At 66.1% G+C, this 55,113-nt stretch carries 57 protein-coding genes (2 of these 57 running past the window's edge); 37 read left to right on the top strand and 20 right to left on the bottom strand.

All coding sequences use genetic code 11. The annotated features are described in order from the left end of the window. Together J2X70_RS14760 and J2X70_RS14755 are read right to left on the bottom strand one after the other, a co-directional pair. Positions 1-811, bottom strand: the beginning of a protein-coding gene (locus tag J2X70_RS14760; protein ID WP_309910979.1) for a Z1 domain-containing protein. 1,772 nt of this gene lie to the left of the window's left edge; 811 of the gene's 2,583 nt are visible here — the first part of the coding sequence; its start codon is at positions 809-811; its stop codon lies off the left edge, out of view. Positions 812-1,512: 701 nt separating this feature from the next. Continuing rightward, complete coding sequence (locus J2X70_RS14755; RefSeq protein ID WP_309911059.1) at positions 1,513-1,722, bottom strand: hypothetical protein; 210 nt, start codon at positions 1,720-1,722, stop codon at positions 1,513-1,515. A gap of 45 nt (positions 1,723-1,767) precedes the next feature. Between J2X70_RS14755 and J2X70_RS14750 the strand changes: the two genes are divergently transcribed. Further along, positions 1,768-2,148, top strand: a complete 381-nt coding sequence (locus tag J2X70_RS14750; RefSeq protein ID WP_309910977.1) for an integrase core domain-containing protein — start codon at positions 1,768-1,770, stop codon at positions 2,146-2,148. Positions 2,149-2,225: 77 nt separating this feature from the next. Here the strand turns inward: J2X70_RS14750 and J2X70_RS14745 are convergent, their stop codons facing one another. The 4 genes from J2X70_RS14745 to J2X70_RS14730 all read right to left on the bottom strand — a co-directional run bounded on the left by J2X70_RS14745 (position 2,226) and on the right by J2X70_RS14730 (position 5,614). Continuing rightward, the gene (locus tag J2X70_RS14745; protein WP_309910975.1) at positions 2,226-2,594 is read right to left on the bottom strand and encodes a hypothetical protein; all 369 of its coding nucleotides are present in this window, start codon (positions 2,592-2,594) and stop codon (positions 2,226-2,228) included. A 478-nt stretch (positions 2,595-3,072) separates the two neighbouring features. Beyond that, entirely contained in the window at positions 3,073-3,294 is a 222-nt protein-coding gene (locus J2X70_RS14740) for a hypothetical protein (protein ID WP_279208461.1), read from the bottom strand. Positions 3,295-3,398: 104 nt separating this feature from the next. Further along, the gene (locus tag J2X70_RS14735) at positions 3,399-4,724 is read right to left on the bottom strand and encodes an XVIPCD domain-containing protein (protein ID WP_263930247.1); all 1,326 of its coding nucleotides are present in this window, start codon (positions 4,722-4,724) and stop codon (positions 3,399-3,401) included. Between the two features lie 20 nt (positions 4,725-4,744). After that, on the bottom strand, positions 4,745-5,614 hold the full coding sequence (locus tag J2X70_RS14730) for a hypothetical protein (protein WP_263930246.1): 870 nt from the start codon (positions 5,612-5,614) through the stop codon (positions 4,745-4,747). A gap of 206 nt (positions 5,615-5,820) precedes the next feature. On the opposite strand from J2X70_RS14730, the gene J2X70_RS14725 reads away from it, so the two are divergent. The 9 genes from J2X70_RS14725 to J2X70_RS14685 all read left to right on the top strand — a co-directional run bounded on the left by J2X70_RS14725 (position 5,821) and on the right by J2X70_RS14685 (position 14,491). After that, on the top strand, positions 5,821-6,420 hold the full coding sequence (locus J2X70_RS14725) for a hypothetical protein (protein ID WP_309910972.1): 600 nt from the start codon (positions 5,821-5,823) through the stop codon (positions 6,418-6,420). A gap of 967 nt (positions 6,421-7,387) precedes the next feature. Beyond that, entirely contained in the window at positions 7,388-8,314 is a 927-nt protein-coding gene (locus J2X70_RS14720; RefSeq protein ID WP_309910970.1) for an XVIPCD domain-containing protein, read from the top strand. Continuing rightward, positions 8,311-8,946 (top strand): hypothetical protein, encoded by a 636-nt coding sequence (locus J2X70_RS14715; RefSeq protein WP_099782605.1) that lies wholly within the window; start codon positions 8,311-8,313, stop codon positions 8,944-8,946. Before J2X70_RS14720 ends, J2X70_RS14715 begins: the two co-directional genes overlap by 4 nt. 2 nt (positions 8,947-8,948) lie before the next feature. Continuing rightward, the gene (locus tag J2X70_RS14710; protein ID WP_309910968.1) at positions 8,949-9,959 is read left to right on the top strand and encodes an XVIPCD domain-containing protein; all 1,011 of its coding nucleotides are present in this window, start codon (positions 8,949-8,951) and stop codon (positions 9,957-9,959) included. Between the two features lie 179 nt (positions 9,960-10,138). Further along, positions 10,139-11,287, top strand: a complete 1,149-nt coding sequence (locus J2X70_RS14705; protein ID WP_309910966.1) for a YncE family protein — start codon at positions 10,139-10,141, stop codon at positions 11,285-11,287. A gap of 143 nt (positions 11,288-11,430) precedes the next feature. After that, a complete protein-coding gene (locus J2X70_RS14700) occupies positions 11,431-12,006 on the top strand; it encodes a hypothetical protein (RefSeq protein WP_059065808.1) in 576 nt (191 codons plus the stop codon). Between the two features lie 79 nt (positions 12,007-12,085). After that, positions 12,086-12,661, top strand: coding sequence for a hypothetical protein (locus tag J2X70_RS14695; RefSeq protein ID WP_218788547.1), 576 nt, complete (start codon positions 12,086-12,088; stop codon positions 12,659-12,661). A gap of 118 nt (positions 12,662-12,779) precedes the next feature. Beyond that, positions 12,780-13,355, top strand: coding sequence for a hypothetical protein (locus J2X70_RS14690; RefSeq protein WP_025879213.1), 576 nt, complete (start codon positions 12,780-12,782; stop codon positions 13,353-13,355). A 14-nt stretch (positions 13,356-13,369) separates the two neighbouring features. After that, positions 13,370-14,491, top strand: a complete 1,122-nt coding sequence (locus tag J2X70_RS14685; RefSeq protein ID WP_343238827.1) for a hypothetical protein — start codon at positions 13,370-13,372, stop codon at positions 14,489-14,491. Positions 14,492-14,538: 47 nt separating this feature from the next. Here J2X70_RS14685 and J2X70_RS14680 read toward each other — a convergent pair whose 3' ends face one another. Beyond that, the gene (locus J2X70_RS14680; RefSeq protein WP_223483326.1) at positions 14,539-14,937 is read right to left on the bottom strand and encodes an XVIPCD domain-containing protein; all 399 of its coding nucleotides are present in this window, start codon (positions 14,935-14,937) and stop codon (positions 14,539-14,541) included. A gap of 186 nt (positions 14,938-15,123) precedes the next feature. On the opposite strand from J2X70_RS14680, the gene J2X70_RS14675 reads away from it, so the two are divergent. Beyond that, positions 15,124-15,630 (top strand): hypothetical protein, encoded by a 507-nt coding sequence (locus J2X70_RS14675; RefSeq protein WP_144435822.1) that lies wholly within the window; start codon positions 15,124-15,126, stop codon positions 15,628-15,630. Positions 15,631-15,652: 22 nt separating this feature from the next. Here J2X70_RS14675 and J2X70_RS14670 read toward each other — a convergent pair whose 3' ends face one another. Continuing rightward, positions 15,653-16,132 (bottom strand): nuclear transport factor 2 family protein, encoded by a 480-nt coding sequence (locus J2X70_RS14670; protein WP_059065818.1) that lies wholly within the window; start codon positions 16,130-16,132, stop codon positions 15,653-15,655. A gap of 228 nt (positions 16,133-16,360) precedes the next feature. Between J2X70_RS14670 and J2X70_RS14665 the strand changes: the two genes are divergently transcribed. Further along, entirely contained in the window at positions 16,361-17,173 is an 813-nt protein-coding gene (locus tag J2X70_RS14665) for an alpha/beta hydrolase (protein ID WP_025879208.1), read from the top strand. 24 nt (positions 17,174-17,197) lie between these two features. Beyond that, positions 17,198-17,368: a hypothetical protein gene (locus J2X70_RS14660; protein WP_099782623.1), complete on the top strand. Its 171-nt coding sequence runs from the start codon at positions 17,198-17,200 to the stop codon at positions 17,366-17,368. Positions 17,369-17,372: 4 nt separating this feature from the next. On the opposite strand, the gene J2X70_RS14655 is transcribed toward J2X70_RS14660, so the two are convergent. Further along, on the bottom strand, positions 17,373-18,089 hold the full coding sequence (locus tag J2X70_RS14655; RefSeq protein ID WP_279208452.1) for a hypothetical protein: 717 nt from the start codon (positions 18,087-18,089) through the stop codon (positions 17,373-17,375). A gap of 92 nt (positions 18,090-18,181) precedes the next feature. Here J2X70_RS14655 and J2X70_RS14650 point away from each other — a divergent pair, with 92 nt between their 5' ends. From J2X70_RS14650 to J2X70_RS14640, 3 genes are all read left to right on the top strand, one after another. After that, positions 18,182-18,826, top strand: a complete 645-nt coding sequence (locus tag J2X70_RS14650; protein WP_309910958.1) for a hypothetical protein — start codon at positions 18,182-18,184, stop codon at positions 18,824-18,826. A gap of 56 nt (positions 18,827-18,882) precedes the next feature. Next, positions 18,883-19,428: an RNA 2'-phosphotransferase gene (locus J2X70_RS14645; protein WP_309910957.1), complete on the top strand. Its 546-nt coding sequence runs from the start codon at positions 18,883-18,885 to the stop codon at positions 19,426-19,428. Between the two features lie 88 nt (positions 19,429-19,516). Beyond that, the gene (locus J2X70_RS14640; RefSeq protein ID WP_309910955.1) at positions 19,517-20,485 is read left to right on the top strand and encodes a polysaccharide deacetylase family protein; all 969 of its coding nucleotides are present in this window, start codon (positions 19,517-19,519) and stop codon (positions 20,483-20,485) included. A gap of 3 nt (positions 20,486-20,488) precedes the next feature. Here the strand turns inward: J2X70_RS14640 and J2X70_RS14635 are convergent, their stop codons facing one another. The 4 genes from J2X70_RS14635 to dmeF all read right to left on the bottom strand — a co-directional run bounded on the left by J2X70_RS14635 (position 20,489) and on the right by dmeF (position 23,287). After that, positions 20,489-21,331, bottom strand: coding sequence for an MnmC family methyltransferase (locus J2X70_RS14635; RefSeq protein ID WP_025879203.1), 843 nt, complete (start codon positions 21,329-21,331; stop codon positions 20,489-20,491). A 76-nt stretch (positions 21,332-21,407) separates the two neighbouring features. Next, entirely contained in the window at positions 21,408-21,731 is a 324-nt protein-coding gene (locus tag J2X70_RS14630; protein WP_279208450.1) for a hypothetical protein, read from the bottom strand. A 75-nt stretch (positions 21,732-21,806) separates the two neighbouring features. After that, on the bottom strand, positions 21,807-22,223 hold the full coding sequence (locus J2X70_RS14625) for a hypothetical protein (protein ID WP_025879201.1): 417 nt from the start codon (positions 22,221-22,223) through the stop codon (positions 21,807-21,809). A 92-nt stretch (positions 22,224-22,315) separates the two neighbouring features. Further along, positions 22,316-23,287 (bottom strand): CDF family Co(II)/Ni(II) efflux transporter DmeF, encoded by a 972-nt coding sequence (gene dmeF, locus J2X70_RS14620; protein ID WP_309910950.1) that lies wholly within the window; start codon positions 23,285-23,287, stop codon positions 22,316-22,318. Between the two features lie 50 nt (positions 23,288-23,337). Here dmeF and J2X70_RS14615 point away from each other — a divergent pair, with 50 nt between their 5' ends. Beyond that, on the top strand, positions 23,338-23,622 hold the full coding sequence (locus J2X70_RS14615) for a metal/formaldehyde-sensitive transcriptional repressor (RefSeq protein WP_032975559.1): 285 nt from the start codon (positions 23,338-23,340) through the stop codon (positions 23,620-23,622). Between the two features lie 76 nt (positions 23,623-23,698). On the opposite strand, the gene J2X70_RS14610 is transcribed toward J2X70_RS14615, so the two are convergent. Continuing rightward, positions 23,699-24,076: a MerC domain-containing protein gene (locus J2X70_RS14610; RefSeq protein WP_025879198.1), complete on the bottom strand. Its 378-nt coding sequence runs from the start codon at positions 24,074-24,076 to the stop codon at positions 23,699-23,701. A 68-nt stretch (positions 24,077-24,144) separates the two neighbouring features. On the opposite strand from J2X70_RS14610, the gene J2X70_RS14605 reads away from it, so the two are divergent. After that, entirely contained in the window at positions 24,145-25,470 is a 1,326-nt protein-coding gene (locus tag J2X70_RS14605) for a GTP-binding protein (RefSeq protein WP_301870231.1), read from the top strand. Positions 25,471-25,595: 125 nt separating this feature from the next. Here J2X70_RS14605 and J2X70_RS14600 read toward each other — a convergent pair whose 3' ends face one another. Both J2X70_RS14600 and J2X70_RS14595 read right to left on the bottom strand, forming a co-directional pair. Further along, a complete protein-coding gene (locus J2X70_RS14600; protein WP_140228222.1) occupies positions 25,596-27,203 on the bottom strand; it encodes an ATP-binding cassette domain-containing protein in 1,608 nt (535 codons plus the stop codon). A 166-nt stretch (positions 27,204-27,369) separates the two neighbouring features. Continuing rightward, entirely contained in the window at positions 27,370-28,269 is a 900-nt protein-coding gene (locus J2X70_RS14595) for a LysR family transcriptional regulator (RefSeq protein ID WP_140228221.1), read from the bottom strand. A 228-nt stretch (positions 28,270-28,497) separates the two neighbouring features. Between J2X70_RS14595 and J2X70_RS14590 the strand changes: the two genes are divergently transcribed. Both J2X70_RS14590 and J2X70_RS14585 read left to right on the top strand, forming a co-directional pair. Further along, positions 28,498-29,676: a serine hydrolase domain-containing protein gene (locus tag J2X70_RS14590; RefSeq protein WP_140228220.1), complete on the top strand. Its 1,179-nt coding sequence runs from the start codon at positions 28,498-28,500 to the stop codon at positions 29,674-29,676. Then, on the top strand, positions 29,673-30,857 hold the full coding sequence (locus J2X70_RS14585; RefSeq protein ID WP_025879193.1) for an MFS transporter: 1,185 nt from the start codon (positions 29,673-29,675) through the stop codon (positions 30,855-30,857). The genes J2X70_RS14590 and J2X70_RS14585 overlap by 4 nt, the downstream gene beginning before the upstream one ends. A gap of 200 nt (positions 30,858-31,057) precedes the next feature. On the opposite strand, the gene J2X70_RS14580 is transcribed toward J2X70_RS14585, so the two are convergent. After that, positions 31,058-32,677: an EAL domain-containing protein gene (locus tag J2X70_RS14580; protein ID WP_025879192.1), complete on the bottom strand. Its 1,620-nt coding sequence runs from the start codon at positions 32,675-32,677 to the stop codon at positions 31,058-31,060. Between the two features lie 228 nt (positions 32,678-32,905). On the opposite strand from J2X70_RS14580, the gene cycA reads away from it, so the two are divergent. Both cycA and J2X70_RS14570 read left to right on the top strand, forming a co-directional pair. Further along, complete coding sequence (cycA, locus tag J2X70_RS14575) at positions 32,906-34,279, top strand: D-serine/D-alanine/glycine transporter (RefSeq protein ID WP_080150650.1); 1,374 nt, start codon at positions 32,906-32,908, stop codon at positions 34,277-34,279. Between the two features lie 809 nt (positions 34,280-35,088). Continuing rightward, a complete protein-coding gene (locus J2X70_RS14570) occupies positions 35,089-35,865 on the top strand; it encodes a lytic transglycosylase domain-containing protein (RefSeq protein ID WP_033830232.1) in 777 nt (258 codons plus the stop codon). Positions 35,866-35,872: 7 nt separating this feature from the next. Here the strand turns inward: J2X70_RS14570 and J2X70_RS14565 are convergent, their stop codons facing one another. Continuing rightward, entirely contained in the window at positions 35,873-37,408 is a 1,536-nt protein-coding gene (locus J2X70_RS14565; protein WP_309910940.1) for a hypothetical protein, read from the bottom strand. 150 nt (positions 37,409-37,558) lie between these two features. Here J2X70_RS14565 and J2X70_RS14560 point away from each other — a divergent pair, with 150 nt between their 5' ends. Further along, positions 37,559-39,643, top strand: a complete 2,085-nt coding sequence (locus tag J2X70_RS14560) for a gluconolaconase (RefSeq protein ID WP_309910938.1) — start codon at positions 37,559-37,561, stop codon at positions 39,641-39,643. On the opposite strand, the gene J2X70_RS14555 is transcribed toward J2X70_RS14560, so the two are convergent. Continuing rightward, a complete protein-coding gene (locus J2X70_RS14555; protein ID WP_049464203.1) occupies positions 39,621-40,028 on the bottom strand; it encodes a YciI family protein in 408 nt (135 codons plus the stop codon). The two genes, J2X70_RS14560 and J2X70_RS14555, sit on opposite strands and share 23 nt — an antisense overlap. Before the next feature lie 731 nt (positions 40,029-40,759). Between J2X70_RS14555 and J2X70_RS14550 the strand changes: the two genes are divergently transcribed. The 13 genes from J2X70_RS14550 to J2X70_RS14490 all read left to right on the top strand — a co-directional run bounded on the left by J2X70_RS14550 (position 40,760) and on the right by J2X70_RS14490 (position 53,374). After that, positions 40,760-41,176, top strand: coding sequence for a YciI family protein (locus J2X70_RS14550; protein WP_032977081.1), 417 nt, complete (start codon positions 40,760-40,762; stop codon positions 41,174-41,176). A 39-nt stretch (positions 41,177-41,215) separates the two neighbouring features. Beyond that, positions 41,216-41,638, top strand: coding sequence for a VOC family protein (locus J2X70_RS14545; protein WP_025878381.1), 423 nt, complete (start codon positions 41,216-41,218; stop codon positions 41,636-41,638). A 37-nt stretch (positions 41,639-41,675) separates the two neighbouring features. Next, positions 41,676-42,086: a VOC family protein gene (locus J2X70_RS14540; RefSeq protein WP_025878382.1), complete on the top strand. Its 411-nt coding sequence runs from the start codon at positions 41,676-41,678 to the stop codon at positions 42,084-42,086. Positions 42,087-42,110: 24 nt separating this feature from the next. Continuing rightward, positions 42,111-42,467, top strand: coding sequence for a DUF1428 domain-containing protein (locus J2X70_RS14535; protein ID WP_025878383.1), 357 nt, complete (start codon positions 42,111-42,113; stop codon positions 42,465-42,467). A 45-nt stretch (positions 42,468-42,512) separates the two neighbouring features. Beyond that, entirely contained in the window at positions 42,513-43,775 is a 1,263-nt protein-coding gene (locus J2X70_RS14530; RefSeq protein WP_309910935.1) for an RNA polymerase sigma factor, read from the top strand. A gap of 107 nt (positions 43,776-43,882) precedes the next feature. Continuing rightward, positions 43,883-45,079, top strand: a complete 1,197-nt coding sequence (locus J2X70_RS14525) for a hypothetical protein (RefSeq protein ID WP_025878385.1) — start codon at positions 43,883-43,885, stop codon at positions 45,077-45,079. Continuing rightward, positions 45,070-46,170: a hypothetical protein gene (locus tag J2X70_RS14520; protein ID WP_025878386.1), complete on the top strand. Its 1,101-nt coding sequence runs from the start codon at positions 45,070-45,072 to the stop codon at positions 46,168-46,170. Before J2X70_RS14525 ends, J2X70_RS14520 begins: the two co-directional genes overlap by 10 nt. Positions 46,171-46,304: 134 nt before the next feature. Beyond that, positions 46,305-46,979, top strand: a complete 675-nt coding sequence (locus J2X70_RS14515; protein ID WP_309910933.1) for a hypothetical protein — start codon at positions 46,305-46,307, stop codon at positions 46,977-46,979. A gap of 16 nt (positions 46,980-46,995) precedes the next feature. After that, entirely contained in the window at positions 46,996-48,642 is a 1,647-nt protein-coding gene (locus J2X70_RS14510; RefSeq protein WP_025878388.1) for a CsgG/HfaB family protein, read from the top strand. A gap of 438 nt (positions 48,643-49,080) precedes the next feature. Further along, positions 49,081-50,730, top strand: a complete 1,650-nt coding sequence (locus tag J2X70_RS14505; protein WP_309910931.1) for a M28 family metallopeptidase — start codon at positions 49,081-49,083, stop codon at positions 50,728-50,730. A 247-nt stretch (positions 50,731-50,977) separates the two neighbouring features. Next, positions 50,978-52,237 (top strand): histidine kinase, encoded by a 1,260-nt coding sequence (locus J2X70_RS14500; protein ID WP_088099864.1) that lies wholly within the window; start codon positions 50,978-50,980, stop codon positions 52,235-52,237. Next, the gene (locus tag J2X70_RS14495; protein ID WP_309910928.1) at positions 52,227-52,997 is read left to right on the top strand and encodes a LytTR family DNA-binding domain-containing protein; all 771 of its coding nucleotides are present in this window, start codon (positions 52,227-52,229) and stop codon (positions 52,995-52,997) included. Before J2X70_RS14500 ends, J2X70_RS14495 begins: the two co-directional genes overlap by 11 nt. 32 nt (positions 52,998-53,029) lie before the next feature. Continuing rightward, entirely contained in the window at positions 53,030-53,374 is a 345-nt protein-coding gene (locus J2X70_RS14490) for a hypothetical protein (protein WP_088099863.1), read from the top strand. 39 nt (positions 53,375-53,413) lie between these two features. Here J2X70_RS14490 and J2X70_RS14485 read toward each other — a convergent pair whose 3' ends face one another. Continuing rightward, entirely contained in the window at positions 53,414-54,028 is a 615-nt protein-coding gene (locus J2X70_RS14485) for a hypothetical protein (protein WP_025878393.1), read from the bottom strand. 309 nt (positions 54,029-54,337) lie between these two features. Here J2X70_RS14485 and J2X70_RS14480 point away from each other — a divergent pair, with 309 nt between their 5' ends. Then, positions 54,338-55,113: the 5' portion of an oxygenase MpaB family protein gene (locus J2X70_RS14480; RefSeq protein WP_154879243.1), read on the top strand. 154 nt of this gene lie beyond the right edge of the window; 776 of the gene's 930 nt are visible here — the first part of the coding sequence; it begins with the start codon at positions 54,338-54,340; its stop codon lies beyond the right edge, outside the window.

The following is a 55,113-nucleotide window of genomic DNA, read 5'->3' as shown; positions in this document are numbered from 1 at the left end:
TCTCATCCTCATCCGCCGCCGAGTTGACCGACGCTTGGTCGCACTCATCATCGATGATGAGGACTTTCAGCCTATGGAGAGTCTGCCTAGTTGTAGCCTTGGCCGTTGTGAGAAGACGATCCAGTCGTCTGGATTCCTTCTTGATGACGGCAAGCTGAGCTCCGCCCTCAAGTGGCATTGTGAACTGCCCATTCTTCGGCTTTACGAAGTCCCCGTCGTCCGAGTCATCTGTATAGGTGTGCCAGAGATGGCGGTGACGATTCACAACATCGTACTCAATGCGCCGCTGGGTCTGTGCTCGGAGCTTGTTGGTCACGCCGCCAAGAAGAATGATGAGGTTGTATCCGGCATCCACGGCCTTTGCGATGACCGCAGTCATGTTTGCAGTCTTGCCGGACTGCACATAGCCGACTACCAAGCCTCGGCAGCGGAACGTGTCGTCCGTCGGATTAGCCAGCAGCGAAACGACTTCCGATGATGAGTCATCCAGGGATTCCATCGAATCTTTCCATCCCTTGACTTCGGTCAGGTAGGAAGAGAGGGCTGGCCAGTGGCGGTCCTTTGGCCCCGGGCCCCTATACCAAACGCGCCTAGGATTGACGAGTGAGTTTCGCCTCAGAATCTCAACGTTCTGGAAGGACGCCTTCAGGCTGGCCAACGCGGCCGCGAAGTCCTGCTCAAGCTCCGCCGAGAACGGACCGATGAAGTTCATCATGTGCGTCCGAACGGCTTGAGCGGCCTGCTCAATGTTGTCGTGCTTGGGGAGGTTGTCCCGCAGCATGGTCACAAAGGAGTCGAACTGTTTGCTCACGTCGTATGCGTCCCTTCTCGGAGAGTGAAGCGGACGGATGTCATGGTCATTCCAACCAGCCGGACATCCATGCGCAGCTAATCGAGTCACGGCCATCTAAGAACTGTGATCTAGTCGACTGATTGTTGTTGACTATCCAAAGCCGCGCAAGAGGGTAAGGTTCGGAAATTATTGGATGCGCAACGTCAGAAAATTGACGTTGCGCATTCATATTTTCGTCCGGCGGCCAGCGTTCTGTGCAGCCGTCAGTGGTCAGGGGCGACAAGGCCTGGGCCGTGATCTATTCGAGCTACACGCGGCAACCAGCAGGCAGCGTCGACCAAACCCCCTGTATCCACATAAGCAGGCAATTTCCTGACGGAGGTGGGATCACGCTCACTCCCGGCCTCGTCGTGGATGGAGGTTGTGTCGTGGGGGACGTCAAGTACAAGTACTTTGGCGGTGACTGGGACCGTGCGAGCTTCAATCAGGTCGTGTCATTCGCATCTGGCTTTGAAGCAGAGAGAGAATTCATCATGAGCTTCAGGCACAGGGAAGATGGCTTGGTACCCTTGCCGGCCGCAATCGGCAAGATTCGGGTGAGGAAGTTTGCGTGGGTGGCGTCACCTAGGACAGATTCCTTGCTGGGCGAAAGCGCGCTCGCTGAAGAGATCCGAACTTGGATCGGCATGTAAGCCTATGAGTTGAGCCGCGCCAAGTTTCTATTTCTTGCGCCGCAGGGACCAGAATGGGTCCATCCGATTCAAGTCGTAGCCCTCGCCAAATGCCAGCGCTGCCTCCCGCGCTGGAAGGTCCGTGTAACACGCAAGCAGATATTCATCCATTCCGGCGTCCCAGTGGTCGATGGAATAGAACTCCAACATCGCCTCATCAAACGCCCGCAAGGATCGCTGGCTAAGCCTGTGCAGCACGCGGCAGCTCCTGGGCTGGAAGCTCTCGCGAACCGGAAGACCAGCATGACCTCGGCCGCCCTGGTCACTCGTTACGTGACGCTTGGGCGAGTTCGCGCCCCCTTCCTGCTGCGCTCGGACAACGGTTTGGTGCTCGCCAGCCACGACTACCCCAAGCTGGTGCGCAGCTACGTCGTGGAACAGGAGTTCATCACCCCGCACTGCCCACAGCAGAACGGGATGTCGGGACAAGTGATCAGGACGCTTAAGGGGCAGTGCGTCCACCGGCACCGCTTCGAGAGCCAAGTGCATGCCTTGCGCGTGATCGCTGACTGGATTGTTCTACAACCAGCGGCACCCGCGCCAAGCGTTAAGGATGATGACCCCGGATGCGGCCTATGCGGCTACATAAATGACGGCAGCAAATGCACGTCCCGCGGCCGATAGGCGCTCGCGCGAACAGCTGCTGATTGAACGCCCGCGTCCCGACGCAGGCCGTCATGCGGCAGACTGAAACGCCACCGCTACGCGTCGGTCTGCAACCGCTCTACCACCTGCGCCGTAAGCGCCACGCACGCCATCATCAGCCCTTCCATCACCCGGTCCCCCAGGTACTCCTCCGGCGCTCCGTTCTGCCGCGTGCGCTCTGCTGCCAGCAACACCTCCTGCACCACACGCAGGCCAGCCAGAGCGCAGTCCGCGTCCGCCAGCTCAAGACAGCGCCCAGGCAATTGATGCCTCTCCGGCCAAGGTTGACCATCCGCAGCCGCCCCGGTTCCGATACGTCGGAGCGTGGCGACAAAGGCGTTGGGATCGGCGGACAGTTCGTGCTCCGGCTCTGCGTTGGCCGGATCGTACTGCGCGTGCAGGGAACGGAATTCCGATGCGTTCATGGCAATGCTCCGTACAGGACAGACAGCAGCGCCACCGATAAAGGTGGCGGACGATGCGTGGCTCGAAAACCGGTGAATACCCAAGCCGGCGGGCCCGGAGGCCCCCACGCACCGCCCGCCATGGAACGCGAACGGATTGCCAGCCGGCGCCACGCAGAGGTGACGCCGGCTGACAAGCGCAAAGCACTAGGTATTCAGACGGGTTTTCGAGGCCCGCGCCACCGGTGCTCGGTGGCATGCCAAGGTGTACCCGCACAGATGCCAAATGCCAAGAAGTCGCAGGCTACTGAGGCTGCAAATGCTGACGCTTACGGCATTGTCGCATAGCACGGAAGCGGCACATCTCCTGCGGCGCAGGGCTTTCGAGCGATGTTAAGCCGTCACGCGTATGGGCATCACGCTGCACGGTTTCGGTGTGGTGCTGTCCCAATTGCGACAGCTCGCTATCGGGGCCGCAGTGCAAAGAGTGGCGAATGCGTCACCGCTCGCTTTGCGGCGCCAGTCCCGGCCGTGGCCACAGCGCATCGTCGCGCTCCAGGTCGTAGTCGCTGCCGAACGCCAGCGCCGCCTCGCGCGGCGGCAGGTCTGCGTAGCAGCCCAGCAGGTACTCATCCATGCAGGCATCGCCATGGTCGATGGCACACTGGTGGAGGAGCTCCTTGTCGAAGGCTTCCAGCCATTCGGCGTCGATCTTGGTCATGGTCATCCTCCAACGGTGCAGGGAGGATGGCCTAAAGGTGTCTCATGGGCTTGGAATGAAGCTGCCCCAGGCATTTTCTGCGGAGGCGCCAATCGCGACGGACTTCACCCCATACGCATGGAGTGACTCTGCTGTTCCTGGATGCGGGCGTCCAACGCCTGCTGCTCGTTCTCGCGAGCAAGCGCGCGTTGGTCGCCAACAATAGCCAATTGCTGCAGGGATTCCACCATTGGCGTTTGTGCCGCCACCGCTGTTGGCATGCCTGCGCGCAGGTGGGCAGGGTCGGCCGGGTCTCCCTGCACAACAAAGATGTTGTGCCCGGCCGGCTGGCTGGCCGTTGCATTGCTCAACAGCACGTGGTCGGCACGCTCCAAGCCCTGCTCACGCGCCTTCACGGTCAAGCTGGCGGTCAAGTTCTCACTGATCGCGTCGAATGGCCGGCCGTGCTTCTCATCCAGCGCGGCTACACCTTGGCGAATCTGCTGGTGCAACGCGTAGTCGGGATGGCCCGGCGCGATACTCGCCAGGCGGCGTCCTTCGGCGGACGGAAGTTCGGGCTCTTGGTTGGAAACCACAAGTGGGCTCTTGGCGATTTCCCTGTAGGGATCATCGGGATGGAACTGAGTCGCTTTGACCTCGCGCTCCAGGCGAACCTCACGGGTCTCGTTCAGGCGCGAAATCTCCTTCGCATCGGTTTCCTTCGTTGTTACATCGATGGGAGGAACGCCCCGGGTGTGGCTCCAACTGCCATCCTTCGCGTTGTACGTGTGGTAATCGATCTTGGTACCGATGACGTTGGGGTCGACAGCGTCGCGCTGCAGGGTCGCCAATGCCTCGAACTTGCTGAGCTCTACGAAGTAGAAGTGCCCGGCGGGCTGGGGCATGTCCAGGTGCACGCTGACCGCGGTCTTGCCAGCACGGAACGCACCGCCGGCCGTATTGTCGAGCATGTTCTGCCAGACTTTTTCTGCCGCCTGCTCGCCCTTGCTGTGCTCTGTGGCGACCAGCAGCATGCGCGGTGTCCAGCAGTTCACGTTGAGATCGTTGGCCTCGAACGAGACATCGTGGGATTTGAGTGTGCTGGTATAGGGCAGGTTGAGGGCCAGCTCTGGCCTACCCGCTCCCATCCATTTTTTGCGTTCGGCCAGATCATTGCTGATCAGTTCTTGACCGAACGTCTCCTGCCTGCGTTCAGTGAAATCTACATTTTCGTTACTACCGAACAGCTTCTCCTGCTGCTCGGCGACCGCTGTTGCAAAGCTGTTGGCGACCCGGCCAGGCAGGCTGTCGTTGCGTACAACACCCAGCGCCAACAGCCCATAGCCATCGTTGTCGGGAAGCTGTGCGAGGTAGTTCCAGTAAAGCTCTCGGTTCCCATGCTTGGCATAGAAATCCAGGACTTTAATGTCCTTATCGGTAAGTCCGCTCATGGTTCATCCTTGAAGTTCGATCACGACTTGGCGCGATAGCGGCGCAGAAGCTCGCGCACTGCAGCTTCCATGCGCTGCCAGTCGCTCAGCATCACGCGCGCGTAGGTCATTTCGATAGTGATGCTGTCGTCCAGATCGACCATGGAATGACGGCACATGGCAACTCGATCACCGTCGGCGCGTTCAAGTGCCTTGCCATGCGCAACCAAGCCATCGGGAATCCTGTCCGCAGGATCGCAGCTGATGAACGTTCTCAGCTGGCCATCTGTTGAACGCGCCACGTACCAGTCCGGTTCCATCTTCGGATTGTGCACATAAGGCACGCCCAGCTCCTGTTCCGAATCCTTCGCATAGGCGGCCAGCAACGAGGGATCGATTGCATAGGGGGTCAATCCCAATCGTTCGGGTTGTGCTACCCGCAGATCCAAGCGCTCCACGGGGTCCCTGCGTTCCAACGATCCTGCCTCGGACGTGGCGTCGTTGCTGGACCGTCGTGCGAGGTAATCGGTGATGGGTACCCGGTCCAGGTAGTGCAGCTCGATCAGAACCTGCCGTCGGCTGTCCTGGGTTGTACGTACTGGACGGTCACCCGGCGGCGCTGCGTCAAAGTCAGGCCAGAACAAGGTGAGCATGACCCCACCATCGGCGAAGGGACCGATCTGGTTGTAGTAGAGATTGGCCGGGAACATGAAACGGTGCGGCCCCAATGTGGCCTCGACCGGCTGCGTGGTATAGGTATGTCCGCCCACCGTGCGCGGGCTGGTTGCGTCTTCGGACATGGCGGTTCCGTTCTGGTCCTTTTCCGTGGATGGAGACTTCGCACAGGCGGTCGCGCTTAACACAGCCACCAAGGCGAAAGACGCGAGCCGGCGAGCCGGTGCTCTGCTCATGGGCGATTTCCTTGCGTGATCGAAAACGACTATAGAGCGGCGGGGAGGGAAGCTCCAGTGGAAGCGTTTCTTCACGAGCTACGTGAAGCCGGGTATCTCCTACGATGTGGATCCAATTCAGAACTGGCCGGCTGGCGCGGTGTATAACAGCCTGGGACTGCGTGCTGGCATGTGAGGAACGGATGCAACACCTACTGAGGCCATGGATGGTACTGCTGCCCCTGCTTATGGGCGGCTGTGGCGCCCAGGCACCCCAGATGTATGGCGATGGTTTCCCCCTCGCCAAGCCGATGGACCTTGTCCATGCAGGTGCAACGGTAGAGGCGCGTTTTGAACTGCCGCCGCCCTGGGAGAAAGACCCCAAACCTCGCACCTTCCTCATCGGCTTCCGTACCGGTGGGCCTGCCAAGCGCCCGGACATGAGACCGGGAGATGTCGACTTCCTCGAAGACGCCCGGATTCCCCTGAAAGTGCAGCTTTGGAAGCTGGATGGCAACATCGAGATGCCCATCGCGCTGCACGCCTTGAATCGCGATCTGCCCGCTGTGTGGCAGGGCAGCCGATATCAACCGGCCAAGGGCGATGTATTCGAATACAGAAATGCCGTCGGCGCGGATTCGAACAATCTGGTCAATGTAGGGAAGTACGACATGTCACTGGCCTACAGGGAGTACGAGGTGGCCCGTGCCGATTCCGGGGATCTGACGGCCGGCAAGTACCGGCTGAAGGTGACCAACCTTCAGGACAACGCGGAAGTTGCACATCTCAACATCGAGCTTCTGGTCGCCAATTACAACGTGAAATAGGTTTTTGGAAGGCTCAACAGCGGTTCGATGCTTGCTTCGATTCCTTTCACATGTCACCTCCTGAAAACCTGATCTCGTAAACACACGTTCGGAATCCGGCACTGTCATTGATGCGGTATGTCAGAAGGCTGGTGCTCATGCCTTGGTCCGCGTCGATAGGACGCCAGTAATGCCTGACTCGACCTCTCTGGAACGGCGCTTCCCCTAGGCCTTTGTAGCCAAGCCGTTCCAACGCCTGTCCCGCGCTATCCGCATCCCAATAGCAAACGTCGCCAGGAGCTTCGGTTACTGAAGGTTTCCCAAGCTGGTAGAAGACGACGGAATGCCGGGGGTAGTCACGCGGGGACTCAACAGAGAAGTATGAGGCTGCGTAATTGAAGCCTTCTGTTATCACTAGGTCTTTGGCGACGCTCCTGATGCTGACCTTCTCGTCCGGCACCAGGGATACACCGATTGCTGCGCCGAACTTCTCAGGGCTGATGTCAGATCGCGACTTGAGCGAATCGGCGTAGGCGAGGAGTCTCCTCTGAAGCTCCGACATTGAGATATCGGCGGGGCGGCTCGACGAAGCAGAGGGGCGGGTCTCGCCAGCAGGCGTGTCTGATACGGGCGCGCATGCCGAGGATAGAGTGATCAATGCCAATGGCCCGACGGCTACCCCGGCTCGGGCCAGATACGACATTAAACGCAGTCGGAGCGACCGATCCAGTGAGATAGGGGCCGGGCGCAATCGAGCCGAAGCGCCAGAGGTTGGGGTACCCATCAGCAAATCCATTGCAGCGTTCCAGCCACTATACGGCGGCATCCCAACCCACTCCACCCGCGAGCTTCCGGGGCGCTGGTACTGCACGCTGGTTCACACATTCAGCAAGCCACCGCCACTCCGGCCCAAGCTCTCCACCTGCCCGCGAACCCACCTATGCGATCATCCGGCCAGGACCGCAGTACCCAACAAGGCTGAGCAGGCATGGAGCAAGCAACACGCTACACGGTAACCCTTTTTCTGGCCGCGCCCGGCACCCCGCTGAACAGCGGTGGCAGCTCGCCGCGCGGCCACATGTATTTCCAGACCGCCGCCGGCGAGGAAGCGCACAGCTACGGCTTCGCACCGCCGCGCCTGCCGACCGATGAGGCTGCTGCCGGTGTGCAGTACGCCGAGGTCGTACACGATGATGCCGACGAGCACCGCGACCCGTACTACAGCCGCACCCTTGAGATCAGCGAGGAGCACTATGGCTGCCTGCGCGATTTCGCCGAGGAGCCGGCCGAGTTCGGCTTCGATGTCGATCGCCCGGCCACCATCAACCGCTGCAGCGATTTCGTCTGGGCCGCGCTGCACTATGCCGGCCTGCATTCGCAGCCGGCACCGCTGGACGGCGGCAGCAACCTGGGCGAGTTCGCGGTGCTGTTCAACCTGCCGGAAATCCAGTGTATTGCGGCGCCATTCCCGGCCAGCGAGCTGAATGGCGAACAGCACCACCCGATGCCCGAACGCGAGGCTGAGCTGCACCGCGAAGGCGGTCGCCCGAGCCACGAACCGCCGCCCAGCCCGATGGAAGTGGCCGGCACGCTGCTGGACCCCTCGCACCCGGACCACCGGCTGTTCGCGCAGCTGATCCAGAAGGTGGCCGAGCTGGACGCCGCACACGGACGCACCTTCGACGACACCAGCCAGCGCATCAGCGCCAGCCTGCTGGTGCTGGCCAAGCAGAACAACCTGTCGCGCGTGGACCACGTGCTGCTCAGCCGGCCTACCAAGAGCAGCCACGAGGCGGAGAGCATCTTCATCGTGCAGGGTGACCGCGATGACCCGGGGCACCGCCGCGCGAGCATCGCTACGGAAGTAGCGGCACAGGCCGATGTGGCCGATTCGCTGCGGTTGAAGGAGCAGTGATCGTGCAACTGCAGCGGGTGCTGGTGACCTTGGTTGTGCTGGGCGTGCTGGTGGCGTGCCGTGCATCATCAGCACCTGAGGTAGCGCCCACGCTTCTGACACCAGCGCAGGCTGCGGCCCGGACCGTGGTCCCGTTCACGCGCGCAGTGCAGTTGCAGAAGGCCGGGCGAATTGCTGAGGTTACTTTCGACCTGCCCGCGCCTCAAAAGCCGGCCATTCCGATCCTGAACGTCGGGCTGCGGCTGCAGGAAACCGACGCGCGCCGGCTGCTGGATGCGTCGGAGAAGATCACGCTGGGAAGGCTGCCAACGCGGCTGCGCTTGGAACGGATCGATGCCAGCACGCCTGGCCCTGTACAGCTCTGGCAGCGCACCCGCGATGGGCGTGACTCGCAGAAGATCCCGGATGATGGCGTGGTGACGGACTTGACGACCGGGAGCGTTGATATCAACAGTCTTGCCGAGGCGGGGTTGTACTCTGAAGAGGTGCTCTATCGCACGCTGCAGTTGGCGCAGGTCGGGGGAATTGCACCTGGGCGCTACGTTCTGGTGGTAGATCTTGTTGAGGATCGACCCGAGCTGGAAGGCTTGAAAGCAGAATTGATCGTTGGCTACCAATCACTAGGAAAGTAGATATGCACAAGGACGGCGCCGAGCGCTACAGCGTGACCATCCATCTGGCGGCTCCCGGTACACCCCGTTACGGACGTGACGCTGAGGGGAACAGGTTGCTGCTGGAGCCATCGTTCGCGGGGCACATGTTCTTGTCGCTGCGTCGCTCGGGCGAGCCTTTGCCGGAGAGCGTTGGTTTCACCTCGGCGGGGACGAAGGAGAACCCGAACAGGGGCAAGGTCGATGACATGGATGTATGGGTCTACGACAACCCTCGATTTGAGCGAACGATCGAGATCAGCAAGGAGCAGTACGACCGCATCCTCGAGTTCTCGGCTGATCCGAAGAAGCACGGCTTCGATATGAACTACGACTTCTTCTCCAACGCCTGTACCGATTTCGCGTGGGGTGCGCTGAACCACGCAGGCTTGCGGCCAGTGGGGCTGGCGGGGGAGATCAACAACTACGAGGGTGCCACCAAGGTTCTGGACAACATCCGCGCCGTCAACGCCATTCCTCAGCAGGTAAAGGGCAGCGAGCTGGACAAGGTGCAGTGGAACCCGATGCCGAAACAGACGTTCCGGGAGTGGATGTTCACTGAGAATGGCGAGCATCTTCGCAATAGCTCCATCGCCGCGGCCGGAACCCCCGCCGATCCATCCCACGCCGATCACACTCGCCTCAATCAGCTTCACCAGCAGGTGGCCGACCTCGGAGCCTTCGGCGCCCAGAACGGCAACGTCAGCGCCAGCCTCCTGGCACTCTCCAAGGAGCAGCAGTTCACGCGCGTAGACGATGTGCTGCTCGGCGAGCGCCGTGGCGATGCCGCCCCCAACCTCTTCATCGTGCAGGGCGATCGCAGCGACCCGGCGCATCAGCGCGCTAGTCTGCCGGCAGACGTCGCCGCGCAGACGCCGGTGGCAGCCTCGTTCGAGCGCATCGAGCAACTGGCGCAGGCACAGCCGCAGCGTGATGCCCAGCTTCAACAGGAAGAGCAGCAGCTGGCCCAGGCGCACGCCCCGCGCATGGTCTAGGCGTTCAGCGCCGAACAGCGCGTCCGCCCTGCATCCGCAGGCGGACGCCACGGCCCCTACCTGCTACCATTCCCGCGCTACCCAGCCAGCCCACCCCGCGCAGACAGATGCAGGGCCGGGCCGTCGAAGAACGGCCCCGCGAGCCAGGACACCCTCCGTGCCCATTGAAGGACGCTCGCATGATCCGCAATTCCCTTTTCCGTTCGGCCGTACTGGCCGTCGCCGTGTCGCTGAGCCTCGGTGCTCCGACCGCCTTCGCCGCTGAAGCCGCCGCCGCCGCCAGCCCCGCCACCGCCGTGCAGCGCCAGGCCATCGCCCAGGGCCTGTACGAGCTGGCTTACAGCCCCAAGCAGAACGCCGTGTTCGTTGCCTCGTCCGGTGGCTTCGGTGACGACGCCGGCCCGGCCCAGGTGCTGCGCCTGAACCCGACCACGCTCGCCGTGGAAACCCGCATCCCGCTGGAGCGCAAGGCGTTCGGCGTGGTGCTGGATGACGCCCACAACCGCCTGTACGTGGGCAACACCGTGGACCTGTCGGTAACCGTGGTCGACACCGCACAGAACAAGGCCATCGGCACCGTGCAGCTGATGGAGAAGAAGACCGGCAAGGACGGCAAGGCCGCCTACACCCACGACCTGCGCGAGCTGGTGGTCGACAGCGCCGCCAACCGCCTGTACGTGACCGGCCACAGCAGCCAGCCGGATGTGAGCAGCGTGCTGTTCGTGATCGATACCAACACCCTGAAGGTGATCAACACCATTCCGGGCCTGGGCAACGCCAAGGCGCCGGGCCTGGCGCTTGATGCCGCCAACAAGCGCGTGTACACCAGCAATCTGCTGGCCGATCTGGTGGTGGTCGGCACCGACTCCAACAAGGTGGAAGCCCAGCACAAGATCGCCGCCGAGCAGCCGATGAACATCGCGCTGGACCCGGCCGGCAAGCGCCTGTTCGTGACGGACCAGGGCTCGGAAATGCTGCGTGGCTACCAAGCCAAGAGCAGCGGGCTGGTCAGCAAGCACCCGGGCCAGCGCGTGCTGGTGCTCGACCGCAGCAATGGCAAGGAACTGGCCAGCATCCCGACCGACGCCGGTCCGCTGGGCATCCTGCTGGATGCACCGCGCAAGCGCCTGTACGTGACCAACCGCGAAGCCGGTACGGTGACCGCGTACAACAGCGACAGCTACCAGAAGGTGGCCACCTACGCTGTGCCGACGCACCCGAACAGCCTGGCGCTGGATGCGAAGAACAACGTGCTGTACGTGAGCATCAAGAACGGCGAGAAGGATGCCAAGGGCTCGGACGAGAGCGTGGCGCGGATCCAGCTGTAAGGGATGGTGCCGGGTCATGCCCGGCAGCTGGCTGCTGGAAAAGGGCAGGGCTTTTTGCCCTGCCTTTTTCTTTGCCCGGTTGCGGCCCCCACCGCCAACCCGCTAGGGTTGAAACCCATGGCAGGGAGCCAAAGGATCTGAACATGCTGGGTATCCACCGCTGGCTGCACGTCGGCCTGTTGATCATCTTGAGCACCGCGCTGGGTGCCTGTTCCAGCCGCATCCCGGAGCCACCCGAACCACTGGAACTGACGCAGCCGATTACGGTGGATCAGCCCGGCCAGGAGGTGCGGTTCGAGTTCGAGACGAATGCGCGCAATTTCGACTCGGGGCGCACCTATGCGCTGGAGTTGGAAGTGCAGCGGCAGGGACCGGCCAGGGACGATGAGCCTGACGTGGGCACATTGAGGGTCCCGTTCGAGGTGAACCTGCAGCAATGGGCCGCTGATGCTTGGAAAGACGTTCCCACCTACGACAGCTACCAAGCCGGGGTGCTCAATGCAGGCGAGCCGCTTCCAGAATGGCATGCATCCAGCGAGTGGCGCTATACGTCGCCGCACATGGGGAGTGATGGCCACTACTTACTGACCGTGGTTGCCCTGCCACTGGCACGTGATGTTCGCTATCGAATGCAGGTTCGCACCGTACAGGTAACGCCGGAACTGCATCATTACTCGGCGCAGTTGCGGGCGCATGCAGCCCGGCCGGCGGGCAAATAGCCGTCATGGATGCCTGCTTGCCCTCCAGCGCGCAGCTGCTAGGGTTGAAACCCATGGCAGGGAGCCAAAGGGTCTGAACATGCTGGGTATCCACCGCTGGCTGCGCGTCGGCCTGTTGATCATCTTGAGCACCGCGCTGGGTGCCTGTTCCAGACGCATCCCGGAGCCACCCGAACCACTGGAACTGACGCAGCCGATTACGGTGGATCAGCCCGGCCAGGAGGTGCGGTTCGAGTTCGAGACGAATGCGCGCAATTTCGACTCGGGGCGCACCTATGCGCTGGAGCTTGAGGTGCAAGGGCAAGGAAGGCGCGAGAACGGCGAACCGGACATGCGCAAGTTGAATCTTCCCTTTGAGGTGTCACTGCAGCGATGGGGCGCAGGTGCCTGGCAGGACGTTCCCACCCATGACAGCTACCAGGCACTCGCGCTCAACGCGGGGAAGCCGCTTCCTGCGTGGCACACATCCGCTGCCTGGCGCTATGCAGCGTTGAGCGCGGGCAGCGGTGGCCAGTATCGATGGAGCATCGTTGCCCTGCCGTTGGAGCCTGATGCTCGCTATCGCGCGCGGGTTCGCACCGTACAGACCACGCCGGAACTACAGCACTACTCGGCTCAGGTGCAGATACATGCTGCGTGGCCTGTGGGGAAATAGCTGTCCTCATGCTGTAGAGCTGCCCCGTCGTCCGACTCCTGATGGGTTGCCTGCTTGCCCGCCCCATGGCACAGCGGCTAGGGTTGAAGCCCATGGCAGGGAGCCAAAGGATCTGAACATGCTGGGTATCCACCGCTGGCTGCACGTCGGCCTGTTGGTCATCTTGAGCACCGTGCTGGGTGCCTGTTCCAGCCGTGATCCTGTCGCCACCGAGCCGCTGGATCTGACCAAGCCAATTGCGGTGGATCAGGCTGGCCAGGAAGTGTGGTTCGAGTTCGAAATAAGCGAGCGAAATTTCATTCCGGACCGCACCTATTCATTGGGGCTGGAGCTGCAGCGCCAAGACGCCGATGCCGGGAATTCGCCCGACATGCATGGTTTGAATATTCCCTTCGACGTGTCACTTCAGCGCTGGATGGATGGCGACTGGGTGGATGTTCCCACCCATGACAGCTTCCAGGCCATGGCTCTCAACGCCGGTAAGCCACTACCCGCGTGGCACACATCGAACGCGTGGAGGTACGGCCGTCTGCGTTCGGGCAGTGACGGCGACTACCATCTGAGCATCGTTGCGCTGCCTGTGGAGATCGATGCGCGCTACCGCCTACAGGTTCGTACCGTGCAGGCAAGGCCGGAGTTGCAGCAGTACACATCGCGTTTGCGCGTGCATGTTGCTCGTCTGCCTGGCAAGTAACCAATACTCATCCCTTGGAAGGAACGGAGACTCATCTTATGGACAAGCCGCGTTACACCCTGGACATTGTCATTGCCGCGCCCGGAACGCCATTGATTGATGTGGAGACCGGCAAGCAGCAGGTCTTGGATGGTGTTCCCCAGACCTCAGCACCAGGCCACATGTTCTACGTCCTGCATGCCCCGGATCAGCCCCCGAAGAGCTACGGATTTGCGCCCAAGGTACATGGCAGCATGAACGGCGCAGGCGCGATCATGGAAGACGACGTCGATGTATACAAGGACCCACGCTACACCCGCACCCTCGAGATAAGCGAAGAGCAATACAAGAAGCTTGAGGCCTTCGGCTCGGACCCGGAGAAATTCGGCTTCAGCAAGCACTACGAGGACGTGCGCCACAACTGCGTGGACTTCACCTGGGAAGCGCTGAACCACGCTGGCATCGAGCGAAAGAGAAGCATCGACGTGAATGCTTTTGGAGGTCCCGCAGGGCAGCTCTTTCCGGATGTCCGCATTCCACTGGACAGCAAGGGCGCGGGCAAGGACGGTTTTCGCCCGCTGCGCAACATCCACGGCGTGGACAGCATCGAGCCGCCGTTCCCGAACAGCGATCTCAATCGTACGAAGACCAATCCGATGCCCGAGCGCACGTGGAAGCATCGCTTGCTGAGCGAGAACGACGACATCGGTGAGCGCAGCGGTGAGCGGTTGGCCAACGACGCACGTGTGCCGGGTGACACATTGCATCCGCTGGACCAGCGGGTGCGTGCGGCGCTGGGGGAAGCGGCCGATCGCCAAGGGTTGCCGCCGGGACAGCAGCCCGAGCTGTTGGCGGGCCACCTGACGCGATTGGCGGTGCAGGGTGGCTACACCGAACGCGATACCTTGCAGGTGGCCTTCAGCAGTGGCGGTGCGGTGGATTCGCCGGGCTATGTCTTCCTGCAGCGCACGGGCGACACCGCCTCACCGGACCCTGCAGCGAACCGCCAGCGTCTTTCGCTGGCCGATGCCCAGCAGGGCACGGTGGAAGAGGTGTACCAGCAAGCCAGCGTGCAGCATCAGGGCCGCGAGTCCAGCCGCGTTGCGCAGGAAGATCAGCTGCAGCAGACGCAGCACGCTCAGCCCCGAATGGGCTGATACCGGCCCATGCGAAAGGCGTCGATGGCATCGACGCCTGACGGCATTCACCCCATGCGATGCGCAGGGTTCTGCTGCTGATCCTGCGCCTGTGCATCCAGCGTCTGCTGCTCGGCCTGCACCGGCTGCTGTCCACCCAACCCGAGTTTCTGCAGTGACTGCTCGGCCGGCGTCTGCGCGGCCACGGCGGTCGGCAGCATCGCCCGCAGGTGCGCCGGGTTGGCCGGGTCGCCCTGTACCACGAAGATGTTGTGCCCGGCCGGGAGGTTGGCCGTGGCGTTGCTCACCACCACGTGGTCGGCGCGCTCCAGACCCTGTTCGCGGGCTTTGACGGCCAGGCTGGCGGCCACGTTCTCGCTGGTGGCGTCGAACGCACGGCCATGCTTCTCGTCCAGTGCGGCTACGTTCTGGCGGATCTGCTGGTGCAGGGAATCATCAGGGGTCATTGGGGGCTCCATGTGGCCGCTACCGTGTGGCCGGATGTGGCCAGTGTAAAACGGTCGCGGGCTGCGCCGGTAACCGCTTTGTTGCTAGCCTGTGGCCCGGGGCGCAGGGGATGGCGCCCGGCTGCAATGGGATGGAGGGAGAAGGTGGTGCACGGGGAGACAAACCGGATACGGGGGCAGGCGGCTGTGCGGTTGCTGCTGGGCATGGGGCTGTGGGCCTGCGCAGGTGCTGCGGCGGCTGACACGCCCGTGGCGGCGGACGATCCCGCTTGCCCTTCGCAGGACTTCACCCATTTCCTGCAACGCTTCGCCGACCCGGCCGATGACCGGGTGCGCCTGCGTTACACCTCCGACCCACTGGAGTACGAGGTGCCGATGCACACCGTGCGCGATGACCACGAGGGGCTGGCGCCCACACACATCGTGCTGGAGCAGGGTGCCGCGCGGTTGAAACGTTTCAGCTACCGCTACCTGGCCGCGTTCAATCTGTTCGTGCCCTCGCCGGTCAGCCGCGATCCGGCCGCGCTGGAGCGCATGCGCGCCGGCACCTACAACGCGCCCACACGCATCGAAGCGATCGATGACAACGGGCAGCGCGTGACCTTCGGCAGCGACGCCGAGCGCGATACCTACACCTTCGCGCGCCGCTACGGCTGCTGGATGCTGACGCGCGCCAGCAACCTGCGCGACTGAGCGGGCGCTGCGGTGGTGATATTTATTTGTCCGCCGGGCGGTGGTCGTAACTGATCACCCGCTCGGCCTGCCATCGGCCATCCACGCGGCGCCAGACCTGGATGAAACGGGCCTGGCCGGTCCAGTGTTCAACGCCATCGGCGCCGCGCTCATGGAAGCGGTGATCGCCCATTTCCAGGGCGCGATCGTCCTGCAGCGGAAAGACCTGCAGTGAACTCTCCACCAGTTCGCGCCGCAGGTGCCAGCCCCCTTTGCGCGCGTTGTCGCACAGGGTGGCCACGCTGCGGCGGAAGTCCTCGCGGCTGTTGGCGGACTTGCCGTCCTTGTCATGGAAGAACTCCATGTCTTCGGTGGTCATCGCGGCGGCCCTGTCGGCATCGCAGGCATCGAAGGCCACGGCGAACAGCTGCGTGTCGGCCGCGCGGATCTGCTCGCGCAGGGTGTCGCTGGCGGGGGAGGTGCCGGCGACGGCGGCGGCGAGCAGGGGCAGGGCGAGCAGCATGGCGTGGCTCCATTGAGGACCGGCGCAGACTGGCATGGGCGATGGCGCACGGTAAGCGGGGCGTGACGAAACCGGCGCAGGACCCGACCAATGCCGTCCATGCGGGTGCGAACCGATGTGCCGGCTGGCCGGTGCTGTGTACGCGATGTCATGGCCTGAGCCGGATCCATCACGGGCGCCTCCGGTGCGATTGCCTAGGCTGGGCTCCTCTTTCCCCCGGGAGTTACCATGGCTACCTCCTCCGTCCGACTGCACATTGAAGACACCGGCGGCACCGGCCGCCCGGTCATCCTGATCCATGGCTGGCCGCTGTCTGCCGAATCCTGGAAGGCGCAGGTGCCGCTGCTGCGTGATGCCGGTTATCGCGTGATCAGTTACGACCGTCGCGGCTTTGGGCGCTCGGACAAGCCCGCCGATGGCTACGAGTACGACACCTTGGCCGCTGACCTGGCCGGCCTGATCGACGAACGCGACCTGCGCGATGTCACCCTGGTCGGCTTCTCGATGGGCGGTGGCGAAGTGGCGCGCTACATCGCCAACCATGGTGAAGACCGCCTGCACAGCGTGGTGTTCGCTGCGGCCGTGCCGCCGTACCTGTTGAAGGGCGCGGACAATCCCGAAGGGCCGCTGACCCAGGAAAAGGCGGATGAGATGCGCCAGGGGCTGGAGAAGGACCGGGAGTCGTTCTTCGACGGCTTTACCCGCGATTTCTTCAGTGCCGACGGCAAGCTGATGGTCACCGAGGACGAGCGCCAGGCCGCCATCGCGCTTGCCCATCAATCTGACCAGACCGCTGCGCTGGGGTGCATGAAGGCGTTCGCCACCACCGATTTCCGCGCGGACCTGAAGAAGGTGACCGTACCGACGCTGGTGCTGCACGGTGACAGCGATGCGACGGTGCCGTTCGAAGGTTCAGGCAAGCGCACGCATGCGGCCATCGCCGGCAGCGAGGTGGTGGTGCTGAAGAATGCACCTCATGGCTGCAATACCAGCCACGCCGATGACTTCAATCTGGCGTTGCTGGAATTCCTGAAGAAGTAACACCCACTACGGCATCATCCGCACATGCCCACTGCCCGCACGCCGCCTTGGAAGAAGCCCAACCCGAAGGGCCAGAAGACGCAGCCGCTGACGGAAGCGCAGAAGGCGGCGGCGCGGCAGCGGGCAGAGGAGAACGGGCGCCGTTACCCGAACCTGGTGGACAACATGTGGGCGGCGAAACTGCCGCGCGGTTGAAGCCTTACTGGCTGTTGCGCCCCGGCCACGGCTGCCAGCCCCATTCCCGCCATGGCGCGACGGTGCGCGGCTGTATCGTCAGCGTAACGTTGGACGATGCGCTGCACTGGTGCAGGGCATCGCGCAGCAGGGCCGCATCCACCGGCCGCGCCGTGGCCACCTGCAGCAGCGTGCCGCGGTGCCGCACCTGCACCGGCAGTGCCCCGTGCACCTCGACCGGACTGCCGGTGCGGGTTCTGCGGTAGCGCATGGTGATGGGGCGGACAGTGCGATGCAGCACGGGGGCGCAGGCATCCAGCAGCTGCAGCTGCTGCTGCATGGGCGCATGGACTTCGATGACGGTGGAGGGATATCCCAAGGTGCTCTCGACCAGCACCTGGAAGCGGGCGCCATCGGGCATCAGGTAGACGGTCAGGCCTACCGTGCCGATGAACGCCATTGCTGCGAGCAGGACCCAGCTGCGCGGCACCTTGGGTGGCAGGGTGAAGTGCTGCAGGCCCGGTCTGCGCCGACGCATGCGGCGATAGCGTCGCTGTGCGGCGGGGCTGGGCAGCAGGCTTTCATCGGGCAGCGCAATCACGCGCGGCGGAAGGCGGGCCAGCCGCGCATTGATCACGCGTGCGCCGAGCATCGCAACCAACCCGCCAAGCAGAACCGGCAGCAGGGTACGCACGAGCAGATACAGCCCTACCATCGCCAGCTCTCCTGAAGGAGTGGACATGATCGCGCATCCTCCAGGGTCGTGTCGCATCTGCCAGCCGACAGCGGCCGTTGGCTTGGCTAGCATGCGCGTCACTCGCTGGGACTACGTCGATGACCGCCTTCACTGCCCGCCTCGGACGCTTCTTTGGCGCCGGCCTGATGTTGTTGCTGCTGCAGGTGCTGGCGCTGCTGTCGGTGGGCTTGGCCGCAGGCCATTTCCACCAGCGCGTGGCCTTGCTGCTGGAGCCCCTGTCTTTGGCCTGCGGCGGCGCCGATCCTGCTGCCCGGATGCTGGTTGCCGAGCAGCTGTTGGCACGTGCCGGCGCGCTGGACGACTGGCAGCCGCTGTGCTGGCTGCCGATGGCAACGCTGGTGCTGGCCCTGCTGGGTACGCTGCTGGTCTGCGTGCACTGGCTGCGCCATGTAGATGCACCGCTGCGCCGCAGCGCTTGGGGCCTGCTTGCCCTGCATGCGGCGGCGCTGCTGCTGGCGAGCGTGATGCTTCGACTGTATGAGCATGTGTGGGCGGGCATCACCACTGCGCTGCCTGCAGCATGCATGACAGACCTGACACCAGACGGACATGCGCTCCCGTCCTCGATGCGGCGATGGCTGTTGCAGATCTTCGCCAGGGCCGACCTGACGCCGCCGCACGCACCTGATGCGCTGGCCATCATCCTGTGCGGACTGCTGATGGCAGCGATGGTGGTTGGCCTGTGGCTGTGGCGCACTACCTCTCAGCTGAGCCGGTTCTGAAGCTGGCGCGGGCCGCTGACTGGCACCAACTGGCGCTTTTGCGGCACGCTATGCCGATGAATACGGAAACTTCATCCAAGCAGACCAGCAAGTTCCTCAGCCTGGTGCTGCGCCATGAACCCGGGAAAATCGGGTTGATCCTGGACGGCCAGGGCTGGGCCAACGTCGACGAACTGCTGCAGAAGCTGGCTGCACACGGGCACGCGCTCGACCGTGGCGGACTGCAGCACATCGTGGCGAGCTGCAACAAGCAACGCTTTGCACTGAGCGATGATGGCCAGCGTATCCGCGCAAACCAGGGGCATTCGGTCGCGGTCGATCTTGGACTGGTGCCGGTGGCGCCGCCGCAGTGGCTGTACCACGGCACGGTGCCGCGCTTCGTCGGCTCGATCCGCGAGCAGGGCCTGCATGCGGGCGAGCGCCATCACGTGCATCTGTCACTGGACCGGGAGACGGCCCACCAGGTCGGTGCTCGCCGCGGTGCGCCGGTGATCCTCAGCGTGCATGCCGGGCGCATGCATGCCGATGGGCACGTGTTCCACCGCTCGGCCAATGGTGTCTGGTTGACCGACCACGTGCCGCCGCAGTACATCGCCGACTGACCCGCTCTGGCGCTGCGGCCGGGTCCACACTCGGCGGCAAGGCCCAATCGCGTTACAGTCGCTGCATCCTGGTCCCATGGATGTACCGATGCGTCTGTTCCTGCGTGCGTTGCCGTTGCTGTTGTTGTCATTGACTGTCCACGCTGCCGAAGTCGATCGGCGCATCGCGGTGACCATTGACGATCTGCCGTGGGCGCGCCTGGATGAGATCGTGCCGGCCGATCTGCAGGCACGCCATGCCGCACTGATGGCGCAGCTGCGCCAGGCCGATGTGCCGGTGGTGGGCTTCGTCAACGAAAACAAGCTGGAAGTGGATGGCCAGGTGCAGCCGGCGCGCGTGCAGATGCTGCGCGACTGGTTGGATGCCGGCTACGAACTCGGCAACCACACCTGGTCGCACATGGACCTCAACGCCAAAGGCGTGCCGGCGTTCCAGCAGGACTTCCTGCGCGGCGAGCAGGTGCTGCGGCCGCTGCTGGCCGAGCGTGGGCAGACGCCGCAATGGATGCGCCACCCTTACCTGCGTGCGGGCCGTACGCAGGAAGACCGCGTGGCGATGGACGTGTTCTTCAAGCAGCACGGCTACCGCGTGGCGCCGGTGACGGTCGACAACGGTGAGTGGGTGTGGGCCTTCGCCTATGCCAACGTGATGAACGAGCAGCCCGATTCACCGCAGCGCGAGGCGACGCTGGCGAGCCTGCGCAAGGGCTATGTGCCGTACATGCTGAACAAGGTGGATTACTACGAGCAGCAGTCACAGGCGCTGCTGGGGTATGCGGTGCCGCAGGTGTGGCTGATGCATGCCAACGAGCTCAACGCGGCGACGTTCGCCGAGCTGGTGGCGGCCACCAAGCGCCGTGGCTATCGCTTTGTGTCGCTGCAAGAAGCCGTGCGCGACCCCGCCTATGCGCGCGGCGCCGAGGGCTACAGTGGTCGCTATGGGCCGAGCTGGCTGCACCGCTGGGCGATGGCCGAGAACAAGCCCAAGGCGTTCTACGCCGGCGAGCCGGAAGTACCGAAGTGGGTGATGAAGCTGGCCAAGGTGGAAGGCGAGTGAGCCTCAGCGCTTGACGGCCAGCACGCCATCGAGCGCCAGCTCGGCCTTGAAGCCGGCCTTTTCCAGGCGCTTGGCCACTTCGCGCGGCACGTCGCGGCCGCTGGTCAGCTTGTTCGGCGCGCCGGTGTAGTGGAACAGGCGACCGCCCTTGCGGATGACGCGGGCGAGATGGTCGTAGAACACCTGCGAGTACAGTTCGCCGGCAATGCCGAAGCGCGGCGGGTCGTGCAGGATCGCATCGACGCTGTTGCTGGCGACCTGTTCGATCTGCTGCGAGACGTCGCCGTGGCTGAAGTGCAGGCGGCCGCCCGCGGCGGCTGAGTCAGGATCGGGCGACCACGGATTGAGCGTGCGCAGCCACATCACGTCGGCGTTCTTCTCGAACGAGCGGATCTGGCCGACGCCGGCCTCCAGTGCGCAGGCGGCGAAGTAGCCAAGCCCACCGCAGGTATCGAGGAGGCTTTTGCCCGCCGGGGCGACCAGCTCGACCTTGCGGCGCGCGTCCTCGAACGGCGACAGCTTGGAGGTCGGCAGCATCTTGATGCCGTCGATCTCGAAGGTCGGTGCGCCCCACTCGGTCGGCACCAGCTTGATCAGCGAGCCGCTGAAGCGGGAGATGGAGCAGAACTCCTCGCCATCCCAGTAGTACAGCGTGCGGTCCTTCAGCTTGCCCGGCCACGGATAGTGCTGGCCGCGGAAGGTGAAACCCTCGGCATCCAGCTGTACCGCCGCTTCGCTGCGGCCCAGATCGAGCGAGCCCGACCACTCGGTGGCGCCCTTGTCGTGGGCACGGCGCAGGATGTCAGCGCTGTCGCGGGTCAGCAGGGGGCCGGAGTAGTGGGGCACGGTGGGTAGCGGGAGGATTCGGGGGAGGGCATGGTACCGCAGGCGCTGTGCAGCCGAGCCGGACATGGGCGCGGCGCTACCGCAGGTCGGTGCAGCTGAATCCGTGGATGGTTCCCTCTCCCGAGATGAGGCCGACGCCTCGCGAGGGCTGCATTGCCCGCAACGCGCACGAACGGCGATGGACATCCTGGGTGGCGGCTGGCTGCCGGTCGAAGTCGTAGCGCATGCTGCCGTCTTCCTGCAGCAGCCAGTGCACGGTTACGCGTTCGGCGCGTTGCCCTTCGATCTCCCAGTCGAAGGTACGCATCACCACGATCTCGCCATCAGCGGTCTCACGCACCTCGTCGTAAGCACCCTGGGTCTTTGCAACGATTGCGGCCAGCAGGAGAAGAACGGTCATCGGAATTCCTCCTCGAAACCGGCAGCGTGTGCCAGCGGCATCGCTGAGGCCATGGGAAGAATTGCAATGTGGCCGCTACTGGCACTTCACCGCATACACCGGCCCGGCGCCGATCAGCAGCAGCGCCATGTAGTCGCTGTCGCGTGCCCGGGCCTTCAGCGTGGCGCCGTCCTTGACGCGGAAGATGCCGAAGCCGCCGGCCATCCGGATCAGCGCGCTGTCGATCTGGTCGGCGTCATCGCGGAAGTACTGCTGGATGTCGCTGCGGCTGGCCTTGTACAGCGCATTGGGTTCGCGCTGCCAGTGGCCATCGCGTTCGAACGAGACGAAGTACTGGCTTGCTTCCTTTTCGATGCGGAACTCGGCGGACTTGCGCGGGCTGGTGGCAAAGCAGCCGAGCATCGGGTCGGAGGAGAACGGCAGCTGGGTATCGCCGGAACAGGCCACCAGCAGCAGGAGGGCACCGGGCAGCAGCAGGCGGAGCGTGCGCATGGGATGTCCCGACGGGGCAGGTGCGGCCAGTGTAGGCAGCACGCAGCCGTGGCCGGTACAGATTTTCGGCAAGAACCGTCGCCCTGCTGGCGTCACGCGCTGCGGTGGATCTCCACGGTGACATGCACCAGTTCCTCGTGGATCGCCAGCGCCTGGCGCACGGTGTCCGGATCGAGCGTGGCATCACTGGTGACCACGCTGGCGGCGACGGCGTACTTGCCGCGCCCCACCTGCCACACGTGCAGGTCGGCCAGGCGTGCCGGCCACGGTCCCTGCTCGATCACTTCGCGTACCTCGGCCACCACCGGCGCATCCATCTGCGCGTCGAGCAGGATGCGGCCGCTGTCGCGCAGCAGGCCGATTGCCCAGACGGTGACCAGCACCGCGCCGACCAGGCCCATCACCGGATCCAGCCAGGTCAGGCCGAGCAGCTTGCCGCCCAGCAGGGCGACGATGGCCAGCACCGAGGTGGCGGCGTCGGCCAGCACGTGCACGTAGGCCGACCGCAGGTTGAGGTCGTGGCCGTGGGAATGGTCGTGGTCGTGATCGTGGTCATGCCCATGATGATGGTCGTGCCCGTGTCCATGGTGGTGGTGGGCGTGGCCGGGACTGTCATGCAGCCACCATGCGCACAGCAGGTTCACACCCAGGCCGACCGCGGCGATGGCGATGGCTTCGTTGTAGTGGATGGGCGCGGGCACCCACAGGCGTTCCAGCGATTGCACGGCCATCAGCGCGGCGACGCCGAGCAGGGCGATGGCGCTGGTATAGCCGGCCAGGATCTCGATCTTCCAGGTGCCGAAGGCGAAGCGCGGATCGTGCGCATAGCGCCGTGCGCAGCGGTAGGCGAACACCGACAGGCCCAGTGCCAGCGCGTGCGAGCTCATGTGCCAGCCGTCGGCCAGCACGGCCATGGAGTTGAACCACCAGCCACCGACGATCTCCACCAGCATCATGCTGACGGTGAGCCACATCGCGCGGCGGGTGTTGCGTTCGGCCAGCGGATTGCCGTCGTCGAAGCGGTGCTCGTGGCGACGGGCGGCGGCGAGGGCGTCCAGGTGCATGGCGGCGGTCAGGCCTGGGTGGATACCCCCATAGGGTATATGATCCCGGAATGGCCCATGTACACAGAAATCGAAAGCAGCTGCTGACCCGGGTGCGTCGCATCGGCGGGCAGGTGGCAGCGCTGGAACAGGCATTGAACACGCCCGAGGGCGAGGCAGGCGACTGCGCCGATGTGCTGGTGCAGGTGGCGGCCGTGCGTGGCGCTGCCCACAGCCTGCTGATGGAACTGCTGCACGAGCATCTGCAGGAACACGTGGTGGGCGCGGACGACCCGGCGCAACGGGCGGCCGAAGCCGAGGTACTGGTGGAACTGCTGCGGCGTTACGGCAAATAGCTGGGTAGTGCCGGCCGCTGGCCGGCAACCTCATGACCTGCGGACGATGCCTGCAGTTGTCGGCCAGCGGCCGGCACTAGCTTCTGCGGTGCCGGTGCTGCGCGTTCCACAGGTGCGTGGCGGCCAGCAGCAGGCTGCCGGTGACCGTCAGCGGGGTCTCCCAGGCGTGCGAGGGCAGTGCCAGCGCCCCGGCCATCAACAGTGCCAGGCCCATGCCCGCGCTCAGCCATGCCAGCGCAGGCAGCGGCTGGCGGCGTTCGGCGCGCCACAGGGCAAAGCCGGTCATCGGCAGCGCGATGGCGACGAAGACCAGGTGCACCCACTCCGCTTCGGCCCAGACGCCGAACAGCGGCAGCGCGGCCGCCAGCAGGGGCAGGGCCAGGCAATGCAGCAGGCACAGGCTGGACAGGGCGACGGCGCCGGCATCAAGCAGGGCGGCAGAGGGCGACTTCATGCGGGGAGTTCCTTGCGCGACAATTGTTATACAGTAACATTTCCATTCCGCAGCCAGCCCGCTCCGACATGAACACTGTTTCCCGCGCCGACCGCCGCCTTCCGGTCACCGTGCTCTCCGGCTTCCTCGGTGCCGGCAAGACCACCCTGCTCAACCAGATCCTGCGCAACCGCGATGGCCTGCGGGTGGCGGTGATCGTCAACGACATGAGCGAGGTCAACATCGATGCGCAGTTGGTGCGCGATGGCGGCGCCGAACTGCGTCGCACCGAAGAGACGCTGGTGGAGTTCAGCAACGGCTGCATCTGCTGCACGCTGCGCGACGATCTGCTGCAGGAGGTGCGGCGCCTGGCCGACAGCGGCCGCTACGACTATCTGCTGATCGAATCGACCGGGATCGGCGAGCCGATGCCGGTGGCGGCGACCTTCGCGGTGCGCGACGAACACGGCTTCAGCCTGAGCGATATCGCACGGCTGGACACGATGGTGACGGTGGTGGATGGCAGTGCCTTCCTGGCCGATTTCGGTTCGACACTGCGCCTGGCCGAGCGTGGCCAGCAGGCGGGGCCGGATGATGATCGTGGCGTGGTCGACCTGCTGTGCGAGCAGGTGGAGTTCGCCGATGTGATCGTGGTCAGCAAGGTGGACCAGGTGGACGACGAAGTGCTGCAGGACACGCTGGCCGTGCTGCGCGGCTTGAACCGCGACGCGAAGCTGCTGCTGTCCCGCTTCGGCGATGTCCCGCTTGCCGAGCTGCTGGATACCGGCCGCTTCGATTTCGAGCGCGCGCAGCAGGCCCCCGGTTGGGTGAAGGAACTGCGTGGCGAGCACACGCCGGAAACCGAGGAGTACGGCATCGGCAGCTTTGTCTATCGCTCACGGCGGCCGTTCCATCCCGCCCGTTTCGCGCGCACATTGCAGCACGGCATGCCCGGGGTGATCCGCAGCAAGGGCTGGTTCTGGCTGGCCAACCGCATGGACTGGGTGGGTGAGTTGAACAGTGTGGGCGCGGCCACACGCACCCAGGCGGCGGGCTTCTGGTACGCGGCGCGCGAGCGGGTGCGCGCCGGCCAGGAGGACACCACGCCGCTGCTGCCGCCAACACCGCTGCCTTACAGCGATCTGGGCTGGGCCCGGCAGCAGGCCGACTGCTGGAGCGCGCCGCTGCCGGACGTACGGGAATTCCCGGACGCGGCCGCGCACTCGGCGATGGCACGCCTGTGGCATCCGCTGTGGGGTGACCGCCGGCAGGAGCTGGTGGTGATCGGCGTGCACATGGACGAGCGTGTGGTGCGGTCGGCCCTGGATGCGTGCCTGCTCAACGACACCGAGCTGCAGGCCGGGCCCTTGCTGTGGCAGCAGATGCCGCAGGCGTTCCCGGTGTGGAAGCGTTGATGCGTCTGCGCCACGCGTGGATGAGAGGCTGGCAGTAGATCCACGCCATGCGTGGATGAGAGGCTGGCAGTAGATCCACGCCATGCGTGGATGAATGCCTGCAGGAGCCGAGCACCTGCTCGGCCCTATAACGCATCGCGCCACCGCCAACCTGCATCACCGACCTGCAGCACCTGCGTTGGCCGCAGGGCCTGCAGCAGGTGGGTGTCATGGCTGACCATCAGCAACGCGCCCGGCCACGCCGCCAGCAGTTCTTCCAGCGCCTGCAGCGCGGCAAGGTCCAGCGCGTTGCCCGGCTCGTCCAGCAACAGCAGCTGCGGGGCAGGATCGGCGTACAGCACGCTGGCCAGCGCACCCTTCACCCGCTCGCCATCGCTGAGGCTGCTGGCCGGGCGTTGGACGCGCTGCGCATCCAGGCCCAGCAGGGCAAGACGCGTACGCAGTTCACCCGCATCGGCCGCGGGATTCGCAGCGCGCACGGCATCGAGAATGCTCTGCTCACCTGCAAGCCCCAGCAGTTGCTGGTCGAGCAGGGCCAGCGGCGCATGCCGCTGCACCTGACCGCTGCGCGCCGCCAGCTGCCCGGCCAGCACGCGCAGCAGCGTCGACTTGCCGCTGCCGTTGTCGCCCACGACGGCGATGCGCTGGCCGCGCCTGATCTCCAGCTGCAGCGCCGCGTTGCAGCCATGCGGCAGCACCAGATCGTGCGCCTGCAGCAGCCGGGCCTGGCCACGCTCGCTCTCGCCACTGAACAACGCCAGTTCTGGCGTCACATGTACTGCCGCAGCGGCGGCACGCACCTGCGCTGCGCTGGCCTGCAGGCGGTCGCTCTGGATCTGCTGCGCACGGCCGTGGCTGGCTTCGGCGCGCTGCTTCTGCCGACCGAGCAGGATCGGTGCCTGGTTGGCCTCGCGCGCTTCGCGGTTGCCACGTGCCTGCCGCTGCTGCTGGCGCTCGTTCTGTTCGCGCGCGCTGCGTTGCTGCTGCCGGTGCTGGGCACGGGCATGCTCCAGCTGCGCGGCGGCGGCCTCGCGTTCGGCGGCGCGTGTGTCGGCATAGTGCTGCCACGGTCCGCCGTAACGATGCAGGCCGTGCGCGTCCAGTTCGACGATCTGCGCCATCTGCGCGAGCAGGCCACGGTCGTGGCTGATGGCCAGCAGGCCGCCCTGCCACTGCTGCAGCTGTACGTACAGCTGGTGGCGATGCCGGGCGTCGAGATGATTGCTTGGCTCGTCGAGGATCAGCCAGTCCGCGCCGCTGGCCCACGCACCGGACAGCGCCACCTGCATCGCCTGGCCGCCACTGAGCCGGGAGGCGGGCTGCGCCGGATCAAGGTCGGCCGGCAGCTGCATCGCCTGCCACTGCTGCTGCAGGCGTTCGCGCAGGTCCCAGTGGTCGCCCACGCAGGCGAAATCGGCTTCATCGATGCTGCCTGCTTCGATGCGTGCCAGTGCCGCCAGTTCGGCGCCGACGCCGGCCAGTTCACCCACCGTGCCACGCGGCGGATAGCCCGGCGTAGGCAACAGGAACACCTGGCCACTGCGGTGCACGCGGCCATCGTCGGGTGACAGCTGGCCGGCGAGCAGGCGCGCGAGCACGCTCTTGCCGGCGCCATTGGCGCCGACCAGCCCGGTGGCCACCGGTTCGAAGGAAAAGGACAGATCGGAAAACAACGGTCGGCCATCGGCCAACCGATACGACACGCGATCGAGCGTGAGCGAATGCGAAGTCATGCGACCTCCATGGATGCCTGGTTCTCCCCTGCGCGCAGGGGCGGGAAGAGTCGGGCCGTCTAGTGCGAAGACGGCGGCATCACTGGCGCATTGGTCGCGAGCCTCGGTGGGGAATGAGCGGGCAGTATAGCGCCGCGAGCTGAATGGTCGCGGCCGTGGCCCTGGGTCAGGGCACCGTATCCAGCCGCGCGCCGACAAATTCGATGAACACCCGCAGCTTCGGCAGCACGTGGCGGCCGGAGGGCCACAGCAGGTGGAAGATGCCGCAGGAATGCACGTGCTCTTCAAGCACGGTGACCAGCCGGCCATCGGCCAGTGCATCGCGCACCGAATGCACCGGCACGAACGCCAGGCCCCCGTCGCGCAGCGCCAGTGCCACCCGCGCTTCGATGGTGTTGGCGACCAGGTGCACCGGCAGATCCTGTGCCGTTTCGCCTTCGGGCCAGAGGATCGGCCATGGCTCGAGCTTGCCGGTGCTGGGGAAGCGGTAGTGCAGCAGGCGGTGCTGCAGCAGGTCGCCCGGCGTGCGTGGAACGCCATGCCGTCGCAGGTACGCCGGCGATGCAACCACGCGGCGTGGGAACACACCGAGGCGGCGTGCGGTGAGGCGTGAATCGCTGGGCTCGCCAACGCGCAGCACGGCGTCGAAGCCTTCCTCGATGACATCGACCAGGCGATCGCAGAAATCCAGCTCCAGCCGGATGTCCGGGTAGGCCGCCATGAATTCGGCCATCAGCGGCAGGGTCAGGTCGCCCACCAGCGGCAGGCTGATGCGCAGGGTGCCGCTGGGGGTTGCATGTTGCTGGGCCAGTTCGGTGCGTGCGGCATCGCGTTCGTCGAGGATGCGGCGGCAGCGTGCCAGGAACAGCTGGCCCTCGGCCGTGAGGGTGATGCTGCGCGTGCTGCGGTGGAACAGGCGCACGCCGAGTGCGTGTTCAAGCCGGGCCACGCACTTGCCGGCGGCCGAGGCGGAGATGCCCTGCATGCGGCCGGTGTCGACGAAGCTGCGGGTGTCCGCGGCGTGGACGAAGGTCTGCAGGTTGGCCAGGTTGTCGAGGACGGACATGGGGAAGGTCGCTGCGAAAGTGGGCAGGGTAGGGCGCGGCAGTCCGGCCCGCTGACGTGGCCCGCGCAACACTGCGGTGCGCGGGCCTGGCGGGGCGGTGCGGCCCAATGGTTCCGGGCATCATGCCGATTGCGGACCTTGCGGTCCATGATGCACGGAGCCCCGCCCCGCTTTGTGCCGGCGCCGGAGCTGCCTACCGTGGCGGGCCTCTCCCCACGGATCACCCCGATGACACTCGCCCTTCCTGTTGATACCGCACCGGCGCTGCCCGCGGTGAGCGCACTGCTGCGGACCGTGCATCCGCAGCGCCTGGTCGGTGCGGTGGTACTGGTGCGCGAGCACGGCGTGCTGCGCCACGCCAGCGCCAGTGGCCTGGCCGACCGTGAATCGAACACGCCGATGCGCCGCGACCACCTGTTCCGGCTGGCCTCGGTGAGCAAGCCGCTGCTGACCACGGTGATCCTGCGCCTGGTAGCAGACGGGGTGCTGGACCTGGACGCGCCGGTGCAGCGCTGGTTGCCGGCGTTCCGCCCGGCACTCGCCGATGGCAGCCGCCCGCCGATCAGCCTGCGCCAGCTGCTCAGCCACAGCAGTGGGCTGGGCTACCGCTTCCTGGAAGCCGATGCCCAGGGGCCCTATGCGCAGGCGGGTGTGAGCGATGGCATGGACGCGAACCCGGTGACGCTGCAGCAGAACGTGCAGCGTATCGCGCAGGCGCCGCTGTTGTTCGCGCCGGGCAGCCAGTGGCTGTACTCGCTGGGCGTGGATGTGGCGGGCGCCGTGGCTGAAGCGGCCACCGGCGAAAGGTTGCAGGTGTTGTTCGACCGGCTGCTGGCGCAGCCGCTGGGCCTGCGCGACACCGCGTTCGCCACCGCCGAGGGTAGTCGTCTGGCCACGCCGTATGTCAGTGACATGCCGCAGCCGCATCGGTTGCGGGAGGGCGAGGTGGTGCCTGCGTTCGAGGGCTCGGTGGGCATCGAATACAGCGTGGCGCGGGCGACCGACTCACACCGCTATCCGTCGGCAGGCGCGGGGCTGGTGGGCAGTGCCGATGAGGTGATGGCCGTGCTGGAAGCGTTGCGCGATGTGCGCGCCTCGCAGCTGCTGCCGGACAGCGTGGTTGCACAGATGGGAACCCCGCAGGTCGGCGAGCTGGGACCGGTTGATCCGCCGGGTTGGGGATTCGGCCTCGGCTTTGCGGTGCTGCGTGATGCAGCGGCCAGCGGCACACCGCAGACCGCAGGGACATGGCGTTGGGGCGGTGCTTACGGCCACAGCTGGTTCGTGGACCCGGCGCGTGGCCTGAGCGTGGTCGCGCTGACCAACACGCTGTACGAAGGCATGCATGGCGCGTTTGTCGATGAACTGCGCGATGCGGTGTACGCCGATCTGGAGACGGTGCGATGAGCGGCCACGCAATCGATGCAGCGGCTCCGGCGGGTGAAGCAACGCGCTTGCCGTGGCGCGGGCTGCTGGCACTGGCCGGTGGTGGCTTCATCACTCTGCTGACCGAAACGCTGCCAGCGGGCGTGCTGCGGCCGATGGGCGAGAGCCTCGGCGTCAGCGACGCGGCCGCAGGGCAGCTGGTGAGCGTGTATGCACTGGGCTCGGTGCTGGCTGCGTTGCCGATGACCGCGCTGACCCAGCGCCTGCCACGCCGTCCGCTGCTGCTGGCGGCGATTGCCGGCTTCATGGTGGTCAACACCGTAACCGCGCTGAGCCACGACTACGTGCTGACCCTGGTGGCGCGCTTCCTGGCGGGTGTGGGCGCGGGCCTGCTGTGGTCGCTGGTGGCCGGCTATGCCGCGCGCATGGTGGTGCCGGAACTGCAGGGAAGGGCGATCGCGGTGGCGATGATCGGCTCGCCGCTGGCGTTGTCGTTGGGAGTGCCGGCCGGCACCTTGCTGGGCCAGCAGATCGGGTGGCGCTGGGCGTTCGCGTTGATGAGCGTGCTGGCGGTGCTGCTGCTTGGCTACGCCCGATGGGCGCTGCCCGCGTTGCCGGCGGCCGGTGCAGGCCGGCGCATGTCGCTGGGTTCGGTCTGGCGCATGCCCGGCATCCGCAGCACGCTGCTGGTGATGGTGCTGTACGTGCTGGCGCACAACGTGCTGTACACCTACATCGAGCCGCTGGCGGTGCAGGCCGGCGCCGGGGCGTGGCTGGACCGGCTGCTGCTGGCATTCGGCATCGCCGCGATCGTGGGCATCGCCATCGCCGGCTGGGGCGTGGACCGCCACCTGCGCGCGCTGGTGTGGGCCAGCGTGATCGGCTTCGTGATGGCGGTGGCTTCGCTGCTGCTGTGGCCAGGCGTGCCGGGCGTGCTGCTGCTGGTGACGATCCTGTGGGGCGTCGCGTTCGGTGCGGTACCCACCCTGTTCCAGACCGCCCTGGCGCGCCGCGCCGGTGCCGCCGCCGACCTTGCGCAGTCGATGCTGGTGACCGGCTGGAACCTGGCCATCGCCGCCGGCGGCGTCGGCGGCGGCCTGATGCTGCAGGCCAGCGGCGCCCAGCACCTGGCCTGGCTGCCGTTGCTGCTGCTGGTGGTGTGCGGCCTTTGGGTCTGGGCGCGGCCGAAGGCCTGGACGTAGGCGTCGATCGAGGGTGACGGGGTTGCCGGCCAGCGGCCGGCACTACCCCGGCCGAAGCTCAACAGCGCGCGAGCGCAGCGACCCGCTGTTGCTTTTCTCTTCTCTATTTACGTGGTGGAACGCCGCAGAGATCTGTCCCGCCCGGCCAGCCCACGAACCGCTCTTAGCGACCCACCACGAGGGGCGGCGCCGTTCGCCGGTTACTCCCCTGCCTGCTCGCGCTCGAACGGCACGCTGCGCGGATTCTGCATGTGCTCCCGCGCCGCGCCGTACTGCTGCTGGCGCTTGCGGTGAAAGGCGATGAACTCATCGCGCGGCAACGGCCGCGAGAACAACCAGCCTTGGCCGAACTGCACGTGTTGGCTGTGCAGGTAGGCCAGCTGCGCTTCGGTTTCCACACCTTCGGCCACCACCCACAGGCCCAGCTCGCGGGCCATGCCGATGATGTGCGGCGTGACCGGGCTGGTCGCGCTTTCGGTGCCGATCGCATCGACGAAGGACTTGTCGATCTTCAGCGCATCCAGCGGCAGCTGCTGCAGGTACTGCAGGCTGGAATAGCCGACGCCGAAATCATCGATGGCCACGCTGTGGCCCGCGCGCCGCGCCGCGGCCAGCATGGTGCGGGCACGGTCGATGTCGAGGAAGCCATGTTCGGTGGCCTCCAGCCAGATCTGCTGCGGCAGGATGCCGCTGCCGGCCATGCGCTGCGAGATCACCTTCAGCGCCCGTCCGCTGCTGATGTCCTCGGCCGCCAGGTTGATCGCGATGTGTGCACTGCGATCCTCGGCCAGCAGCTCACGCATGTCGGCAACCACGTTCTCGATCACCAGGTCGGTGATGGCGGCGATCATCCCGGCTTCTTCTGCCAAGGGAATGAACAGGTCCGGACGCACCTGCGTGCCGTCGGGGCGCTGCCAGCGCACCAGCGCTTCGGCGCCGACGCAGATGCCGGTGTCCAGTTCGATGATGGGCTGGTAGTGCAGGTAGAGTTCGCGGCGGCGGATGGCGATGCCCAGTTCGCCGCGCATCGACAGCCGTCGTCGCGACAGCCAGATCACCAGCCCGGCACCGGCGGCGGCCATCAGCAGGCCCAAGGGCACGAACAGCCACGCCTGCTGCCGGAACGTGGCCGCCAGCGCGGTGCGCGGCGCCGTGGCGATCGCCAGCCATTCACCGCTGCGCGCGCTGGCATACAGGGTGTCGCGGTCCAGGCCTTCGCCGGGCTCACGCAGCAGGCGCTGCAGCAGGGCCGGGTCCATGCCATCCTGCTGGGTCAGCAGCCGTCCATCCGGACTTGCCAGGGCCAGCCGCACGTCCGGATCGACGATGACGTCGACGAAGCGCCGAGGGTCGACCAGCACGTCATAGGACCCGTACATCATGGACAGCATCGGCCGCCGGCCAGCCGCCTCGGGGCGCACGTTGACGGTGATGCCGGCACCATCGCTGGTGACGTGGTCCGGCGTGGGCTGGTCCACATCCTGCTGGAACGGCCCCCACGACGTGCAGCGCAGCTTGCCGCCCTCGAAGTAGCCCATCTGGTCCGACGACGGCGTGGTCATCACCAGGGTCTGCATGCGCTGGATGTGTTCGGCCCCGCAGGGCGGCAGCACAGTGGCCTCGGCCGACTTCAATGCCGCCAGTGCTTCCTGGTAGGACACTTCGGTACGGCGCAGGCTGCGCTCGGCGATGGCATGCAGCCGCTGCTGTTCGACACTTACGGCACGGTCCCAGGTGGCATAGACCATGACCGCGATCGGCACTGCAGCGGCCAGCACGGCCAGGACGGTGCCGCCGATGATGACCCGCAGTCGGCTCATGACCGGGGCTCCAGAGAGGTGTGCAGGGCTGGGCACATGGGCGGGGCCGGTCCTTGGGCGATGGCGGTATATGAACACGGCGCAGGGCTGGGCGGAATGGGACAAAGGCGGTAACGGGTCACATTGTGGTGAAAGTGACACTTGCTGACGGCCCTGGGCCGTCCGGCGCTGGCGTTGTGGCAGCGGGAGGACTAACGTCGAACGCTTCACCCGCCCCTTCCCGCGCCCATGACCGAGCCCGCCACGCCCCCCGAGCACCTGCGCCGCAGCCTGTCCAACCGCCACCTGCAACTGATCGCCATCGGCGGTGCCATCGGCACCGGCCTGTTCATGGGTTCGGGCAAGACCATCAGCCTGGCCGGCCCGTCCATCGTGTTCGTCTACCTGATCATCGGCGCGATGCTGTTCTTCGTGATGCGGGCGATGGGCGAGTTGCTGCTATCCAACCTGCAGTACAAATCCTTCATCGATTTCTCCACCGATCTGCTTGGCCCATGGGCCGGGTTCTTCTGCGGGTGGACGTACTGGTTCTGCTGGATCGTCACCGCCATCGCCGACGTGATCGCCATCGCCGCCTATGCGCAGTTCTGGTTCCCGGGACTGGAAGCGTGGAAACCGGCGCTGGCCTGCGTGATGCTGCTGCTGTCGTTGAACCTGGTGACGGTGAAGCTGTTCGGCGAAATGGAGTTCTGGTTCGCGCTGATCAAGATCGTGGCGATCTGCGCGCTGATCATCACCGGTGCTGGACTGGTGGCGTGGGGCTTCACTTCGCCCAGCGGCCACACCGCATCGCTGTCGAACCTGTGGAATGACGGCGGCATGTTCCCGATGGGCCTGGTGGGTTTCTTCGCCGGTTTCCAGATCGCGGTGTTCGCCTTCGTCGGCATCGAGCTGGTGGGCACCACCGCTGCGGAAACGGCTGACCCCGAGCGCAACCTGCCCAAGGCGATCAACTCGATCCCCGTGCGCATCATCATCTTCTACGTGCTGGCGCTGATCGCGATCATGGCGGTGACCCCATGGCGCCAGGTGGTGCCGGACAAGAGCCCGTTCGTGCAGCTGTTCGTGCTGGCCGGCATTCCCGCCGCCGCCAGCCTGATCAACTTCGTGGTGCTGACCTCGGCCACGTCCTCGGCCAACAGCGGCATCTTCTCCACCAGCCGCATGCTGTATGGCCTGGCCGAGGAAGGCCACGCGCCACGTGGCCTGTCCAAGCTCTCGCGCGCTGCAGTGCCGGCACGGGGCCTGCTGTTTTCCTGCCTGTGCCTGCTGGGCGGCACCCTGCTGATCTACCTGATCCCCAACCTGGTGACCGCCTTCACCCTGGTGACGACCCTGGCGACGGTGTTGTTCATCTTCGTCTGGTCGCTGATCCTGGTGGCCTACATGGTCTACCGCCGCCGCTACCCCGAGCGCCACGCGGCCTCGATCTTCAAGATGCCCGGCGGCGTGGCGATGTGCTGGGCCTGCCTGCTGTTCTTCGCCGCCGTGCTGGTACTGCTGAGCCTGCAGGCCGACACCCGCCAGGCGCTGATCGCCAGCCCAGCGTGGTTCGTGCTGCTGGGCGCCGGTTATTGGCTGCGGCGGAAGATGGCGAGATAGTCAGCAAGACCCTCGCCAACAGATCCAACGGCCCCGGTGAGTCCCCTCCACGCATGGCGCGGATCTACGTGTCGACCAAGGTCGACACCCACCGACAGCCGCATGAGATGGCGCAGTAGTCAGCAACACCCTCGCCAACAGATCCAACGGCCCCGGTGAGTCCCATCCACGCATGGCGTGGATCTACGTGTCGACCAAGGTCGACACCCACCAACAGCCGCGGGAGATGGCGCAGTAGTCAGCAAGACCCTCGCCAACAGATCGAGCGGCCTCGGCGAGTCCCATCCACGCATGGCGTGGATCTACGTGTCGACCAAGGTCGACACCCACCAACAGCCGCATGGTCGACATCCTTCAGCCGCCGCGGGAGATGGCGCAGTAGTCAGCAAGACCCTCGCCAACAGATCGAGCGGCCTCGGCGAGTCCCATCCACGCATGGCGTGGATCTACACGTGTCGACCAAGGTCGACACCCACCAGAAGCCGCGTGGTCGACACCCATCAACAGCCGCATGGTCGACACCCACCAACAGCAGCACAGAACACCGTTCCCAGATCGCGGAAATCTGTCGAAGGCGGGGTGGGTCCGGTTGCGGGGGCGTGAGCCGCATGGATGCGGCGACCGAGCCTACATGGACGTATTCACGGCGTCCCCCGCAACCGGACCCACCCCGCCTACCTTCAGGAAGCCAGCTTCTGCTGTTGCTTCGGCTGTTGCTGCGGCCGTTGCTTCTGCGGGTGCCGGGCGCCGCCCGGCCGAACCCCCCATTCACTCAGTGTTAGCGGCCGCGGCCGGATCATCCCGCCGCCATGTCCCTCCGTCCCGCCCTCGTCGCGCTGTTGCTGCTGTCTGGCCTGTGGCCAGGGCTGGCCGCTGCGCGCACGGTCTACCGCTGCGTGCAGGGCAACACCGTCAGCCTGGCCACCGCACCGGAGCCCGGCTCGCGCTGCACGCCGAAGGAGATCGAGGACAGCGCCGTGCAGACCCCCAACCTGTGGGGCAACATGGGCGTGTTCAGTGGCGTGCTGTACGAGCGCGAGCAGGACGGCAAGCTTGTCTATTCCACCCGCAACCTGCCCGGCTCGCGGGTGTTCCTGAAGTTCACTGTAGCCACACCGCCGGGCGAACCGGCGCATGAAGGCCTGGGCAAGGTCGGCAAGCCCCAGCTGGCCCAGCACGCAAAACAGTTCAAGGCGGCGGCCAAGGCCACCGGCGTGGACGATGCCTGGTTGCGGGCGATCGCCCACGCCGAAAGCAATTTCGACGCGCTGGCGGTGTCCAGCAAGGGCGCGCAGGGCGTGATGCAGCTGATGCCGGACACCGCGCTGGAATACGGCGTGCGCGACCCGTTCTCGCCGCAGCAGTCCATCGACGGCGGCGCCCGCTATATGCGCGCGCTGCTGCGTCGCTACAACGGCGACCGTCCGCTGGCAGCGGCGGCCTACAACGCCGGCATCGGTGCGGTGGCGCGCTACAAGGGCGTGCCACCGTATGCCGAAACCCTGGCCTACGTGGACAAGGTGATGGCCCTGTATACGCGCTACCGCGAAGCGATGGGCATCCGTATCGAAGTGCCGGCGAAGTAGCCGGTGCTCAGCGCGATGTGGCGCTGCCCACCAGGTCGTAGCGCTCGATGCGACCGACGCGCGAGACTTCGGCCTGCACGTCGGCACGCTGCTTGAGCTCGCGCCACGCGGCATCGATGCGTACATCGCCCGGCAACGAGGGATACACGCGCATGTCCTGCAGGCTGGCCAGCGCATCGCTGCGCTCCAGCGGCGAGCGCAACTGCTCGATCAGCACGGCTGCGGCCCCATCCAGATCACCTTCTTCCAGCAGCATCTCGCGATGGAACAGGCGCGCGTCCTGGCGCTGGTCGACGATGACCGCACGTGCTGCGGCGGCAGCGGCGGCATCACCGCGCTGGCGGGCAGCGGCGAATTGGATCACTGCCTGTGCGGCCTGGCCATAGCCGCTCAGATCGCTCAACGTGGCCATCGCGGCGCCTGCTTCCTGCGCCTTGCCCAGTGAGCTGAGCACGAAGGCGACGTTCATCTGGTGTTCCAGGCCATCCGGCCCAAGCGCGCCGATGCGCGCGGCGAGCTTTGCCGTCTCCGGCACTTCATCGGTGCGCCCCAGGCGGCGCAGCGCCGCGACGCGGCTGTTGAGCAGCCACGCCAACCACTCCGCTTTGGCGGCGGACGGCGCCTGTCCTTGCGCGACGGCCTCGGCCAGATCATCGGTCAGTGCCAGGACTTCCTCGTTGCGGTCCAGCATCAGCAGCGTGCTGCTGAAATCCACCAGGCGTGCATCGAGGTCACCATCGAGCAGGCCCGATACACGCAGGGTGTCCAGATGGGCCTGCGCTGCCTTTACCGGATCGAAGCGTGCATCGTGGCGATCCACGTAGCGGTCGAAGCGCTTGTCGCTGCGCAAGCGGATCAGTTCGGCCGGAGTGTCGATGCGTGCCAGCGTGGTCGGGATGGCATCGCCGCGACCGTTGTCGGCCTGCAGCGTGGCCAGATCCAGCCACAGCCCGGTGGGTTCGGTGCCTGCGATCTTCCAGCCGTTGTCGAACAGCGCCTGCAGCAGCGCCATGCGTTGCGCGGGCTGCTCGCGCAGGTGGTACTGCAGGTAGCTGACGGTATGGCGGTCGATTGCCAGCGGGCTGTCGGCACGCGCCAGCGCCTGTGTCAGATGCTCGAGTGCCGCTGCGGGTTGGTCATCGTTGAGATCCAGCGAGACCAGCGTGGTCAGAATGCTTGCATCACCCGGCAACGCCAGCAGCGCCTGCTGCAGATAGCGCCGTGCCAGCGCGGGTTGCTTCTGCATGGCCGCCGTCCAGCCGGCAATCTGCGCGGCGCGGCCGCGGCGCGCAGCATCGAAATCGGCCAGCAGCGGGCTGTCCATCAGCCGTTCCATGGCGATCAGCGCGGCCAGTGTATTGCCGCTGCGGGACTGCTCGATGGCTGTATCCCACTGCTGCGCGTACGCAGCATGCGAAGCATCCATCGCTGCATCGGACGGAGATTGCGACGGAGAGGTGGGCGTCCGCGGCACGTTCGCCGAGGCGGTCGTGCTGGTCAGCGCGGCAAACAGCAGCGCGAAGAGTGGGGTACAGCGGGGCATGGTGGGCCTCCGTCCATGGAGCGGACATTGAACCTGCTGTGGCAGCGCAGGACAAGCGCTGTGAAAGGGCCCTGACCATCGGCCATGGCGCTGCGCGGACGCAGCCATTATCGTGCGTGGCTCTTCATGCAAGCACAGGCAAACGGAACGATGGCGCGGTGGCAAGGGATGGCGGTGGGTGCGGTGGTGGTGGCAACAGCGGTGGCCCTGGCGGCAACCTGGTGGGAATTCCCCGCCTCCGGCCCGCAGGTGCCGGCTGGCCCTTCACCGACGCCGCTGGCGTGGACCGCACAGATCGAGCTGCTGGCCGGCGACGGTCATCCGGGTGATCGCGATGGCGCCTCGGCGCAGGCACGCTTTGCCGACCCCTACGCGCTGCTGGGCAGTGCCGATGGCAGCGTCTACTTCACCGATGCCGGTGACAACAACCGCATTCGCCGGCGTCTGCCCGATGGCCTTATTGAAACGGTAGCGGGGCAGGGCGAGGGTCGTGTTGATGGGCCTGCCCTGCAGGCAAGTTTCAACACGCCTTCGGGTATTGCCGCCGATGCGCAGGGCAACCTGTATGTGGCCGACACCGGCAATCACGCGATCCGGCGCGTCAGTACCGATGGACAGGTGACGACGCTGGCCGGTGGCCAGCAAGGCTTCGCCGATGGTCCTGCCGCGCAGGCGCGCTTCGATGGGCCGATGGGCATCGCCGTGGATGCGCAGGGACAGGTCTATGTGGCTGATACCTGGAATGACCGCATCCGGGTGATCGGTACCGATGGCAACGTGCGTACGTTGGCCGGCGGCGACCGCCCGGGCTTCGCCGATGCACTTGGCGCTGACGCTCGTTTCGATACGCCGGTGGCGCTGGCCTTCGATGCGCACGGCGCACTGCTGGTGGCCGATCTGTTCAACAACGCAGTGCGTCGCGTCGGCACCGATGGCATGGTCAGCACCGTCGTTGGCCGCGGGGAGGTCATCAATGGCCCGCTGTCACTGGCCACCACGCATGACGGCGTGCTGTACGTGGGTGACCTGGATGGACGCATCGTGCAGGTGACCCCGCAGGGGCATCAGCTGGCACTGCTGGGCAATGACCGCCTGCCACGCTTGGCGCGCCCCAGCGGTCTGGCGGTGGAGGCCGACGGCACCCTGCTGGTGGCCGATTCCGCGGCTTATCGCCTGCATCGCCTGCGCCCGTTGCCGGTGGGTGAACTGCCCGCACCGGCGCTGGTGGGCCCGGCCTCGGATGCGGCGCTGCCGGACAGTGGCGGGCGCTGGCCACTGGCACCGCAGGATGGCTGGCACGAAGTGGTGGGCACGCTCGGCGAGGTGCGCGGCACCTTCCAGGGTGAGAGTCGCCACCACCTGCACGGCGGCTTCGATGTGCGCGGCGATGTCGGCCAGACCGTACTGGCGATCGCCGAGGGCAAGATCAGCAGCCCGATTGCCGCCTGGAGCCTCGGTGGGCAGGCTGAGGGCCTGGCCGTGGACCGGTTGAAATACATCCACATGCGCGTCGGTCGCACGCCACGCGGCGAACCGTTCGACGCGCGCTGGCAGCCGCTGTACGCCGAAGACGGCACGCTGGAGCGCATCCGCGTGCGCCGCGGTACACGCATCCACGTCGGCGACCGCCTGGGCAGCATCAACAACCAGGCGCACGTGCACCTGGCCGTGGGTAATGGCGGTTTCGAGACCAATGCGGTGGCGCTGGGGTTCAAGGGCTATGCCGACCACTTCGCGCCGCGCATCACCGATGTGGCGCTGCTGGACGACAACGACCAGCCAATGGCCGCCGGCAGCGATGGCGTGGTGATGCTGGCCCGGCAGGGACGCGGCGTGCAGATCGTGGTGGAGGCCTGGGACCAGGTGGACAACAACCTGCCGCGTCGCCGGCTGGGGCCGTACCAGGTGGGCTACCAGATCCTCGATGCCGCCGGGCAGCCACTGCAGGGCTACGAGCAGCCGCGCTGGAACATCGTCTTCAACCGCATGCCGCCGCAGAAGCAGGCGGTGAAAGTGGCTTACGCACCCGACAGCGGCATCACCGTGCATGGCAGCGCGGTCACCCGCTTCCGTTATCTGGTGACCAACACCGTGCGCGATGGGCTGATGGAAACCGGGCGCTGGCAGCCGGCGGCGTTGCCGCCGGGCGAGTACATCGTGCGTGCCAGTGCGCGCGACTACAGCGGCAACGAAGGCGTGGGCCCGCGCGACATCAGGGTACGGCTGCTGCCATAGCCGCGGCCGGGGCGCCGCAGCGTTCGCGCTCGGCGTCCATGTCTTCCAGCGGCCGCACCTCGATGCTGCCGAAGCGCGCCCACGGGAAGCCCTGGGCGATACGCATGGCCTCATCGCGGTCACGGGCCACGATCAGGTTGAAGCCGGCCAGCAGTTCGCGGGTTTCGGCGAAGGGGCCATCGAGTACCCGGCTGTGGCCATCGCGCACGCGCAGGGTCTGCGCCGATTCGATCGGCTGCAGTTTCTGCGCGGCCAGCAACGTGCCTTCGGCCTGCAGTTTGTCGGCATGGGCGAGGCAGTCGCGCATCAACGTATTGAAGTCGTCGATGGGCAGTGTGCGCAGCAGTGACGGGTCGATGTAGATCAGAAGCAGGTACTGCTGCATGGCGGAGTCCTGGCGGGGGCGGGGGTCCATGATCGCGCAGGTTTGCGCGGGGGCATGCTGCACTGCGAAAGGCAGAGCGGGAAGCGCGCCTTCGGCGGGGATCGGCGAACGGCGGGGCCCCTCCGTGGTGGGGTTGGTCGTGAAGAGCTGCATCTCTGCGGGTTGGCCGGGCAAGTGGGCTGCGCAGGGGACGCCGTGAATACGTCCTTGTAGGCTCGGGCGCGCCATCCATGGCGCTTACGCTCCTGCGCAACCCACCCGCCCGGCCACGGACAGGTTCCTGCGGCGTCCACCACGGGAAATCACAGGAAAAGGCAAACGCGGGTCGCTTCGCTCGCAAAGCGAAGGCTGCCGGCCAACCGCTTTTGCTGTTGCTGTTGCTGTTGCTTCTGCCTTTTTTCTTGATCTTCCCGTGGTGGTTCGGCCACCGGAATCTGTCTGGGGCTGGGCGGGTGGGTTGCGCAGGGGCGTAAGCGCCATGGATGGCGCGCCCGAGCCTACAGGGACGTATTCACGGCGTCCCCTGCGCAGCCCACCCGCCCGGCCAACCCACAGAGATGCAGCTCTTCACGACCAACCAACCCCACCACGGAGGGGCCCCGCCGTTTGCCGATCCCCGCCGAAGGCGCGCTCTCCGCAGGAAAAATAATTTGCACGACGGTGTCGATCCTCGCGCCCCTGGTTCGTTGTAAGAGGGAAGGGCACGCACCCGCAGCCCAGCGGAGACCGCAATGAAAGTGATGGTGATCGTCAAAGCCAACGCCGATTCCGAAGCCGGGCGCATGCCCAGCGAACAGGAACTGGCCACCATGGGCGCCTACAACGAACAACTGGTGGCCGCCGGCATCATGCTCGCCGGGGAAGGCCTGCATGCCACCCAGCGCGGCCGGCGCGTCCATTTCGGTGGTGGTACGCCCCGGGTCGAGAGCGGCCCGTTCGGCCCGGCCGGCGAGCAGATCGCCGGGTTCTGGCTGTGGGACGTGCGCTCGCTGGACGAGGCCACCGAATGGGCCAGCCGTGCACCCTTCGGCGCGGGCGGTGCCCTCGAACTGCGCCCGTTGATCTCCGCCGAAGACTTCGGCGAAGCCTTCACCCCTGAATTACAGCAGCAGGAACAGCGTCTGCGTGAGCAGCTCGACCGTGCCTGAGTACGGTCGCGCATTCATCCCATCCTACGGAGCATTCCCATGAAACTGATTCCCTTCCTCGGCTTCAGCGGCCAGGCCCACGACGCAATGGCGTTCTATGCCAAGGCACTTGGCGGCCAGGTCACGTCGGAAATGAAGTACCGCGACATGCCGCCGTCCGACGGCTCGCCGGGCTGCAATGAAATGCCGGCCGACACCCTCGACCATGTGGCCCACAGCCAGCTGGAGATCGGCGCGGCGATCCTGATGGCAGCCGATGGTCCCGGCGGCGGCGAGGGTGGCTCGACCACCATCAACGTCGACGTGGACAGCATCGAAGAAGCCGAGCGCGTTTTCGCGGCGCTGGCCGAGGGTGGCCAGGTGCAGATGCCGATCGCCGAAACCTTCTGGGCCCACCGCTGGGGCATGTTGACCGACCGCTACGGCAAGCCGTGGATGGTCAACTGCATGAAGCAGCCCTGATTTTCCTTTTCTCCATCCATCGCAGGGAACCGCACCGATGAGTACACCGCAACCGCAGATGATCTTCGTCAACCTGCCCGTGCAGGATCTGGAAAAAGCCAAGGCGTTCTTCGCCGCGCTGGGCTACAGCTTCAACCCGGCCTTCACCGACGAGAACGCCGCCTGCATGGTGGTCAGCGAGAGCATCTTCGTGATGCTGCTGGTCAAGCCGTTCTTCCAGCAGTTCACCACCAAGGGCATCGCCGATGCGCATGCGCAGACCGAGGTGATCACCTGCCTGTCGGCTGACAGCCGCAAGGCGGTGGACGCCATGGTGGACAAGGCGCTGGCCGCCGGTGCCAGCGAACCGCAGCCGGCGCGCGACTACGGCTTCATGTACCAGCGCGGCTTCCAGGACCTGGATGGACATCTCTGGGAAATCGCACACATGGACGGCGAGCCGGGCTGAGCGGCCGCCGCAGGGAGAATCCCCATGGCTTACGTGGATGCTTACGTATTGCCGTGCCCGCAGGACAAGGTGGCGGCCTATCGCCGCCTTGCCCGCCAGGCCGGCGCAGTGTGGAAGGACCATGGCGCGCTGCAGTACATGGAATGCGTGGCCGATGACGTGCAACCCGGAAAATCGACCTCGTTCCCGCAGGCGGTGAAGCTCAAGCCGGGCGAAACGGTGATCGTGGCCTTCGTGGTGTTCCGCACGCGTGCCGCGCGCGACCGCATCAACAAGAAGGTGATGGCCGACCCGCGGCTGGCGCATATCGGCCCGAAGGACATGCCGTTCGATACCAAGCGCATGTTCTGGGGCGGCTTCAAGCCGATCGTGGAAGCGTGAACGCCGGCGCTTGTGCGGGCCGGGCCCGCATGCTGTGATCGGCGCATGCACGAGCCCGCCCTGAGCCAGCGCCTGGACACCCTCTGGCGGATGGAATCGCCAGTGTTGATCGCGCGCCTGGCGCGCCTGCTCGGCGGCGATGTCGGTCGTGCCGAAGAGCTGGCCCAGGACACCTGGCTGGCCGCGCTGGAGCGTTGGCCGGCGCAGGGCATCCCGGACAATCCTGGAGCCTGGCTGATGACCACCGCGCGCAACCGTGCCATCGATGTGCTGCGCCAGCACCGTCGGGTGGCGCAGCAGCATGCGCAATGGGGAGAGGAACTGCATCCGGCCGCATTGCCCGCGCCGGACGACAGCCAGGCGCTGGAAGACGACATCGGCGATGACCTGCTGCGGCTGATGTTCGTGGCCTGCCATCCAGTCCTGCCTGCCGACGCGCGGGTAGCGCTGAGCCTGCGCCTGCTGGGCGGGCTGACCACGACCGAGATCGCCCGCGCGTTCCTGCAGCCGGAGCCGACCATCGCCCAGCGCATCGTGCGTGCCAAGCGCACGTTGGCGCAGAAGCAGATCCCCTACGAAGTGCCGCGTGCTGATGCATTGCCGGAGCGACTGGCCTCGGTGCTGGAGGCGATCTATCTGGTGTTCAACGAAGGCTATGCAGCCAGTGCGGGCGACGACTGGATGCGACCGGCGCTGTGCGCCGAGGCGCTGCGGCTGGCGCGCATCCTCGCCCATCGCATGCCGGTGCCGCCGGTACTGGGTCTGTTGGCGCTGATGGAGCTGCAGGCCTCGCGTGCGGCGGCACGGGTGGATGCGCAGGGTGCGCCGATCCTGCTGGACCAGCAGAACCGGGCGCGCTGGGATTGGCTGCAGATCGAACGCGGCCAGCAGGCACTGGCGCGTGCGGTGTCGGCGGGCGGTGGCGATGACCCCTATGTGCTGCAGGCGCGGATCGCCTTCTGCCATGCCAGTGCGCGGCGTGCCGAAGACACCGACTGGGCGCGCATCGCTGCACTGTATGCGCAGCTGCTGCAGGTAATGCCATCGCCGGTGGTGGCATTGAACCGGGTGGTGGCGGTGTCGCGCAGCGAAGGCGCGTTCGCGGCATGGGCACTGTTGCAGCCGCTGCTGGATGAGCCACGCCTGCAGGGCTACGCACCGCTGATGGTGGTGCGCGGCGAACTGCTGCAGCAGTTGGGGCGGGAGCAGGATGCGCGTGGCGCATTCGCCTCGGCAGCGGCGTTGAGCCAGAACCAGGCAGAGCGGACCCTGCTGCGGCAACGGGCCGGCCTGCCGCAGGAAAATTGAAGCCGACAAGGTCAGCACTTGTCGGTTTGCCCCGGAGCGGCTATGTTTCGCGCCCAGCGGGCGTGTTCGCGCCTGTCATTCGTGTGTCGTGACCGAGGAGCGGTTGGATGTTTTCAAGGACGAAGAGCGCACCGCGCGCTTTTGCGCGCCTGCTTGCCTATGCCCTGTGCCTGGCCGTATGGCCGTTGGCCAGCCAGGCCGCAGACAAATCGCAGCAGGCCTACTGGGCCGGCTTTGCCTATACCGCTGACGCCGCCGCCGTACAGGCGACCACCCCGCATGCGCATGCCGTGCTGGAAAAGCGTGGCCTGATTCCGCTCAACCAGACCCTGGCACAGGCGCTCAAGCGCCGCGCGCCGGCCAACCTGGAACTGATCGACCAGCCGGTGGCGATGCTCGACGGCACCACCAGTGCCGTGGTGCTGGCCGCTGCGCTGGACCGCGAGCTGGTATCGGTCGAACCGATCGGCGACCAGTACAAGGTGCTGGTGGAAGTGGCACTGCAGGCGCTGTTCTTCGATTTCCGCGAGCGCCAGGTGATCGCCTCCTATCCGCTTACCCTGCAGCGCATCGACGTGCAGGAGTACCGCCCGGACAGCGACGATATCGACGCGATCGTCGCCGATCTGCTGTACGGCGGTGCCGATACCAGCCTGTCGCAGGTGCTGGCCACCACCCTGGCCCAGGCCAAGCTGCCGGAAGCGGCCACGCGTCGCCTGCAGGTGGGTGCGGTGACCTTGTCCGACGCCACGCTGGCCAAGCTGCCCGACCCGAAGTGGGCCGGTCCGCTGCGCGCCACGCTGGCACACGAACTGTCCAAGACGCTGTCGTCCAATACCGGTGTCGGCCTGCTGCCGCCGGCCTCGGGCCAGGCGATCGGCGGTGCCATGGCCGCGCGCTTTGCCGACGGCAAGGTCTACCAGCTGAAGATCCCCGAGGCCGACTACGTCATCAGCCTGCAAGTGGATGCGCTGAAGAACGGCGTCATCAGTGAAACGCCGGCGATGAAGACGATGCTGTTCGGCGCGTTCTTCACCGCCAAGGTCACCGAGCCGTTCTCCGGCAAGGTGTACTTCGAACAGCCGCTGCGCAAGGGCGCCACCAAGGTGGTGCCGGTCACGCAGTGGCAGGTCGACCAGTGGTCGGCCAGCTACGAAACCCTGCTGGCCGGCTTCGATGCCTTCGCCGGCGCCGCCGCCAAGCGCGCCGACTCGCGCGCCTGGCTGGACGAGCAGAAGCCCGGCGGACGCCCGCTGCAGCAACAGACCCAAGCCCTCCAGGAGTTGATCAAATCATGTCGTTGATGCGTACCATCCTGCTCATCCTCATCGCCCTGGCGGTGGCCTCGCCGGTCGCCGCGCAGACCGCCAGCTCGCGCGGTACCGGTTCGGCCAGCTACAGCCTGCGCCTGAGTGCCGATACCCGTGCGCAGGCCCTGAACAAGGCCAAGGCCAATGCACTGGAGGCGTACATCGCCGAATCCGGTGCGGCCAAGCTGCGCCTGTTCGAATCGCGTCGCGCCGAGTTCCTCGGTGAAATCGACCGCTACGTGCTCAGCGCCGTGCAGCTGTCGGACAACGAAGACAAGAAGGCCAAGACCTACAGCGTCACCGTCCGCGCCGAAATCAACACCACCCTGCTGCAGACCAAGCTGGATGCCGGTTCGGCCGTGGCCGGTGCCACCGCCGCACAGCGCTCGCTGCTGACCTTCCTGTTCATGGCGCGCTCGCAGGACACCGTGCAGTCGTTCCAGGACAAGGAATACCGCCGCGTCGACGCCAGCAGCAGCTACAGCGAGAACACCCGTGAGGGCGACAGCTTCCGCGGCAACTCGGTCAGCACCAACGGCAGCATCAACCAGAACGGTTCGGTGTCGGTCACCAGCGGCGGCAGCACCACCGCGCGCAGCGACAACATCAGCTGGAAGGTGGCCAACGCCGCCGAAGTCAACACGGCCATGACCGGTGCCTTCAGCGCCGCCGGCTACGAAGTGGTTGAAGCCGAATACGTGGAAGGCGAGTCGCGCGGCCTGCTCAGCATCGAGCGCATCCGCAAGGACTTCAGCACCGGCAACGATCTCTCCGCGGCCACCCTGCGCGATACCGCCAACGGCATCCGCGCGGCGAACATCCCGTACATCGCCGTCGGTACGCTCGACGTTGGCATGCGCGACCGTGATCCGGCCAGCGGCAACACCCGCGTGTTCGTCACTGTCACCGGCAAGGTGCTGGACGTGACCGGTCGCTTCCCGCGCACCGTGTCGTCGGTGGGCCCGGTGCAGTTCTCCGGTACCGGCCCGAACGAAACCGTCGCCCGCACCAATGCACTGCAGCTGGCTGCCGAAAAGGCCGCCCAGCAGATGATCAACGAACTGAACGTCAAGGCGGTCCGCTGACGTTACCGCTGCGCTCGCCGGGCATGGCCCGGCGTTACCGGCCCTGGTGGGTGCCGAGCGTGCTCGGCACTGACCCGCTGCTATCCCCGATCCCGCGCGCCGCATTGCGGCCGTCTCTCCCAAAGGACTCTTCCATGTTCCGTAATACCGCTCTCGTCGTTGCCATCGCGGCCGCCACCCTGTCGATGCCGGCCCACGCCCAGTTCGGCAAGCTGAAGGACCTGGCCGGCGGCGCCACCGGCACCTCCAGCAGCAGCGCCAGCGCTGCCGCTCCGGACGAAGCCGCGCAGGAAGCGCTGGTCCGTCGTTTCGTCAGCTCGCAGTCGCACTCGCTGCAGGCGCAGACCTCCTTCGCCCGTGCCTTCGGCCTGGCCGAGCAGGTGCAGCTGCTGGAAGCCGAGCGCCAGGCGCTGTCGTCCGGTTCGGTGAACGTCGATGCGATGAAGAAGTCGGTGTCGGTCAGCGAAGCCGCCCAGGCCGCCATCGACGAGCGCCAGGCCGCACAGCCGGAACTGAACGCTGAATCCAAGCAGCACTACGCCGAAGGCCTGGTCTCGCTGCTGGCCTCGGCTGCCGAAGCACAGAAGCTGAGCGGCGAAGCCAGCGGCTTTGCGGCCGGCATGAAGAACCTGGGCGCCACCCAGATGGCCACCGTTGGCCGCAAGCTGGCCGCCGGTGCCTGGGTTGCCAAGGAATCGCCGGGCTTCATCAAGGGCCTGTACGGCTCGACCAAGTCGGCTGTGACCTTCGCCAAGAAGAGCAAGGTGAAGGTGCCGTCCAACGCCGATTCGATGCTGGATTCGCTCTGATACGAGGCAGCTCCGCATGCGTACGACGACTCGATTGATCGGCCTGGGCCTGGCAGCGGCCCTGCTGGCAGCCTGCGGCAAGCAGGATGCACCGGCAGAAACCGCTCCGGCCAAGGACAAGGCTGCCAGTGCACTGGCCAGCAATGCGCCGGTGCAGGAAGCGCCCCTGCGTGGCACGCCGGATTTCGGCGGCACCACCCAGGTCGCGCGTGAAGCCGACGGTATCGGCAGCACCCCGGAACTGGCGGTGCTGGCGGCATTGCAGTCGGCCGTGGCCCAGGTCAACGGCGTACGCGTGGCCAGCCAGATGCAGAGCCTGCGCGCAGGCCTGCATGTGGACGTGGACGGTGAACACGTCGGCGATATCCGCGCCGACGCGTTCTCCCAGCAGATGATTGCCGGCTCGCAGGGCGCGGTGCTGGGCTATGAAATCCTCTCGCAGGATGAAGTGAGCCAGCTCGACGAAGAAACCATCGCCCGCGTGCGCGCCAGCGACGAAGGCTGGAGCTTCAAGGGGTCGGCCTCGGCCAGCGCTTCCGGCGAAGCTTCCGCCAAGGGCGGCTCGGCGTCGGCCAGCGTCAAGGAAAACTACGAGGAGCAGGTGAAGGTAGACGCCAAGCGCGGTGCCAGCTCCTTCGATTCGGATGTCACCCGGCGCAGCATGCGCAGCTACTGGAAGGTGCGTGTACGCGCGCAGATTGCCCAGTACCGCGCACCGGATGAAGAAGGCAAGCCGAAGATCGTGGTGGCCCTGCCGCGCACCAAGTCGGGCAGCTATGCCGTTGGCGATGGCCGGGTGAACGCCGACGAGGTCGCCCAGGCGATCCGCGCGCGGCTGTCCGACACGCTTACCCAGACCCAGCGCTTCATCGTGCTGGACCGCGAGTTCGGCGACGAACTGCAGGCCGAGATCGACCACATCAACAGTGGCAACGTGCGCCTGCAGGACACCGCGCGCGTTGGCCAGCAGCTGGCGACCGACCTGATCCTGATTCCGACGATCGAACGGTTCGAGTACCCGCGCAGCGTGCGCAACCTGCGCATGTCCGATCGCCAGGTGACCTCGTATTCCGGTGGCGGCCGCATCACCCTGCGCCTGGTCAATGCCACCACCGGTCAGGTGGTGATGTCCGACAGCTTCGACCACCAGCTGGCCTCGACCGGCCCGAGCACGCTGCCGCGCGTGGTCAATGGCCGCAGCATGGCCGCCTCGATGATGGACTCGCTGTCCGGGCAGATCGGCAGCACGATCGTCACCACGCTGTTCCCGGTGTCGGTGGTGTCCGTCGATGGCGACCAGGTGGTGCTGAGCCAGGGCGGTGACACCGTGCAGGTCGGCCAGCGCTGGCAGGCCGTGCGCCTGGGCGAAGAGCTGAAGGACCCGCAGACCGGCCGTTCGCTCGGCCGCAGCGAGCATCCGTGCTGCACCATCCGCATCGACCGCGTTGCCGCGCAGACGTCCTACGGCACCCTGGAAGAGGGTGTCGACGCGATGCGCGGTGGTTTCCGCCCCGGCCAGATCGAACTGCGCCAGAAGCTGGGCAGCAAGCCCAAGGCCGCCGCCGGCGCAACCGCATCGGCCGCCCCGGCCGCCGCAGCGCGCCCGGCCAGCAAGCCCAAGCCCAAGCCCGCCGCCGCCCCGGCCGAAGACCCGAACTGGTAAGACACCTCGGTAATGCACAGATGGGGTCAGAGCTCTTTCCCACCGGGAAAGGGATCTGACCCCTTCTTGTTTCTGCTCATCCACGCATGGCGTGGATCTACTGTGTCGACCAAGGTCGACATCTACCAACAGCGGCGATACCACCAACAGCGTTACCAACAGCAGCGGGAAACTGTCGAAGGCGGGGTGGGGCAGCGTGCGGGGGCGTGAGCCGCATGGATGCGGCGACCGAGCTTACATGGACGTACTTGCAGCGCCCCCCGCACGCTGACGTGCCCCGCCTACCCTCAGGAAACCTGCTTCCGCTGTTGCCTGGGCTGTTGCTGTTGAGGTTGCCGGCCAGCGGCCGGCACTACCGCGGCTGCCGGGTGCAGGGCGCAGCCCTGCCGAACCCCTTACCCCTTACACTCCAGAACGATTTCCCTGCTGGAGAGAGCAATGAAGCGAGTAGTACTGGGCGTGCTGGCCCTGTCGGTGTCGAGCGCACTGATGGCGGCCACCCCGAAATTCGATGGCGCGCGGATCTCCGCCGACGTCAAGGAACTGGCCTCCGACGCCTACGAAGGCCGCTCCCCGGCCACCGCCGGCGAACAGAAGACCATCGCCTTCCTCAGCAAGCAGTTCGCCGACGCCGGCCTGCAGCCCGGCGGCGACCTGAAGGACGGCAAGCGCCTGTGGACCCAGGCCGTGCCGCTGCGCAAGGGCGACATCGTCGGCACCCCGCAGCTGTCGCTGCAGCAGGGCAGCAAGACCATCGCGCTGGAGCAGGGCAAGCAGATCGCCGTGCGTGCAGCCATGAACGGTGCGACCAGCGTGGACATCAGCAAGGCACCGCTGGTGTTCCTCGGCTATGGCGTAAAGGCGCCGGAGCGCAACTGGGACGACTTCAAGGGCGTGGACCTGAAGGGCAAGATCGCCGTCGTGCTGATCAACGACCCGGACTTCGAAACCGGCAAGGGCGACTTCGACGGCAAGGGCATGACCTGGTATGGCCGTTGGCCGTACAAGTACGAAGAAGGCGCACGCCAGGGCGCACTCGGTGTGCTGATCGTGCATGAGACCGCCCCGGCGTCGTATGGCTGGGCCACGGTGGCCGGCTCCAACACCAACACCATGTTCGACGTGGTGCGCGACAATCCGGCTGACAGCCATCCGCTGCTGGAAGGCTGGATCCAGCGCGATCTGGCAGTGGAACTGTTCCGCTCGGCCGGGCAGGATTTCGAGGCGCTGAAGAAGAAGGCGCAGCAGCGCGACTTCACCCCGGTGCCGCTGACCGGCGCCAGCCTGGATGCGAAGTACGCGGTGAAGACCGAAGTGATCACCTCGCACAACGTGGCCGCGCGCCTGGAAGGCAGCACGCATCCGGACGAGACCGTCATCTACAGTGCGCACTGGGACCACATCGGCGTGGGCGAGCCCGACGCACGCGGCGACCGCATCTTCAACGGCGCGCTGGACAACGCCAGCGGCACCGCCTCGCTGATTGAACTGGCACGCGGCTTCGCCAAGGCGCCGCGTCCGCAGCGTTCGGTCGTGTTCCTGGCGGTAACCGCCGAGGAGAAGGGCCTGCTGGGTTCGGAGTACTACGCAACGCACCCGCTGTACCCGCTGGAAAAGACCGTGGCGATGATCAACATGGACGGCATGGCGCCGTTCGGCCCGTCGCGCGATTTCGGCATCTACGGCGCGGCGCGCTTCGAGCTGCTGGACCAGCTGAAGGACGTGGCCAAGGGCTGGGACATCCGCTACACGCCGGACCCGAAGCCGGAGGCCGGCCTGTTCTTCCGCTCCGACCACTTCCCGTTCGCCAAGCGTGGCGTGCCCGCGCTGTCCTGGTCGGCAGGGCAGGACTGGGTGGACGGTGGCGTCGCGGCGGGCAAGAAGGCGTCCGAGGACTACACCGCCAAGCGTTACCACCAGCAGGGCGACGAGTGGCAGCCGGACTGGGTGTTTGCAGGCGCTGCCCGCGACCTGGAAGTGCTGTACACCCTGGGCAACCAGCTGGCCAATTCGCGCAGCTGGCCGAACTGGAGCAAGGACGAGGCGTTCCGCGCCGTGCGTGACGCCAGCGCCGACCAGCGCAGATAACGGAATGCGCCGGGCTCACCCGGCGCCTCCCCGGTTGCCGGCCGCTGGCCGGCAACCCGGTGATGCCTGGTAGTGCCGGCCGCTGGCCGGCAACCCGGTGATGCTTCCGGAAGCGATGGGGAGCCGGCCAGCAGCCGGCACTACCAGAACCGGTTCCATCCACCCTTTCCCGGTCTTCGTCGCACATCGCTTGTTTGCCCGAAGGGCCGCTCTATGCTCGGCTCACCCCTTCCACCAAGGCGCCGCCGTGATCGCCAGCTTCTCCCTCATCATCCGTCATCTGCTGGCCTGGGCCGCGGCGCTGTTCGTTGCTGGCATGGTCTGGAGTGGCATCTTCAGCGGCATGAACGACGGCCCAGGCTGGGTGTTCGGGCTGCTGGTGATGTTCCTGATGATCTCCGCGCTGGGCAGCGCGATCACCCACGTGCGCCGGGTCTGGCTGGTGGCCGGTCGCCTCGATGGCGCCACGTTGTCGGGCCGCCAGCGCCGGCAGATCGAATTGCCGATGGATGCCGGCCAGGCCTTCGCAGTGGTCGAGGCTGCCGTCGGCGAACTGCCGCGGGTGGAAGAAGTGGAGAGCTCTGCCGGCAGTCTGCAGGTGCGTGCCTATGTGCGGCGCGTCGACCTGTGGAACGGCCGGCAACCGTCGCGCTGGAACCTGCCGGCGCGGCTGGCGATCAAACGCAACAGCGTGCTGGCCACGGTAACGCCGGGGCAGGGCACCAGCACCGTCACCCTGCTGTTCGAACCGGACGCCGGCTGGTGGGCCGATCTGCTGGCACTGGATGAAGGCAGCAACTATGAGAACGCCGAAGCGGTGACCCGAGCGATCAGCCGCCGTGTGGCCGACCAGCGCCGCGACGAGCAGGCCGCTGCCGAACAGACCCAGGTGGAAAAGGAACTGTCGGTCGCGCGCTTGAACCTGCTGCACGCGCAGGTCGAGCCGCACTTCCTGTACAACTCGCTGGCCAATGCACAGGTGCTGACCCGCACCGACCCGACGCGCGCCGAGCAGATGCTCGGCCACCTGATCCAGTACCTGCGCAGTTCGCTGCCGCAGGTGGACGAATCGGTTTCCACGCTGGGCGTGGAGCTGGAACGTACCCGCGCCTATCTGGAAATCCTGCGCATCCGCATGGGCGCACGGCTGGCGGTGGAAGTGCAGGTGCCCACCGAGCTGCACGAAGTGAAGATGCCGGCGATGGCGCTGCAGACCCTGGTCGAGAATGCGATCAAGCACGGCCTGGAGCCCAAGCCCGGCGGCGGCACGATCTGGATTCTCGCGCGTGGTTTCGATGACCATGTCACCGTGACGGTCGCCGACGATGGGCTCGGTTTCGGACAGGGCACCAGCGGCACCGGCATCGGCCTGAAGAACCTGCGCGAGCGCCTGCGGTTGACCTGCGGCGAGCAGGCCGGAGTAGCGATCGTGGCCAATTTCCCCAGTGGTGTAGCCGCTACCATGACCCTGCCGCAGTCGGCCAAGGAGCCCAGCCATGCCGCTTGAAGCGCTGATTGCCGAAGACGAGGAGCTGCTGCGGCACTCGCTGGTCGAGCAGCTCGGGCGGCTGTGGCCGGAGCTGAAGCTGGTGGCCGAATGCGAGGACGGTGCCAGTGCGCTGGAACAGCTGGCCGAGAGGCAGCCGGACATCGCCTTCCTCGACATCCGCATGCCCGGCATCAGCGGCATCGAAGTGGCGCGGTCATTGGCCGAACTGAGCCCGCGCACGCAGGTGGTGTTCGTCACCGCCTACGACCAGTACGCCATCGATGCCTTCGAGCAGGGCGCGATGGATTACCTGCTCAAGCCGGTCAGTGACGAACGGCTGCTGGCCACGCGCGACCGCATTCTTTCGCGGCTGCCATCCACGCGCCAGGACGATGCGGTGCTGGAGCGCCTGCTGCAGCGCCTGGGTGCAGGCCCGGCCGCCAACGACCGGCCGCCCCTGGCCTGGATCACCGCCAGCAATGGCCGCGATACGCAGCTGATCATGCTCGACGATGTGATCTATTTCCGCGCTGACAACAAGTACACCACGGTGGTCACTGCCGCCGGCGAAAGCCTGCTGCGCACACCGCTGCGCGAGCTGCTGGAAGTGCTCGATCCGCTGCACTTCCGCCAGGTACATCGCTCCACCATCGTCAACATGAAGGCGGTGGCAGCCGTCAGCCGCGACGATACCGGCCGTGGCGTGCTGCGCCTGCGCCAGCGTGCCGAGACCCTGGTGGTCAGCCAGCCGTTCATGAGCCTGTTCCGCGGCATGTAGCCGCAGCCATTGCCATCCACCGAGGAACGAACATGCGCCGTATCCTGCTTGTAGGTGTCGCCGTGCTGGCCATCGCCGGCTGCGAAAAGTCCAGCAACACGTCGATCACCCGCACCAATGCCAATGGTGTGGACACGCTGTACAGCAAGAGCACGGTGGTCGATGGCGTGGCGCGTTTCGAATGCATCGCCAGCAGCAGTGGCCAATGCCATTACCTGGTGCTGGCGCCGGGCTGCAGCACCGACACCGCTTGCGCGACGCCGCCGCTGCGCCGGTTCGCGGTGGCCGCAGGCAAGACCGAGCAGGTCAGTGGCCTGCCGAAGGACTTCCGCCAGTGCGTCAGCGACGTGCAGAAAGAACAATGCCACCGTGACTGAGCACGGTGGCATTGTGGCTCCCCCCGGATTGCGTTCGGCTCAGTAAGCCGGCTGCAGCGTCATGTCGTGATGGTGTTCGGTTTCACCGACATGATTCAGGCGACCCACCAGTTCGGAGTGCTGCTTCATGCGCCCGATCTCGGTCATGATGCGGATGTCCTCGTGGCGCAGCTCGCGCTTGGCGGTGACCGCCTGCTTGTAGTCCAGCACTTCCGGATAGTGTTCAGCCAGGTCCAGCGCTTCGGCCACGTGCTCGACGCTGTCGGCCTTGGAGGTGATGCGCGCGCGGCTGTTGAAGGCCTTCATCCAGCGTTCGAAGCCCGCTGTGCGGTCGAACATGTTGGCCATGAACCAGATCACGAACAGGATCGAGATCCACGAGCCGAACACCACGACCACGCGGGTGAAGGTGATGTGGTAATCGTCGCGCCACAGGTAATTGGTGATCAGGCCGAGGATCAGCAGCGAAGCCGCCTGCCATCCGACGATCGAAGTGATCAGCCATTGGCACTTGGCCTGGGCCAGCACCGCCACTTCATCGCGGATCTGCTGTTCGCTGAGGCTGCGCCAGTGCGCGACCTGTTTTTCGAACGGGCTGCTGTAGAGCTCGTTGTCGCGAAGCAGTAATCCCAAACCCTTGAACAAAGCAATCATGGCTGGCTCCTTGTGGAACGTGCGGCGATCTGCAGTGGACGGTGTGGCGGGTTCAGTTCTAGCACTTCCAGCGAGCGGTGCAATGGCCTCAAGGCCACGCGGCACAAGGGCTCAGCCTGAACAGGTGAATATTGGTGCGACGCAGCATTGCCCGCGTGGCCTGCGACAAGATGTCGCAGGGTGAAATGTGCTGCGCGCGCACATGAAACCGACGCTGAGCGGATGGGCTCGCTGTGCCGGTCGTGATCGACCAGAATCGGGGTGGACCGCGCAGGACGCGGTCCGTCCCTCCGCCGATCTGGACCCGTGATGCCGCCGTTGCTGCACCGTCTTTCCCGCCCCGTCACCGCGCCGATCCGGCGCTGGGTCCTGGATGCGTTTCCGCGTGGCCAGAGCGGCATCGACTACGACCATCCACTGGGCGATCCCGGCTGGTTCGGGCCGGACAGCGTCACCTGGCGGATGCACGCAGAGCTGCCCTCGATGCTGGCCGGCGGTCTGTGTGCGCTGATGCTGCAGACGCTGCATCCGCGCGCGCTGGCCGGTGTCTACGATCATTCCAATTTCCGCCAGGACCTGGTCGGCCGCCTGCGCCGTACCACTGCTTTCGTGGCCGGCACCAGCTACGCGCCGGCGCGCGAGGTGGAAGCGCTGGTGGCCAAGGTGCGGCGCATCCACGCGCAGGTCCGCGGGCATACCGCGCAGGGTGAGCCGTATGCCGCCGATGATCCGCACCTGCTGACGTGGGTGCACGTGACCGAGGCCTACGGCTTCCTGCAGGGCTATCGTCGCTACGGGCGCGAGGTGCCTGCCGCGATCGCCGACCGCTATTACGACGAGTACCGCTGCGTGGCCGAAGCGCTGGGCGCGGTGGACGTACCACGCAGTGCAGCGGAAGTGGATGCGTATTTCTGTGCACGGCAGCCGGAGCTGGTGGTGGACGAACGCTCCCGCGAAGTGCTGCAGGTGCTGTCCGGCGTGCGCCTGCCGGTGCCGGTGCCCGGCCTGTCGCGCGAGATCTTCCTCGGTGCCGGTGCCGCGCTGCTGCCGGACTGGGCCGAGGGCATGCTCGAGCGCAGCACGCG

The organism is Stenotrophomonas sp. 1337, from assembly GCF_031455455.1.
Taxonomy (GTDB): Bacteria; Pseudomonadota; Gammaproteobacteria; order Xanthomonadales; family Xanthomonadaceae; genus Stenotrophomonas; species Stenotrophomonas indicatrix.
This window is presented reverse-complemented; position numbering and strand designations above follow the sequence as displayed.

Excerpts from the sequence above, each read along its gene's own strand:
- J2X70_RS14750 (WP_309910977.1), top strand. The coding sequence starts at position 1,768 with ATGACCTCGGCCGCCCTGGTCACTCGTTACGTGACGCTTGGGCGAGTT.
- J2X70_RS14745 (WP_309910975.1), bottom strand. The coding sequence starts at position 2,594 with ATGAACGCATCGGAATTCCGTTCCCTGCACGCGCAGTACGATCCGGCC.
- J2X70_RS14740 (WP_279208461.1), bottom strand. The coding sequence starts at position 3,294 with ATGACCAAGATCGACGCCGAATGGCTGGAAGCCTTCGACAAGGAGCTC.
- J2X70_RS14735 (WP_263930247.1), bottom strand. The coding sequence starts at position 4,724 with ATGAGCGGACTTACCGATAAGGACATTAAAGTCCTGGATTTCTATGCC.
- J2X70_RS14730 (WP_263930246.1), bottom strand. The coding sequence starts at position 5,614 with ATGAGCAGAGCACCGGCTCGCCGGCTCGCGTCTTTCGCCTTGGTGGCT.
- J2X70_RS14725 (WP_309910972.1), top strand. The coding sequence starts at position 5,821 with ATGGTACTGCTGCCCCTGCTTATGGGCGGCTGTGGCGCCCAGGCACCC.
- J2X70_RS14720 (WP_309910970.1), top strand. The coding sequence starts at position 7,388 with ATGGAGCAAGCAACACGCTACACGGTAACCCTTTTTCTGGCCGCGCCC.
- J2X70_RS14710 (WP_309910968.1), top strand. The coding sequence starts at position 8,949 with ATGCACAAGGACGGCGCCGAGCGCTACAGCGTGACCATCCATCTGGCG.
- J2X70_RS14705 (WP_309910966.1), top strand. The coding sequence starts at position 10,139 with ATGATCCGCAATTCCCTTTTCCGTTCGGCCGTACTGGCCGTCGCCGTG.
- J2X70_RS14700 (WP_059065808.1), top strand. The coding sequence starts at position 11,431 with ATGCTGGGTATCCACCGCTGGCTGCACGTCGGCCTGTTGATCATCTTG.
- J2X70_RS14695 (WP_218788547.1), top strand. The coding sequence starts at position 12,086 with ATGCTGGGTATCCACCGCTGGCTGCGCGTCGGCCTGTTGATCATCTTG.
- J2X70_RS14690 (WP_025879213.1), top strand. The coding sequence starts at position 12,780 with ATGCTGGGTATCCACCGCTGGCTGCACGTCGGCCTGTTGGTCATCTTG.
- J2X70_RS14680 (WP_223483326.1), bottom strand. The coding sequence starts at position 14,937 with ATGACCCCTGATGATTCCCTGCACCAGCAGATCCGCCAGAACGTAGCC.
- J2X70_RS14670 (WP_059065818.1), bottom strand. The coding sequence starts at position 16,132 with ATGCTGCTCGCCCTGCCCCTGCTCGCCGCCGCCGTCGCCGGCACCTCC.
- J2X70_RS14665 (WP_025879208.1), top strand. The coding sequence starts at position 16,361 with ATGGCTACCTCCTCCGTCCGACTGCACATTGAAGACACCGGCGGCACC.
- J2X70_RS14660 (WP_099782623.1), top strand. The coding sequence starts at position 17,198 with ATGCCCACTGCCCGCACGCCGCCTTGGAAGAAGCCCAACCCGAAGGGC.
- J2X70_RS14655 (WP_279208452.1), bottom strand. The coding sequence starts at position 18,089 with ATGTCCACTCCTTCAGGAGAGCTGGCGATGGTAGGGCTGTATCTGCTC.
- J2X70_RS14650 (WP_309910958.1), top strand. The coding sequence starts at position 18,182 with ATGACCGCCTTCACTGCCCGCCTCGGACGCTTCTTTGGCGCCGGCCTG.
- J2X70_RS14645 (WP_309910957.1), top strand. The coding sequence starts at position 18,883 with ATGAATACGGAAACTTCATCCAAGCAGACCAGCAAGTTCCTCAGCCTG.
- J2X70_RS14640 (WP_309910955.1), top strand. The coding sequence starts at position 19,517 with ATGCGTCTGTTCCTGCGTGCGTTGCCGTTGCTGTTGTTGTCATTGACT.
- J2X70_RS14630 (WP_279208450.1), bottom strand. The coding sequence starts at position 21,731 with ATGACCGTTCTTCTCCTGCTGGCCGCAATCGTTGCAAAGACCCAGGGT.
- J2X70_RS14625 (WP_025879201.1), bottom strand. The coding sequence starts at position 22,223 with ATGCGCACGCTCCGCCTGCTGCTGCCCGGTGCCCTCCTGCTGCTGGTG.
- dmeF (WP_309910950.1), bottom strand. The coding sequence starts at position 23,287 with ATGCACCTGGACGCCCTCGCCGCCGCCCGTCGCCACGAGCACCGCTTC.
- J2X70_RS14615 (WP_032975559.1), top strand. The coding sequence starts at position 23,338 with ATGGCCCATGTACACAGAAATCGAAAGCAGCTGCTGACCCGGGTGCGT.
- J2X70_RS14610 (WP_025879198.1), bottom strand. The coding sequence starts at position 24,076 with ATGAAGTCGCCCTCTGCCGCCCTGCTTGATGCCGGCGCCGTCGCCCTG.
- J2X70_RS14605 (WP_301870231.1), top strand. The coding sequence starts at position 24,145 with ATGAACACTGTTTCCCGCGCCGACCGCCGCCTTCCGGTCACCGTGCTC.
- J2X70_RS14600 (WP_140228222.1), bottom strand. The coding sequence starts at position 27,203 with ATGACTTCGCATTCGCTCACGCTCGATCGCGTGTCGTATCGGTTGGCC.
- J2X70_RS14595 (WP_140228221.1), bottom strand. The coding sequence starts at position 28,269 with ATGTCCGTCCTCGACAACCTGGCCAACCTGCAGACCTTCGTCCACGCC.
- J2X70_RS14590 (WP_140228220.1), top strand. The coding sequence starts at position 28,498 with ATGACACTCGCCCTTCCTGTTGATACCGCACCGGCGCTGCCCGCGGTG.
- J2X70_RS14585 (WP_025879193.1), top strand. The coding sequence starts at position 29,673 with ATGAGCGGCCACGCAATCGATGCAGCGGCTCCGGCGGGTGAAGCAACG.
- J2X70_RS14580 (WP_025879192.1), bottom strand. The coding sequence starts at position 32,677 with ATGAGCCGACTGCGGGTCATCATCGGCGGCACCGTCCTGGCCGTGCTG.
- cycA (WP_080150650.1), top strand. The coding sequence starts at position 32,906 with ATGACCGAGCCCGCCACGCCCCCCGAGCACCTGCGCCGCAGCCTGTCC.
- J2X70_RS14570 (WP_033830232.1), top strand. The coding sequence starts at position 35,089 with ATGTCCCTCCGTCCCGCCCTCGTCGCGCTGTTGCTGCTGTCTGGCCTG.
- J2X70_RS14565 (WP_309910940.1), bottom strand. The coding sequence starts at position 37,408 with ATGCCCCGCTGTACCCCACTCTTCGCGCTGCTGTTTGCCGCGCTGACC.
- J2X70_RS14560 (WP_309910938.1), top strand. The coding sequence starts at position 37,559 with ATGGCGCGGTGGCAAGGGATGGCGGTGGGTGCGGTGGTGGTGGCAACA.
- J2X70_RS14555 (WP_049464203.1), bottom strand. The coding sequence starts at position 40,028 with ATGCAGCAGTACCTGCTTCTGATCTACATCGACCCGTCACTGCTGCGC.
- J2X70_RS14550 (WP_032977081.1), top strand. The coding sequence starts at position 40,760 with ATGAAAGTGATGGTGATCGTCAAAGCCAACGCCGATTCCGAAGCCGGG.
- J2X70_RS14545 (WP_025878381.1), top strand. The coding sequence starts at position 41,216 with ATGAAACTGATTCCCTTCCTCGGCTTCAGCGGCCAGGCCCACGACGCA.
- J2X70_RS14540 (WP_025878382.1), top strand. The coding sequence starts at position 41,676 with ATGAGTACACCGCAACCGCAGATGATCTTCGTCAACCTGCCCGTGCAG.
- J2X70_RS14535 (WP_025878383.1), top strand. The coding sequence starts at position 42,111 with ATGGCTTACGTGGATGCTTACGTATTGCCGTGCCCGCAGGACAAGGTG.
- J2X70_RS14530 (WP_309910935.1), top strand. The coding sequence starts at position 42,513 with ATGCACGAGCCCGCCCTGAGCCAGCGCCTGGACACCCTCTGGCGGATG.
- J2X70_RS14525 (WP_025878385.1), top strand. The coding sequence starts at position 43,883 with ATGTTTTCAAGGACGAAGAGCGCACCGCGCGCTTTTGCGCGCCTGCTT.
- J2X70_RS14520 (WP_025878386.1), top strand. The coding sequence starts at position 45,070 with ATGTCGTTGATGCGTACCATCCTGCTCATCCTCATCGCCCTGGCGGTG.
- J2X70_RS14515 (WP_309910933.1), top strand. The coding sequence starts at position 46,305 with ATGTTCCGTAATACCGCTCTCGTCGTTGCCATCGCGGCCGCCACCCTG.
- J2X70_RS14510 (WP_025878388.1), top strand. The coding sequence starts at position 46,996 with ATGCGTACGACGACTCGATTGATCGGCCTGGGCCTGGCAGCGGCCCTG.
- J2X70_RS14505 (WP_309910931.1), top strand. The coding sequence starts at position 49,081 with ATGAAGCGAGTAGTACTGGGCGTGCTGGCCCTGTCGGTGTCGAGCGCA.
- J2X70_RS14495 (WP_309910928.1), top strand. The coding sequence starts at position 52,227 with ATGCCGCTTGAAGCGCTGATTGCCGAAGACGAGGAGCTGCTGCGGCAC.
- J2X70_RS14490 (WP_088099863.1), top strand. The coding sequence starts at position 53,030 with ATGCGCCGTATCCTGCTTGTAGGTGTCGCCGTGCTGGCCATCGCCGGC.
- J2X70_RS14485 (WP_025878393.1), bottom strand. The coding sequence starts at position 54,028 with ATGATTGCTTTGTTCAAGGGTTTGGGATTACTGCTTCGCGACAACGAG.